The organism is Microbacterium sp. Gd 4-13 (assembly GCF_003095395.1).
Lineage (GTDB): Bacteria > Actinomycetota > Actinomycetes > Actinomycetales > Microbacteriaceae > Microbacterium.
The window spans coordinates 1-55849 of the sequence record NZ_QEIJ01000010.1 but is presented as its reverse complement, the minus strand read 5'-3'; the positions used below and the strand labels follow the sequence as shown (position 1 = coordinate 55849).

Here is a 55849-nt window from a genome sequence, read left to right as displayed (position 1 = left end):
CGCTCCGTTCTCCATCGAGGAGATCGTGAAGGATCACCCCGACGTGCCGACGATCATCGCCCACATGGGTGCGGTCTGGAACGTACCCGAGGCGATCATCGTCGCCGAGCGGCGCGAGAACGTCTACCTCGAGACGTCCGCGACCCTCATGGCCGACGTCAAGCGCGCCTACGCCCGGGTCGGTGCCGAGAAGATCCTCATGGGCTCGGAATGGCCGGGGTCGGACTTCGACCTCGAGCGCATGAAGATCGCGAAGGCGATCCCGGATGCTGCCGACCGCGCGCTCGTCGAGGGTGGCAACTACGCGCGGCTGCTGCGCCTGGACGTCGAGTGAGCGACCGGCCTGTGCTCGCGCGTCCCGCGGGTATGGGCGACGGTGACGCCGAGCTGCTGGCGGCCGCCGCCCACCTCCTGCACGCGGTCTACCGGGAGGGGCGGCACGAGGTGGTGGCCGCGCTGCGGATGGATGACGGGTCTATCGTGACCGGCGTGCACGTCGACGGCTCGGCCCGCCGCAGCGCCGTCTGCGCCGAGGGGGTGGCGGCCGGGAACGCGATCGCCCACGGCTCGTCGGTCACGGCAGCCGTGAGCGTGCTGCGGCGCCCGGCGGGCACGGAGCACGTGATCGAGCCGTGCGGGGTGTGTGCCGAGATGCTCTCGGACTACTGGCCCGACGCGCGGGTCTGGGTCACCGATGGCGCCGAGATCGTGCCGACGACCTTCGCCGCGCTGCTGCCCGCCAAGCGCCGCCGCCTCTGGTAGGCCGGCGATCGCCCTCAGGCGCGGTCGTGGAGGGTGATGAGGTAGCCGTCGGGGTCGACGAAGGTGAAGGTCCAGCCGAACGGACCGTCGACGGGCTCGACGGCGATCGCCACGCCGTCGGCCACCAGGGCGTCGTGCACTGCTTTCGCCTCGGCGGCGTGCATCCACACGCCGACACCGCGTCCGAGCGGGCCGGCATCGAGGTCGACGCCGGGAAGCGGCGGGCGCACGGCGAACGCGGCCGGCGTCGTGTCGAACACGACCGCGGTCGGCGGGCCGGCCTGTCGGGCGAAGCCGAGGTAGCGCTCGTAGAACGCGGCCGAGCGGGGCACGTCGCGCACCTGCAGGGAGATGAAGCCGGGGCCGGAAACGGTCATGATCGGTGTCCTTTCGATGTCAGTTGTCTGACATTGCCCAGCGTATGTCAGAATACTGACATGGGTCAAGCGAAACCGACGATCGACCTCGCCACGTCGCCGGGGTATCTGCTGAAGGTGGCGGCGACCGCCCTCCGCTCGGCGATGGAAGACGTGCTGCGGCCGTTGGGCATGACGGTCACCCACTACTCCTGCCTCGAGGTGCTCGCTCAGCGGCCGGGGGCGTCGAACTCCGACCTCGCGCGGGCGACGTTCGTCACGCGGCAATCGATGAACGTGCTGCTCCAGACGCTCCAGCGCGACGGGCTCGTCACGCGCGCCGACCAGCCCGAGGCCGGCCGGGTGCTTCCCACGCGCCTGACCGATGCGGGGCGCGCCCAGCTCGCCCAGGCCAGCGCCGCGGTGAAGCAGGTCGAGGACCGGATGCTGGGAGGCCTTCCCGCCGCCGATGCCGCCGCCCTCACGCGCCTGCTGCAGCACTGCATCGCGTCGCTTCGCTGAGCCGGCACCGCGAGCGCACGGCATGCGCCCGAGCGCACGCCTTCGGGACGTGCTCGCGGCGTGCGCTCGGGCCGAAAGCGTGCGCTCGCGCTCCGGTTCGGGCGGCGGGGTCAGGCGGCGGGGTCGCGGGGCTCCGCCAGGCGGTCGGGCGACCGGGGCGACTCGTCGCGGGTGAACGCGGTGAGCACGGCGAGGGCGACGAACTGCAGGCCCGCGACGATGAGGAAGGCGAGCGTGGACGACGCGATCGAGATGACGAACCCGCCCAGCAGCGCACCGCCGCCGTAGCCGATGCTGGTGAAGCTGGAGAAGAGTCCGAGCCCGAGCGCGCGGTTGCGCGAGGTGAGCCCTCGCGTGGCGAGCATCGTGAGCGAGGGGTAGAGGGGCGCGAAGCCGATGCCGATGAACGCGGCGCCGAGGCTCGCCAGCCAGAAGTCCTGCGCGAACGCGATGACGGTCAAGCCGACGGCGAGGCTGGACAGGGCGATCGCGGTGGCACGCAGCGGCCCGATGCGGTCGGGGAGCGAGGCCAGGGCCAGCCGCGCACCGATGACGCTCACCGCGAAGACCGTGTAGACCGACGCGCCGCCCATGAAGCCGCCCGCGGGAACGCCCGCCCCCGCCAGGTGCACGATGAGGAACGCGATCATGATGCCCTCGCCGCACCACGCCGCGGCGGCGGCGACGCCGGGGGCCCACACCGCCCGGAAGGCGTGCCAGACCCCGGCGACCGCGCCGCGCGGCAGGGTGATGGGGCCGGTCGCGGTGCCGATGGCGGCGGCTCGGGGCCGGGGGAGGGCGATGACCGTGGCGACCGTGGCGAGCTCGAGCCCCGCGCAGACGAGGAAGACGACCGGTGCCCCGCCGATCTGCTCGACGGCGGTGCCGAGCTGCGGACCGAGGGCGACCCCTAACCAGACGCTGAGCCCGAAGTAGCTCAGCGCCCGGCCGCGCTGGTTGGCGGGGGTGAGGGCGATGAGCCACGCCATGATGACGGTCATCGCAGCGGCGTTGCCGAGTCCGAACAGCACGCGACTCACGCCGGCGCCCGCGAGCGACGGAAGGGCGGCGAGCAGCAGCATCCCGACCACCGCGATCCCGCCCCCGACCACCGTGATCAGGCGGTAGCCGCGCCGATCTGCGAGCGCACCCGCGATGGGCATCGCGATGACGGAGGCGAGCGCGGCGAGGGCGACGATCGCGCCGGCGAGCGAACTGTCGCCGCCGAGTGTGTCTTGCACGTAGACCGGGATGATCGGCGTGCTCGCCGAGTTGGTGATGCCGCCCAGGGTCGAGGCGACGAAGATCAGCCAGAACGGCAGGGTGCGGACCATGTCACGCGGTGCGGCTTCCGCCGCTTCGGTCACGGGGCGGGCTCCGGGTGGCACTCCAGGCTCAGCCACAGCTCGAAGCAGTTGTTGCGCGACAGCGTGGTGGCACCGATCGACGCGCGTCCGATGCTCCCGGCCTCCTCCCCGAAGACCTCGAGGAACAGGTCGGTCGCTCCGTTGGAGACCAGGTGGAGGTCTTCGAAGCCGGGAGGGCACACGACGAAGCAGAGTCCGCGCGAGAGGCTCTTGACGTTGTCGAGCGAGCCGAGCGCGTAGCGGATGATGCCGAGGGTGTGCACCGCGGTCAGGCGCGCGGCGGCGTAGCCCTCTTCGATCGTGACGTCGACGCCCACGACTCCGGGGTTGAGCCGGTCGCCGACGCGGTTCTCGGGTGTGAGTCCGCTCAGTTCGAGCAGGTCGCCGATGCGATGGAACGGCTTCATGCGGCCGTAGCGGCGTCCGTAGGGCGGATCGGCGTAATCGGGGATCTCGAGGCCCAGTTCCCGAACCCTCTGCTCTGGTGTCGTCATCCCGATCCTCTTCTTTCTGTATCCGAAACTGCTTAGAATGGATCCATTCTAGAGGCCGAAGGAGAAGCCATGGTGTGGAGCGCGGAACGGCGGGTCGAAGAGTTGGGGTTGGTCATCCCCGACTACGCCAACCCTCCCTACGGGGAGCGGTACGCCACGATGAAGGCGTTCCACCACCTCGGCCGGTGCCTGACGATCAGCGGCATCACGCCCGAGGATCGACAAGGCACCAAGGTGCATCCGGGGCGTGTCGGCGACAACGTCACGCTGGAGGAGGGCTACGCGGCAGCGCGATACGCCGCGATCAACGTGCTGGGCCTCATCCGTTTCGCCGTCGGCTCGCTCGACGAGGTGACGGGATTCATCCGCACCCTCACCTTCGTCGTCGTCACCCCCGAGTTCACCGACGTGAACCTCGTCACCAACGGCGCCGCCGACCTGTTCGTCGAGGTCTTCGGCGACCGGATCGGCCGATCCACGTCGGCCGGCATCGGCGTCTCGAGCCTCTCGGGCGGCAACGTCTTCGAGATGATCGCCGAGGTCGAGACCCGCACCCCCGCGAAGGAGATCGACGGATGAGGATCGACACCCACCTGCACATCTACGCCGACCCGGCGCGCGGGCTGTACGAGATCGAGAACTTCCCGATCGTCGAGTACGGCGAGAAGGCCGACATCCCGCTCGCGGGCGTCGGCGGATCGGTCGACGATGCCCTCGCCGCTCTCGACGCCGCGGGGTTCGACTACGCCACCGTTCTCGGCAGCTACGAGGTGCCGGGCTACCCCGATCTGCCCGACGGCCTCACGCACTGGCCTGCGCAGCCCCACTACGGTCAATATCGCGAAGACCTCGTCGCCTACAACCGGTGGGTGTGCGAGATGGCGGCCCCGCACGACAAGCTCATCCCGTTCGTCAGCGCGAACCCGGCCGTGATGACCTCCGACGAGTCGCGGGAGCACCTCGCCGAGGCCTTCGGCGACTGGGGCGCGCGGGGCCTCAAGCTCCACCCGATCGGCATCAGGGCCTACCCCGATGATCCGGGCTTCGACGGCGTCTACGACGCCTGCATCGGCGCCGGCGTGCCGATCGTGTTCCACAGCGGACCCGACACGCGCGGCCGCGGATTCTCGGAGCCGCGCGTCTTCGCCGCGCTCGCCGCATCCCGCCCCGAACTGAAGCTCGTGCTCGCGCATCTCGGCGGCGGCTCGTGGCGCGACACGGTGGCGGTCGCGGAGGCTCACCCGCAGGTGATGTTCGACCTGTCGGAGATCGTCATCTGGATCGGTGCGACCGCGGGACCGTCTGCCGACGACGTCGCCGGGCTCGTCCGTTCGATCGGGGTCGACCGCGTCGTGATGGGTTCGGACTTCCCCTGGTACACCCCGGGCGTCACCGCCGAGATCGTCGAGAGCCTGCCGGGCTTCTCACGCGCCGAGTGCGACGCGATCCTCGGCGAGAACGCCGCCCGTCTCCTCGCGCTCGGCTGACCCGGCCGACGCAGACCGCGAGACTTCATCCCCGACGCGAGACTGCAGCTGCAGACCGCAGTCTCGTCGCCCGGATGAAGTCTCGCGGTCATTGGGTGCGGCCAGGGCCCGGGACGAGGCCGCGGTCAGGGCGCGGTGCGCAGGCCGCGGGAGTGGAGGAGGGGCAGGATGCTGTCCGCGAAGCGCGCCATGCCGTCCTCCCACAGCGGCCAGCCGAGCAGGCAGCCGTCGATGCCGACGTCCGAGAGCCACTCGAGTCCGTCGGCGACCTGCGAGGCGGTGCCGACGAGCGGCACGCCGCCGTCGCCGGCGACCCAGCTGAAGCGGCGCGCGGCCGTGGAGTTGTCGCCCGCCACCTCGGCCTCGACGCCCATGATCGTGAGGGCGTTGATCGCGGCGTCGTGCATGCCGTTCTCCTGCGCGTAGTAGTGCAGGAAGTCGCGGGCGGCCTGTTCCGTCTCGCCGTCGACCACATAGCCGAAGGTCCACACCTCGATGTCGCGCCCGTACTTCTCCCGGGCCTGGCGCTTGACGTCGGCCACGTGCGCGGTCGCCTTCTCGCGATCGTCGCTGAGCTTCACGAAGAGCTTGTCGGCGTGCTGCAGGGCGAACTCCAGCCCGCGGCCCGACATCGCGGCGTTCATGATCTGCGGACGCGCGCCGAGGGGCTTGGGTGCCGAGTACGCGCCCGAGAGGTGGAAGAACTCGCCGTCGTGGTCGAACTCTCCGGTCTCGCTCCAGAGGCGCTCGACGATACCGATCCACTCGTCGGCGAGGTCGTAGCGGCGGTCGTGCGCCAGGAGGTCGGCGCCGAACATCTCCATCTCGGGCCGGTACCACCCCGCGAGCACGTTGATGCCGGCCCGACCGCCGGTCACGTGGTCGATCGTGGCCATCTGCTTGGCCGCCATCACCGGGTGCACGACGGGCATCGACACGGTGGCGAAGATGCGCGCGCTCTCGGTGACCGCGCCGACGGCCGCCGCCCAGGTGAGGGTGTCGTAGGCGTCGGAGTGGGGGTTGTGCTCGCCGCCGTACCCCTTCCATCGCGAGATGGGCACGATGGCCTCGAAATCCATCGCCTCGGCGCGGCGGGCGAGATCCTTCACCCGCGACCAGTCGGTGGTGAGGGCGCCGGGGATCGTGGTGAACGTGATGCCGGGGGCGAGGTTCGTGCCGAACGTGCCCAGTTTCAGACGGTTCATCGCGGGCTACTTGTAGACCACGTAGAACTTGCGGACGGGCTCGACGACCGACCACTCGCCGGTCCACCCGATCGGGAAGAACGCCGCGCTCCCGGCGGTCAGCTCGACGGGTTCTCCGCCGTCCTCGTGCACGATCATGCGGCCGCTGAGGATGTGGACGATCTCGCCGCGGGTGAGGAACTCCCACCGCGACCGCCCGGGGTCGCTCTCCCAGATCCCCGACACGACGGTGCGGTCGTCGGTGACGAACTCGACCTTGCCGCGGACGGTGATCTCGCCCGAGAGCGGCTGGGCGCTGGGCGGTGCGAGGGGCTTCGCCTCGAGGGCTTCGGCATCGACCTCGGCGGGTCGAATCACGTGAGTCATAATTGGATCCTAAGTAAGACTGAATGGATCCGCAATCGGAGGGACCCCATGATCGAGACGGTGACGGGCGGTCTGGATGCTGCGCTCCTCGGCGCGACCTGCATGCACGACCACGTGCTCAGCGACGCGTCGCGACTGCGCCGGGACGGAGCCGCGCCCGCACCGGTGGGGGAGGCCGTATCGATCGACACCCTCGGCTACCTCCGCTGGAATACGCTCGCCCTCGCCGACAACCTCGTCCTCGACGATCCCGCGCTCGCCGCCCGCGAGCTGGGTCGGGCGGTCGGCGCCGGTCAGCGCGCGGTCGTCGAGTGCTCGTCGTGGGGGCTCGGTCCTCGCCACGCGGGCCTTCCGGCCGTCTCGGTCGCCTCGGGGATGACGATCGTCAGTTCGTACGGGGCGTACGTGCCGCGCATCGTGCCGGGGTGGATCGCGCAGATGTCGGAGATCGAGCTCGAACAGCACTTCGTCGAGGCCCTCACCGTCGGCATCCCCGGGGCGGGGTTCCGCGCGGGGATGCTCGGGATCATGGGCACCACGGGTGAGCTCGAGCGTCGCGAGCGCGAGCAGCTCCGCGCCGCGGCGCGCGCGGCGGTGCGAACCGGGGCGAGCGTGTCGGTGCGGCTGGATCCGGACGCGTTCCGGGGCCCGGAGGTGCTGCGCCTGATGGGCGCGGAAGGCCTCGCCGCCGACCGGGTCGTCTTCGCCAACGTCGACGAATACCTGGATGCGGCGTACTGGGCCGCGTTGTCCGATGCCGGCGCCGTGCTGGAGATGTGCTTCGGCACCGAGGCCGTGCACGTCGGCCGGGTCGACAACCCCTCGGACCGCGAGCGCCTGGCGTTCTTCCCCGAGTTCGTCGCCGCGCACCCCGAGGCGCGCGTCGTACTCGGCGAGTCGGTCTGGACGAAGGCGCAGCTGCGGGCCTACGGCGGATTCGGATACGCCTACCTCGCGGAGCGCATCGTGCCCGACCTGCGCCGGCGGGGCATCCCCGACGGCCGACTGCACGCGATGCTGGTCACCGAGCCGCGGCGTCTGCTCGACCTCTCGGAGGACGCGCGAGGGCGGTCGTGATCGCGTGCGAGGCGCAGCATCCGGTCGATTCTCGATCGCACGATGATGCGCCCCGCACGAACCTGTCACGCGACGGCCGGCACCGCCGCCTCCGACGACTCGCGCTCCGCGTCGAGATCGGCACGGATGCGCGCCTCGGCCGCCACCTCGGACTCGCGTCGCCCCGCGACGGCCGCGACCAGCGCGAACGTTCCGAACCCGACCGCGGCGGCCACCAGCGTCGCCCAGCCGTCGAACTCCGGCCCGACGAGGGTGTTCGGCACGTAGAAGATGTCGTTCGGCACCCCGTAGAGGGTGGGCGTGAGCGCGAGGAACGCGATGCGCACCACGAATCCGACGGCCATCGCGGTGAGCGCTGCGGCCGACCCCGGTCGCTTCCAGAAGACGCCGAACAGGAACGGTGCGGCGAGGCACGCGAGCATGAGGTCGAACGCGAGGGTCAGGAGGATCCCGGTCTGGCTCACCTGGATGGCGAGGAACGCACCGCCGATCACGAAGGGGACCATGGCCACGCGAGTCCAGCGCAGGAGCGGGTCGGGGCCGGTGCCGGTGTGACGGCGGACGGTGAAGATGTTGCGAACGGCGATCGCGGAGGTCGCGAGCATCGCACCCGACGCGGTCGAGAACGACGCGGCCACGATTCCGGAGAGCACCAGGATCGCCACGAGCGGCGGGGCGAAGTCGCCCAGGAGCGTGAAGAGCACGGGGCCGTCCTCGACCGAGATGCCGAGCGTCGCCGACACGCTGAGCGCGACGATCGCGAAGACGGTGCCGATCGCGGCGGTGAGGCCGGCCGCGATGAAGCACGACCGCTGCGCGACGGAGGGACTCTTGGCGCCGAAGATCCGCTGCATGAAGTCGATCGCGACGATGTCGCCGATGGCCAACGAGACCAGGGTCGCCCAGTTGATCGGGGCGCCGGCCGCGGGGTCGCTCAGCTGTTCCAGGTCGAACGGGCCCATTCCCTCGGGGATCACGATGCCGTACGACATCGCCACCCAGGCGAGCAGCACGATGGCCGCGACGACCGTGATCGCGGTCTGGATCGCGGCGGTGTACGCATCGGAGAACAGACCCCCCGCGATCGTGTAGGCGAGCACCAGCACCACGGCCAGGATGACGCCCCACGCGTAGGGGATGTTCGCGAAGTGCTCGAGGAGGAACCCGCAGGCCACGAGGTTGCCCGCGAGCAGGATCGTGAACGACACGACCATCAGTGCCGATGCCGCCAATTCGGTGGGGCGGTTGTAGCGCAGCCGGAAGAAGTCGCCGAGGGTGAACAGCTTCATCGCGTTCATCCGCTTCGCGAGGAACAGGCCGGTCAGCAGCAGGCACAGGGCGAGTCCGATCGCAAGCGACGCCCCCGACCAGAATCCGAACTGCGAGGTCAGGTCGGTGTTGCCGACGGTCGCGTTGGCATCGACGGCGGCGGCGGTGAGCGAGACGGCGACGAGCGGCACGCCGAGCCGTCGTCCGGCGACGAGGTAGTTGGCGCTGTCGCCGTCGACCTTGCGGGCGACGACGATGCCGACGACGAGGATGACGACGACGCTGAGCGCGACTCCGAAGATGATCATGGGCACTCCCGGGCGGGGAAAGACGGTCGGATGGGCTTTCTGTTGCTTGACAGAAAGAATCTCCATCCGCAGCACCGTCAGCGATGTCGGCCGTGTAACAGTCCTGTGAAATCCGCCCGGGCAGGGGTGGGGCGACGACGCGGTCGCTCGTCGGCCGACGAACGGCGGTCAGGCGATCCGGTCGAGAACGCCCTTGCCGAGGTCGACGGCGCGGGAGATCACCGCAGCATCCAGGTCGAGCACCCGCAGGGCCGCGGACGCGATCGCCTCCGCCGTGCGGTCGGTGATCACGACGCCGCGCTTGCGCTGCAGGATCACGCTCTCGACCAGGCCGAGCACGAGGCTCGTGGTGACGTCCACGCGGTCGGCGGGAAGGCCGCTGGCGGAGACCAACGTCTTGTAGGTCGTCTCGAGCTCGCTGCGCCGTTCACGGAAAGGGCGGAAGGCGTCTTCCGACACCTCGGGCAGCAGGTAGAGCGCGCCGACGTTGTGGGGTCCGGCCGAGAGCAGGCGCACGTCGGCGACGCACAGCGCCCACAGGCGTGCCGCGGGGTCGTCGCCCTCGGCGAGGAGTCGCGCGGCGACCTCGAGCGACGGCTGCACGGTGTCGAGCAGGAGGGCGAGGAGGATGTCGTGCTTGCGCTCGAAGTGGTGGTACATCGAGGCCTGGCGGATGCCGGCGGCCTCCGCGATCGCGTGCGTGCTCGACGAGGTGTACCCGCGGGTGCAGAACAGGGCCGCCGCCGCGGTGAGGACATCGGCCCGGGTGCCCTGCCCGGTGGGGGACGGGCCCGCCGCGCGGGGTCGTCCGGTTCGTGCCGGCGCCATGCTCCCACCGTAACGGTGCTGTCGTAACACGGGCGAAACGCCGACGTGGTGTCATAACTGTCAACCGATAGAAAGGATCCGGGAATGGACGGTCGAAAGCTCGCCCTCGGCGATGTCGGACGTGCTCGCGAGGACGCCCGTGCCCGCGCCGCCTCGTCGGAGTGGATGCCCTACCTCCCGCCCGCCTCCGCTCCCTTCGCCCCGGCCGACGTCGCACCGGCAGCGCTGCGGTGGGCGGAGACCGTGGCCCCGGGCGGGTACACGCATCTGCGGGTCGCGCGGGGTACCCGCATCCGCCTCGACGACCCCACGGGCAACGCGTGCGCGAGCGTCGTGGTGCTCAACGCCGTCGAACCCGGGGAGCGCCTCAACGTCGCCGACACGCAGAAGATCCCGTGGCAGGCGTATCTCGGTGACGGGCACCCGCTGCTCTCCGGCGACGGGCGCGTGCTGGCGACGATCGTCGCCGACACGTCCGGTCGGCACGACGCGTTCTGCGGCACGACCAGCGACGCCTGGAACGAGCAGAAGTACGGCGACGCCCTCCCCGAGGGGCCCTCTCCCTCCGGCCACGGGCTGCTCCGGCTCGCGGCCGCCAAGCACGGTCTCACCTCGCGCGACCTGCCCCCGGCGATCTCGTTCTTCCAGGGGGTGCGCGCCGAGGCCGACGGCTCGCTCGCCTGGCAGGGTTCTGCCGGTCCGGGTGCGCACGTGGATCTGCGCGCGGAGCTGCCGCTGATCGTGCTCATCGCGAACGTGCCCCACGCTCTGGATCCGCGCGACGACTACGTCGTCGGGCCGCTGCGGGTGGTCGCCTGGGCGGAGCGGCCGACGGGCGAGGACGACGACGTCTTCCACGCCAGCCCGGAACGCGAACGCGCCTACCGCAACACCGTCGTCTACGCCGAGCTCGCCGGTCTCTGAGAGGACGCCAGAATGATCACCACCGTTCCCGACCGCCCCGTTCACGCCCCCGACGCGCCGCTGGACTGGTCGACGCCGCTCGTCGACGGCACCGTCGTGCTCGACCAGCGCGTCGCGCCGCGAGCCGCCTGGTCGGCCGTGGTCGCCGCCGGCGACGTGCTGACGATCGTCGACGTCGGGGGGAACCAGTCGGCCGACTTCCTCGTCTACGCCGCCTCCGACACCGACGAGCGCTACAGCGCCGCCGACACGATCGCCTGGCAGCAGAACGTGTACGTGCGCACCGGCTCGGTGCTGCGCAGCAATCTCGGGCGCCCCCTGATGACGGTCGTGGGCAACGAGGTCGACCGCCAGGACACGATCGGCGGAGCGTGCAGCAAGGAGTCGAACACGTTGCGGTACGGGCACCACACCCTGTACCAGCACGGGTGCCGAGAGAACTTCCTCGCCGAGGCGGCCCGTCACGGGCTCGGTGCGCGTGACCTCGTCTCGAACCTCAACTGGTTCATGAACGTTCCCGTCGAGGCGGACGGGTCGCTCGGGATCGTCGACGGGATGTCGGCGCCGGGCAAGCGCGTGGCACTGCGTGCGGAGCGCGACGTGCTCGTTGTCGTGTCGAACTGCCCGCAGATGAACAATCCCTGCAACGACTTCAGCTGCACGCCGCTGCGCATGATCGTGACGCGCCCGTGAGCGGCTTCGACACCCTGCTCGTCGCCAATCGCGGCGAGATCGCCCGGCGCATCATCCGCTCGGCCCGCGAGAGGGGGTTGCGCACCGTCGCGGTCTACTCCGACGCCGACCGCGCGGCCCCCCACGTGCGGGAGGCCGACACCGCCGTGCGGCTGGGGCCGGCGCCGGCCGCCGAGTCGTACCTGCGTCTCGACGCCGTCCTCGAGGCGGCGGCCCGCACGGGCGCCGGTGCGGTCCACCCCGGCTACGGGTTCCTCGCCGAGAACGCCGGCGCCGCCCGGGCCGTGGAGGCCGCGGGGCTGGCGTGGGTCGGTCCGACCCCCGACCAGCTCGACGCCTTCGGGCTGAAGCACACCGCGCGCGAGCTCGCCGCCGCGGCCGGTGTGCCGTTGCTCCCGGGAAGCGGCGTGCTCGAGTCGCGCGACGCCGCCGTGGCGGCCGCCGAGTCGATCGGGTTCCCCGTCATGCTCAAGGCGACGGGCGGCGGCGGCGGGATCGGCATGCGCGTCTGCGGCGACGCCGGTGCGGTGGCGGAGGCCTTCGACGCGGTCACCCGTCAGGCACAGGCGAGCTTCGGGTCGTCCGGGCTCTTCGTGGAGAAGTTCGTGCGCCCCGCGCGCCACGTCGAGGTGCAGCTGTTCGGTGACGGGGCAGGGCGCGTCGCCGTGCTCGGCGACCGCGACTGCTCGCTGCAGCGACGCAACCAGAAGGTCATCGAAGAAGCCCCGGCCCCGCGTCTTCCCGACGCCGTGCGCGCACAGCTCCACGCCACGGCCGCCGCCCTCGCCGCGAGCGTCGACTATCGCTCCGCCGGCACGGCGGAGTTCGTCTACGACCCCGTCGCCGAGGCCGCCTACTTCCTCGAGGTCAACGCGCGACTGCAGGTCGAGCACCCGGTCACCGAGGCCGTCTTCGGTCTCGATCTGGTCGGGCTCATGCTCGACCTCGCGGCCGGCGGGCCCGAGGCCGTCGACCCCACGCTCTTCGATGCCCCGCGACGGCCGAACGGGCACGCTGTGGAGGCGCGCATCTACGCCGAGGACCCCGACCGCGGCAACGCCCCGTCGACCGGACTCGTCACCGGTGTCCGTCTCCCGGAGGGCGACGGCGTGCGCGTGGACTCCTGGATCGAGGCGGGAATGGACGTCACGTCGTACTACGACCCGCTCCTGGCGAAGGTCATCGCGCACGCGGCCACCCGCGACGACGCCCTCGACCTGCTGCACACCTCGCTCGCCGACACCCGCATCGACGGGATCGTCACCGGCACCGGGATGCTGCGTGAGATCGCGCAGCATCCGCGAGTCCGCGACGCGACCCACGACACCGGTACCCTCGACGGCATCGGCGACCCCGACCCCCGGATCGAGGTGCTCGAGCCGGGGATGATGACCACCGTGCAAGACCTCCCCGGCCGTCTCGGCTACTGGCAGGTCGGCGTCCCGCCGTCGGGTCCGATGGACGCGGTGTCGTTCCGGGAGGCCAACCTCGCGGTCGGCAACCCGCCCGAGGCGCCCGGACTCGAGGTCACGCTCACGGGACCGACCCTGCGGCTCACGGCGGCGACGACGGTGTGCGTCACCGGCGCACCGGTCGACGTCACGGTCGACGGCGCGGCGGTCGCGCTCTGGGAGCCGGTCGAGGTGCCCGCCGGCGGCACGCTGCGCATCGGCGCATCGGCCGGCCCCGGCATCCGCACCTACGTCGCGATCCGCGGCGGGATCGACGTGCCCGCCTACCTCGGAAGCGCGGCGACCTTCACACTCGGCGGGTTCGGCGGCCACGGCGGGCGGGCGCTCGTCGCCGGCGACGTGCTGCGGCCCGTCGCCGCCGGTCCGGGCGCGCCCGGCGGTGCGACCCCGTCCGAGAGGCGACCGCACATCGGGCGGGAGTGGCGCATCGGCGTCACCGAAGGACCCCACGCCGCGCCCGAGTTCTTCACCCGTTCCGACATCGACGAGCTCTACGCCGCGGAATACACCGTGCAGGTCAACTCGGCCCGTACGGGCGTGCGCCTCAGCGGCCCGCAACCCGAGTGGGCGCGCACCGACGGCGGAGAGGCGGGCCTGCACCCCTCGAACATCCACGACACCCCCTACGCCGTGGGAGCCCTCGACTTCACCGGAGACACCCCGATCATCCTCGGACCCGACGGCCCGAGCCTGGGCGGATTCGTCTGCCCGGCGGTCGTCGCCAGCGGCGAGCTGTGGAAGATCGGGCAGCTCCGCCCGGGCGACTCGCTGCGTTTCGTGCCGGTGCGCGAGGCCGATGCCGCCGGGCTCGACTCCGCGCGCTCGCTGGGTGCCCCGCCGCTCATCGGCGGGGGCGACGGTGACGACGGGGTCGTCTCGGTGCGCGAGGCCGACGTCGACGCCACCGGGGTGCATCGACCGCGCGTCACCTACCGGCGCGACGGCGACGACAACCTCCTCGTGGAGTTCGGCGCGCAGGAGCTCGATCTGGGTCTGCGCATGCGCGTCCACGCGCTGCAGACCCGCCTCGCCGAGCACGCCCCCCGCGGCATCCTCGACGTCACCCCCGGCATCCGATCGCTGCAGGTGCACACCGACGCATCCGTGCTTCGCGCCTCGCAGCTCGTCGGGCTCCTGCGCGAGCTGGACGACGACCTCCCGCCCACGAGCGAACTCGTCGTGCCCTCGCGCGAGGTGCGACTGCCGCTGTCGTGGGACGACCCGGCGACGAGACTGGCGATCGAGCGGTACATGGCGGGCGTCCGCGACGACGCCCCCTGGACGCCGTGGAACATCGAGTTCATCCGCCGCATCAACGGGCTCGACAGCGTCGACGACGTGTACCGCACGGTCTTCGACGCGCAGTACCTCGTGATGGGTCTCGGTGACGTCTACCTCGGCGCCCCGGTCGCGACACCGCTCGATCCGCGTCACCGGCTCGTCACCACCAAATACAACCCGGCCCGCACCTGGACCGCCGAGAACTCCGTCGGCATCGGCGGCGCGTACCTCTGCATCTATGGAATGGAGGGCCCGGGCGGATACCAGTTCGTCGGCCGCACCGTGCAGGTGTGGAACAGGTTCCGACGGGGCGGTCTGTTCGCCGACAACCCGTGGGCGCTGCGGTTCTTCGACCGCATCCGCTGGTATCCGGTGTCGGCCGAGGAGCTCCTCGAGCTGCGCGCCGAGACCGACGCCGGCCGGGGGGAGTTCGAGACCTCCGAGGGCGAGTTCCGCCTCGCCGAGTACGAGACGTTCCTCGCCGACAACGCGGCGGGCATCTCGTCGTTCCGCGACCGTCAGCAGCGCGCATTCGCCGAGGAGCGCGACCGCTGGCGCGAGGCCGGCGAGTTCGATCGACCGGTGGAATCGGATGCCGTCGCCACCGCACCCATCGAAGACCCCCTGCCGCCGGGCTGCATCGCGGTGCGCGCGCCCTTCTCGGCGGCGGTGTGGAAGGTCGAGACAGAACCGGGGCGAAGCGTTGCCGAAGGAGAACGGATGCTGGTGCTGGAAGCGATGAAGATGGAGACCACCGTGAGTGCGACGCAGGCGGGGATCGTGCGCGACGTGCTCGTGCGACCGGGGGAGCGCGTGGAGGCCGGGCAGCTGCTGGCCGTCGTGGAGGTCGCCCGATGAGCGCGGTCGAGCGGGTCGCTGCCGCATACGCCCGAAACGCCGAGATCGACCGTGCCGAGGCGTGGATCGCCCTGCGGCCCGAGCCGGACGCGCTCGCGGAGGCCGCCGAGATCGACCGACGCGTCGCCGCGGGAGAACGGCTGCCCCTGGCGGGAACCGTGCTCGCCGTGAAAGACAACATCGACGTCGCGGGCCTGCCCACCACCGCGGGGAGCCCCGCATACGCGTACGCGCCGGAGGCGGATGCCCCGGCGGTGGCGCGGCTGCGAGCGGCCGGAACGGTCGTGCTCGGCAAGACCAACCTCGACCAGTTCGCCACCGGCCTCGTCGGAACGCGCAGCCCGTACGGCGCCGTGCGCGGGGCCTGGGACCCGTCGCGCATCTCCGGCGGATCGAGCTCGGGATCGGCCGTCGTCACCGCACTCGGGGTGGTCGACCTCGCCCTGGGCACCGACACGGCGGGGTCGGGACGAGTGCCGGCGGCCCTCAACGGCATCGTCGGGGTCAAGCCCACGGTCGGTCTCGTGCCGACGACCGGTGTCGTCCCCGCCTGCCGGAGCATCGACTGCGTGACCGTCTTCGCGCGCGAGCTCTCGCTCGCCCGCGAGGCCGCCGAGCTCATGGCGGGGCCCGACGGCGTCGACCCGCGGGCCCGCGTCGACGTGCCCGCGCCGCCCCTGGACGCCCGACCCGTCGTCGCGATCCCCACTCCCGAGCACCTGGAGGGTCTCGCCGAGGGATGGATCGAGGCGTTCCGGGGCGTCGTCGGCAGGCTCGCCGCATCCGGTGTCGACATCGTCGAGGTCGACATCGCGCCGCTTCTGGAGGCCGCATCGCTCCTGTACGGCGGGGCGTTCGTCGCCGAGCGCACGGCGGCCGTCGGCGCGTTCATCGAGGCGAACCGCGAGCTCATCGGCACCGACATCGACCCGACCGTGGCCGGCATCGTGCTCGCGGGTGCCGAGGCCCGGGCCGCGGACTACTTCCGCGACCGCGAGCGGCTCGACCGGCTCGGGCTGGAGGGTCTGGGCCGGCTCGCGGGGACGGTGGCCCTTCTCACTCCCACGACCACGTGGCATCCGACCCTCGACGAGGTCGCCGCAGATCCCGTGGGGGCGAACTCCCGTATGGGGCGCTTCACGAACTTCGCCAACCTCCTCGACCGCAGCGCGCTCGCCGTGCCGGCGGGGGTCGTCGACGGCAAGCCCTTCGGCGTCATGCTCACCGGGGCACCCTTCGCCGACCGCACGCTCGCGCAGCTCGCCGAGCGGGTGTCGGCCCCTCCGGTCGACGTGCTCGTGGTCGGCGCGCACCTGCGCGGTCAACCGCTGAACCACCAGCTCGTCGCCGCCGGCGGATCGTTCGTCGCGTCGGTCTCGACGGCGCCCGACTACCGACTGTTCGCGCTGGCGACCACGCCCGCCAAGCCCGGCCTCGTGCGGGTCGCTGACGGTGGGGCGTCGATCGAAGGTGAGGTCTGGCGGCTGCCGGCCGCCGGGTTCGGCCGTTTCGTCGCAGCGCTCCCCGAACCGATGGGCATCGGCACCGCGCGACTGGCCGACGGCTCGACCGTCTCGGGCTTCCTCTGCGAGACGGTCGCCCTGGAGGGCGCCGCCGACATCACCGGTTTCGGCGGATGGCGGGCCTACCTGGCGTCGGCGGCGCGATCGTGACGGCGACGCCGTGGGCGGATGCGGCGCCCCTCCGCCTCGGCGGACGCCCGCGGCGGCTCGTTCCCTTCGTGGTCGGCTACGAGCCGATCCCGGAGGGCGTCTCGGTCGCCGGCGGCAGCTTCTTCCGGTTCCTCCTCGAACCGGTCACCGCCGCCGCCGTCGTCTTCGACGAGGGATGGGTGCTCGTCGACGGCGGGTTCGACCCGGCTCGCATCCGCGACCGCGATCGGCGCGTGGCGAGCTTCGACTACGAGAACTACACGCCGCTGGTGCCCGCCGGCGACCCGCTCGTCGAGCAGGTCGCGGCGGCCGGACTGGAGTGGGGTGACCTCGCCGCGGCGGCGATCACCCACGTGCACTTCGACCACACCGGGGCGGCTCGCCTGCTCGCCCCCGACCAGCCCCTCCTCCTGCAGGCGCGGGAGTGGGAGCACGTGCGGACGGTGGACGACGCGCGCGCGGGGTTCCTGTTCGTCGACGACGTCGTCCGCGAGGGGCTCTCGGTCGTCACGCTGTCGGGCGACACCGACCTGGCGCCCGGTCTGCGCGCCATCGACACGTCGGGACACACCCCCGGCCACCAGTCGTTCGTGGTCGAGCTCGGGGAGCGCACCGTCGTGCTCGCCGGTGATGCGGCCGACCTCCGCCGCAACGTCACCGACTGCGTGCGGTGCGGGTCGACGGTCGGCGACGACGGCGATGATCGCGCGGATGCGGCGATCCGGCGCCTCCACGACCTCGACGCGCTCGACGGTGTCGAGGTGTGGCCCGCGCACGACCCCGACTGGGGCCCCTGGCGAGAGGTCATCGCCGAGCGCGCCTGAGCGCCGGATCCGGTCCCTGAGCTTGTCGAAGGGCCCGGCGGCCGTGCTCGCGGGATGCGGGCAATCGGCCGAGGCGCGGGCTTTCGGCACCGGAATGCCCGCGCCTCGACCGAAAGCCCGCGTCTCGGGCCGGGGTCGACGCGACGCCTCGATCAGCCGCCGCGGGTGGAGCCGCGGGGGATGAGCTCCGTCGGCAGCTCCACGATCTCGTCGCCGGCGGGCGCCCCGGCCGCGAGCATCCGCACCGCGGTGGCCGCCATCTCGCGGATCGGCTGGCGCACGGTGGTCAGCGACGGCTGCAGCCACCGCGCGCCGCGCAGGTCGTCGAACCCGACGACCAGCACGTCGACGCCGACCCGCAGGCCCTCGTCGGCGGCGGCGCGGTAGGCCCCCGCGGCCATCTCGTCCGAACAGGCGAACACCCCCACGGGTCCGTCGCCGGCGAGGTTGCCGAGGGCGCGCCGGCACGCCTCCCGTGCCTCGGTCGCACCCCAGTTCGCACTCTCGTGCACGCGCGCCGCGCGGGGGAGCCCCACATCCAGCGTCTCGAAGAAGCCCTCGGCGCGCGCCCGGCCCCAGCGATACGGCGGGCTGCCACCGATCACGACGAACCGGCGCGCGCCCCGGGCGATGAGGTGCTCCGCCGCGGCTGAACCACCGGCGCGATCGGTCGAGCGCACGCTCGGCAGCCCTCGCGACGAACCGCTGGGCGGCTCGAGCAGCACGACGGGGATGCCCGCTTCGCGCATCACCGCGGTCTGCGTCGCCGTCGGAAGGATGAGGCCGAGCACGACCCCCGCACTCCCGCGGGAACGGATGCGGACGGGCCAGTCGTCGTCGGGATCGTCGCGCTCGGTCGTCAGCACGAGGTCGTAGCGCAAGTGCGCCGCCGCGGTGCGCGCGCCCGCGGTGACCTCTTCGGTGTACGGGTTGTGAAAGTGCGAGAGCACGAGGTCGATCAGCCGGGCCGTGCCTCCGCGCGGGCGACCGCGCCGCTCCCCGTCGAGCGTGTACCCGAGGGTCGTCGCCGCGGTCACGATCCGGGCGCGCGTGGCCGCGGCCATCTCTCCCCGGCCGCGCAGAGCGCGCGAGGCGGTGGTCACGCTGACGCCCGCCGCCGCCGCGACGTCGGCGAGTGTGGAACGGGCGGATGCGGGCACCTCCCTATTTTGCGCAATATCTGCGCGATCGGTCCAGGGGGTATGGCATGGTGATGCCGTCCCCACCCGGGAGAGCGCTCCGTCGCCTCCCGTTCCGACCACCTCTGCGCCGAGGAGTTCGTCATGACCGCACGTCACGCCCTGATCGTCCGAGGCGGGTGGGAAGGACACCATCCGGTCGAGGCCACCGATCTCTTCGTACCGTTCCTGCGCGACAACGGCTTCGATGTGCGCATCGAGTCCGACCCGGAGGTCTACACCGACCGTGACGCGATGGATGCCGTCGACCTCGTCGTGCAGTCGGTGACGATGTCACAGGCCTCGCGGGAGGCGGTCGCGGGGCTGCGCGCCGCGGTCGAGCAGGGCACCGGGCTCGCCGGGTGGCACGGCGGCATCGCCGACTCCTACCGCGACAGCTCCGACTACCTGCAGCTCGTCGGCGGACAGTTCGCCACCCACCCCTCGCGGCACCCCGACGAGCGCCCGGGCGACGAGCGCGACAACTTCGTCGATCACACGATCGAGGTCACCGACGCCGGGCGCGCGTCGTCGATCATGGCCGGTATCGACGGCTTCGCCCTGCGCACCGAGCAGTACTGGGTGCTCACCGACGACCTCAACGACGTGCTCGCCACGACCACCCACCCGGTGCAGCCCTACCACCCGTGGCACCGTCCGATCACCTCGCCGGCGGTCTGGACGCGGGCGTGGGGGCGGGGGCGCGTCTTCGTCGCGACGCCCGGGCACGACGTCGAGGTGCTGAAGGACGACAACGTCCGCACCATCATCGAGAGGGGGATGCTGTGGGCCAGCCGCACGGAATCGGAATAGTCGGGCTCGGGGTCATCTCGGCCCAATACCTCGACACGCTCGTCGGCCTCGACGGGGTGCGGATCGTCGCCGTCGCCGACCTCGACCCCGCACGCGCCCGAGCGGTCGCCGAGCGCGTGCCGGGGTGCCGAGCCCTCTCCGTCGACGAGCTCATGGCCGACCCCGAGGTGCAGACGGTGCTGAACCTCACGATCCCCGCCGCGCACGCGTCGGTGGCCCTCGCCGCCCTCGCCGCCGGCAAGAACGTCTACGGCGAGAAGCCGCTCGCCGCCACGCTCGCCGAGGCGCTCGAGGTCGTCGCGGCCGCCGGCGGCGCGTGGGTGGGAGGCGCCCCCGACACCGTCCTCGGCACCGGCGTGCAGACCGCACGAGCGGTCGTCGACGCCGGCGAGATCGGCCGACCGGTGTCGGCGACGGCGACCTGGGTCGCCCCGGGCCACGAGGCCTGGCACCCGAACCCCGATTTCTACTACCTCGCCGGGGGCGGTCCGCTGTTCGACATGGGGCCGTACTACCTGACCACGCTCTTCCACCTCCTCGGCCCCGTCGTGCGGGTGTCGGGGGTGTCGTCGCGACCGCGTGACGAGCGCGTCATCGCGACCGGCCCTCGTGCCGGTGAGCGCATCCCCGTCGAAATCGACACGCACGTGACCGGCGTTCTCGAGCACGCCGGCGGCGCGGTGTCGACGGTGACGTTCAGCTTCGACGCCGTGGCGACCACCGCCGCCCCCCTCGAGGTGCACGGCGAGCGGGGATCGCTGACCGTGCCCGATCCGAACATGTTCGACGGAGAGGTGAGGCTGCGACGCTCCCCGTCCGACGAGGGCGCGGTGATCGAGCCTCGCGCCGGCTACGAGGGCGCGGGGCGCGGTATCGGCCTGATCGACGTCGTCGCCGGTCACGGGCGGGCCGGCGGCGACGTCGCCCTGCACGTGCTCGAGATCATGACCGCCCTAACGGCGTCGGCGCGGGAGGGGCGACGCATCGACCTCACCACGACCGCGCAACGCCCGTCGCTCGCCCCCCTCACACCCCGAACCGCATGGAGAGCATCATGACCTCGACGGCACGCGCCGTGATCGACCTCGACGTCACCGGTGATCGCATCAGCCGTCACCTCTACGGTCATTTCGCCGAGCACCTCGGCCGATGCATCTACGACGGGTTCTGGGTGGGGGAGGACTCCGCGATCCCGAACGTGCGCGGCATCCGTCTCGACATCGTCGAGGCGCTCCGCGCGCTCGACATCCCGAACCTGCGGTGGCCGGGCGGATGCTTCGCCGACACCTACCACTGGCGTGACGGCATCGGACCCCGCGAGCAGCGTCCGAAGATCGCCAACACCAACTGGGGCGACGTCGTGGAGAACAACCACTTCGGCACGCACGAGTTCATGGACCTGTGCGACCTCCTCGGTGCCGACGCCTACGTCAACGGCAACGTCGGCAGCGGCACGGTGCAGGAGATGTCGGAGTGGGTGGAGTACCTGACCCGGGCCGATGACAGCCCGATGGCGAGACTGCGACGCGACAACGGTCGAGACGAGCCGTGGCGCGTGCCGTTCTGGGGGCTGGGCAACGAGGCGTGGGGATGCGGCGGCAACATGTCGGCGTCGTTCTACGCGGAGGAGGCGCGCCGCTACGCGACCTTCTGTCACGAGCACGGCGGCAACTCGCTGACGAAGATCGCGGCGGGCGCCAACGAGGGCGACCTCGAGTGGACCCGCACGCTCATGAAGTCACTGACGGAGTGCCACGGCTGCACGATGGGCGGGAATCTTCCGTATCAGGCCATCTCTTTCCACTACTACACGCACTCCGGATCGGGCATCAACACCGAGGAGGCGACCGAGTTCACCACCGCGCAGTACTACGAGACGGTGGCCTACGCGGCGGGGATCGAGAGCATCGTGCGCGGTCACGTCGCCGTGATGGACTCCTACGACCCGCAGAACCGTGTCGGGCTGGTGTGCGATGAGTGGGGCACGTGGTGGAACGCCGCGGAGGGCACCAACCCGGGCTTCCTCTTCCAGCAGAACACCGTGCGCGACGCCCTGGTCGCGGGTCTGCACTTCGACGTCTTCCACCGTCACGCGCGTCGCCTGACGATGGCGAACATCGCGCAGACCGTCAACGTGCTGCAGGCGATGGTGCTCACCGACGGCGAGAACCTCGTGCTCACCCCGACCTATCACGTGTTCGAGATGAACAAGGGGCACCAGGATGCGGCGGGCCTCCCGGTGCACGTGCTCGAGACGCCGACGACCGCCGTGCGCGGCGACGATCTCGACCTCGTGTCGATCTCGGCGTCCACCCGCGACGACACGGCGCTGGTGTCGATGACCCACCTGTCGGCCGACGCCCCGTGCACGGTGAGGCTCGACCTGCGCGGGCGGGCGGCGAGCGTCGTGCGCGCGCGCGTGCTCACGGGCGACACGGCATCGTCGTTCAACGACGTCGAGGGCCCCGAACGCGTCGCACCGCGCCCGATCGAGGCGAGCCTCAGCGTGGACGGGATGCTCACGGTCGAGCTGCCGCCGCACTCGTTCGCCACGATCGAGCTGGCGCTCGCCTGACGGGTTGCCCCCCGACCGCGAGACTTCACCGCGGATACGAGACTGCGACCCTCGTGCGCAGTCTCGTATCCCGGATGACGTCTCGCGGGCTGCGTGGGGGGGGGCGGGTCAGCGCCGCGGGGGAGCGATTGAGGCCCGCTCGATGGCGGGCATCGGGATGAGCGACTCGCCGGGTTCGCCCTGGGCTGAGCGCGACCCCGACCGACGGTGCGCGCGTGCTCGCCGATCGCGACAGGTGACCGGTGGACGAGTACGGTGCAAGGTCTTGCATCGTGGCGCCGTTCTGCTACGAATAGCTCTACGACGACCGGCTTCCGGTCCGGCCGCCGGGTGACGCACTGTCGCGTGCTTCGACGAAGGGTCGTGGATCGTGTCCAAGAAACCAACTCGCACGGATGTCTTCGAGTACGACGCGCTGGGTAACGCCGACGTGCTGCAGCTGAGGACGCACGATCTCCCGTCGCCGGGCCCGGGCGAGGTGACCGTCGAGGTGATCAGCGCCGGCATCAGCCACATCGACGGATTCCTGCGGACGGGCCGCGAGTCGGCATGGGAAGAGGACTGGCCGCGACGGTCGGGCAGCGAGTTCGCCGGCGTGGTCGTCGCGCGCGGGGAGGGCGTCTCGACCTTCTCCGTGGGGCAGGACGTCATCGGGCACGTCTCGAGCGGTGCGCACGCGACGTACCTGAACGTGCCGATCGCCGCCCTCGTCCGAAAGCCCCGCGAGGTGACGTGGGAGGTCGCGGGCGGCCTCTATCTCGCGGGAGCCACCGCGCTCACGGTGCTCGACGAACTGCGCATCGGCGCCGACGACACCGTGGTCATCTCCGCTGCCGCCGGTGGGGTGGGCAGCATCGAGGCGCAGGTCGCGAAGCACCTCGGGGCGAAGGTGATCGGAACGTGCGGGGAGCGCAACTTCGACTATCTCCGTCAGCTCGGCATCAAGCCGGTGAAATACGGCGACGGCCTCGCCGACCGCATCCGCCGCGCGGCGGACGGGCGACCCATCACGGCCATGATCGACAACTTCGGCAAGGATGGCCACGAACTGCTCCCTGAGCTCGGCATCCCCGCGGGGCGCTACCGCTCGAGCGCCGACAGGCGAGACATCGAGCTTCGCCTCCTCGACAGCGACCCCGAGGCGGTCGCGAGCGGCACGGACCTGCTGCGCCGTGTCGCCGAACTCGCCCGCGTCCGTGCCTTCACCCTTCTCGTCTCGGGTTTCTACCCCCTCGCCGAGATCGCCGACGCCTACAACGATCTCGACAAGCTGCACTCGCGCGGCAAGGTCATCCTCGCAACGCACCCGGTCACAACGGCCCGCACCCCGAACGCCCGCCAGATCCACGAGGCCGCCCTGTAACGCCCGTGCGGTGCGGAGGGGATGTGCAGATCGGAGGAGGTATGCGCGGGGGTTCTCCTCCGCTGTGCGCATCTCCTCCCGTGTGACCGCGGGCGAAACCGGATGCGGCGTCAGACGCGCGAACTGCGTCGGGTCGGGGCGTTCACGGGCGCACCGTGGGCGGCCAGCACGAGGTCGCGCACGTCGGTCGCGGCCACCGAGGTCACGCTGTCGTCGAGCAGCGCCGCATCCGAGCACAGCAGCAGGGGGGTGTCGGCCGCCGACTCCGGCAGGCGGCCGTGCGTGCCGCGCACCCACGAGGGGTCGAGTGGCACGGTGCTCATCGCGTAGCGCAGACCGAGCTTCTTCTTGACCAGGTTGAGACCGGCTTTGGCCTTCGCGAGGCGGTCGGCGGGGTCGAAGAACAGCTCGGCGGGGTCATACCCGGGCTTGCGGTGGATGTCGACACCGCGCGCGTACTCGGGGGCGAGGTCGTCGTCGAGCCAGAAGTAGTAGGTGAACCACGCGCCGGGTTCGGCGACCACGACGAGTTCGCCCGACCGCTCGTGGTCGAGTCCGTACGCGGCCTGCGCCTCGCGGTCGAGCACCTCGTCGACACCGGGCAGCGCGCGCAGCAGCGAGGCGACCCGCGCGACGTCGCTCTGGTCGTCGACGTAGACGTGCGCGACCTGGTGGTCGGCGACGGCGAAGGCGCGCGAGGTCCACGGGTCGAGCTGCTCGCGGCCGTCCTGCACGTACACCTCGAGCAGCCCCTCGCGCCGCAGCGCGCGGTTGATGTCGACGGGTCGGTTCGCGTCGGCGATGCCGTACTCCGCCAGGGCGACGACGGTGTAGCCGCGGGCCTCCGCGTCGTCGAGCAGCGGCGCCAGCGCGGTGTCGAGCTCGCGCGCGGCGCGGTCGGCCTCGGGCGAGTTCGGACCGAAGCGCTGCAGGTCGTAGTCGAGGTGCGGGAGGTACGACATGACCAGCTCTGGAGCGGCAGAGCCCCAGCGTTCGCTCAGCATGCCGCGGGTCGCGTCGATGAGCCACTGCGACGAGGCGATCGTCGCCGTCGGCCCCCAGTACTGGAAGAGCGGGAAGTCGCCGAGGTCGCGCACGAGCGGGTCGTGCAGCGACGCCGGGCGCACGTACGCGTCGGGGCTCTTGCGCCCGTCGGCGTGGTAGATCGGGCGCGGGGTCACGGTCACGTCGGTCGTCGCGCCCATCGCGTACCACCAGCCCAGGTTCGCCGCGCGGTAGCTCGAGTCACGGCGTCGCGCCGTCTCCCAGAGCTTCTCGCCGGCGACGAGCTTGTTGTGCTGACGCCACAGCATCGGGTCGCCGAGTCCGCGGAAATACCATCCGTTGCCGACGATGCCGTGCTCGCGCGGCATGGTTCCGGTGAGGATCGTCGACTGCACGCTGCAGGTGACGGCCGGAAGCACCGTCTCGAGCTGCACGGTGCGGCCGCGGTCGCCGAGGGCGCGCAGCCGCGGCATGGCGGCGAGGGCGCGCGGGGTCAGGCCGACGATGTCGAGGAGAAGGACGTTCTTCATGGTGTGGTGACCTCTGCGGGGAGTGTGAGGGCGGGGGCGAGCTGGGTCATCGCCCAGCGGAGTTCGGCGGCGATGCCCTCGACGAGCGAGTCGGGCTGCAGGTGGTCGGGAAGTACCGTCCACGTGTAGGTCTCGACGTCGAGGTGCGCCTCGCGGCCGTGCGCGGTCTGCAGCACGGCGTCGACGGCCGTGCGCAGCACCTCGGTGGTGGCGCGCAGGGGCGGGGCGGGAGTCGCGTGCAGGGGGATGTGCACGTGCACCCGCCAGGGCCGATCGGTCGGCCAGGCGGGGTCGGCCGCGAGCACGTCGGGCAGGTCGTCGGCGGCGAACTCGGAGACGGATGCGGTGGGCCGCGCGCGCACCTGGTGCACGTAGCGCGCTTCGGCGAACGGGGCGAGCGCCTCCCGCGCCCCGTCGGCGGAGGGGTCGGTCAGTTCGAGCGCGACCGATGCCTGCACCTTCACGATGCGCACGCCCGCCCGTTCGGCCGCAGCGACCGCGGCGGCGGGATCGGCGAACGACACGGCGAGGTGGCAGGTGTCCAGGCACAGGCCGAGGAGTCCGTCGGCTGAGAGGTGCGGGCGCGCGCCCAACCAGGCCACCACGTCGGCGACGTCGTCGAGGATGCAGCCGGGCTCCGGCTCGATGCCGACGCGCACGGTGCGTCCGGTGCGCCGTTCGATCTCGCGCAGACCGTCGACCAGGGCGCCCAGCGCGGCCTCCGCGGCGGCGTCGGCCGCCGCATCCCAGCCCTCCCGCCACCCGAGCGGCAGGGTGGAGATGCTGCCCGACGCCCCCTCGGGCAGCATCTCGGCGAGAAGGGTCGCGCAGTCCAGCGTGTAACGCAGGCGCTCGGCGGTCGTCCAGTCGGGCCGGTAGACCGCGAGCTTCACCACGTCGTCGTGGAACCCGCGGTAGGGGAACGCGTTGATCGTTCGCAGCGCGAGGGCATTGCGATCCAGCGCAGACGACAGCCGCGCGCGCGCCGAGGCGTCGACGGCCAGGACGGCGGCGGTCTCGGCCGGGATCCACAGCCCCACCCCGAGAGTGTCGAGACCCGCGGCGACGCGCACCGGGCCCGCGTGCACGTCGAGCTGCTCGATGATGCCGTCGAGGTCTTCGGCCGGGTGCACGTTGGTGCAGTACGACAGCTCCACGCTCAGGCCTCGCGCCGCGACGCGACGCCGCGCAGCACCGAGTTGCCCTCGAAGGTGTCGGGTCCCTGGCGCTCGGGCTCGAAGCCGGGCACCGGGTCGAGGATGAGTCGGCCGCTCTGGCCGTAGAAGTCGACCGGATTCTGCCACAGCACGCGGTCGACGTCGGCGGCGGTGAACCCCGCGTCGAGCATGGCCCGGCCGGTCTTGGCGGTCTTGAGGGGGTCGGAGCGCCCCCAGTCGGCGGCGGAGTTCACGATGACCCGGTCGAGACCGATGCGCTGCATGATCGCCACGACGCGCTGCTCGTCCATCTTGGTGTCGGGGTAGATCGAGAAGCCCATCCATGCCCCGCTGTCGGCGACCATGTCGACGCAGGTCTCGTTGAGGTGGTCGACCAGCAGGTGCTCGACGGGCAGCCCCGACTCGATCGCCACGTCGAGCGTGCGGCGCGTGCCGGTGACCTTGTCGCGATGGGGGGTGTGCACGAGCGCGGGCAGTTCGTACTCGATCGCGAGGGCGAGGTGCTGCGAGAGGATGTCGTCCTCCTCGGGCGTCATGGAGTCGTACCCCGTCTCGCCGACCGCCACGACGCCGTCCTTCACCAGGTAGCGCGGCAGGTGCTCCATCACCTCACGGCAGCGGGGGTCGTTCGCCTCCTTCGGATTGAGCGCGATCGTGCAGTGGTGCCGGATGCCGAACTGCGCGGCACGGAACCTCTCCCAGCCGATCAGCGCGTCGAAGTAGTCGATGAACGACCCGACGGTGGTGCGTGGTTGTCCGAGCCAGAAGGCGGGCTCGACGAGGGCGCGGACGCCGGCGTCGTACATGGCCTCGTAGTCGTCGGTCGTGCGGGAGGTCATGTGGATGTGCGGGTCGAAGATGCGCATCGGTTCGCCTTTCGGGGAGCGGGGCGGGTCAGGCGAGGACGAGGAGGGAGATGTCGTCGGGGATGCTGCGACCGGCCGCACGACGCTCTTCGGCGTAGCGGGCGGCCATCTCCGACAGTTCGGTGTCGCGTCGGCGTTCGAGTCCGCTGACCACCGAGAGGGGGACGCCCATGAACACGAGCTTGAGCACGCCGTGCCGCCAGGCGTGGTCGTCGAGGTGCGCGTCGGCGAAGCCGCCCATGGCGGCCGCGACCAGGCGCGGGTCGTTCGTGCGCAGTGCGTCTGCGACGAGCTCTGCGCCGACGCGCCGCCACTCGGGATCGAGCTCGGCGTCGCGATCGACGAGCAGGTTGAGCCCCCGCAGCACGCCGCGGCGTTCGGCGTCGTCGCCCTCCCGGTAGAGGGTTGCGACGAGATCGGCCCCCGCGGCGTCGGACGAGGCGAGGGCGGCGACGAGCGCGGCGCGGGCGACGTCGTCGATCGTTCCACCGACGCCCTGGGTGTCGGCGGGGTCGACCGGTTCGCGTCCCACGGCGCGACCTGCCTCCGCGAACAGGCGCCGTGCACGACCAGGGTCTGCGGCGACGGTGTCGACGGCGGCTGCGGTCCAGGGGTGGGGCTCGGGGGATGCGGCGCTCACAATGGCCTCCATGCTCGTGCGGGCGAGCCGCGGGGCGTCGAAAGAATGACGGGGCAGCTCGACGGCCGCGACCCCGCGGTAGCCGATCTTCGAAAGCGTCGCGAAGGCCGCGGCGAGGTCGAGCTGCCCCGTACCGAGCTCGAGATGCTCGTGTACGCCGGGCATCATGTCGTCGACCTGCACGTTGAGGAGCAGGTCTCCGGCGGCCCGGAGCGCCCCGACGACGCCGTGAGGCTCGACGGCGACGCAGTGCCCCAGATCGACGGTGATCCCCACGTTCACCGGGTCGCCCAGGGCGGTTCGCAGCCGCAGCGCGTCGTCGACCGTCTCGACGAGCATGCCCGGCTCCGGTTCGATCGCGAGGCGGACGCCGGCGGCCGCGGCGAAGGGGACCAGGCCGGCGAGACGCTCCACTAGCAGCGTCCACCCGCGCTCGGCGGTGACGTCGCCCGGGAGCACACCGCTCCACAGCGACACGCAGTCGGCGCCGAGGACCGCGGCGATCTCGACGGCGCGGCGGAGGAACAGCATCCGTTTCTCCGCCTCGATGTCGACCAGGGTCGGGCGGTGCTTGTGCCACGGGTCGAGAAGGTAGCGCGCGCCGGTTTCGACCACCACGCGCATCCCGCGACGGCGCAGGTCGTCGCGCAGCGCCATGGCCGCCTCGCGCCAGTCGTCGGCGAACGGGTCGAGGTGCGGGTGCCCGAGGGTGAGCGCCACCGCCCGGTACCCCGAGCCCTCGAGGACGTCGAGGGCATCGGGCAGGGTGTGGTCGGCGAAGCCGTTCGTGCCGTACCCGATCACCCACCCGGGCCCGGTCATGTCACGTCGCCCTTCGAGCGGAGTCTGGCCAGCACGCGTCCGGCTGCCTGCACCGCGATGAGCGCAGCCGTCGGAACGACAGCGCCGGTGCGCGCGACGAGCGCGGTCTGCAACGGCACCATGGCGTGGATGCTGGCGCGCGCCGCAGATCGTGCGTGCTCGGCGTCGGGCTGCCGCGCGGCCGCCACCTGCGACGGCAGAGCCGCGGCGAGATAACCGGCGCCGCCGAGGAGGGCGGCGCTGGTGTGCGCTCCGGCCCCGACGACGGAGGCAGCGGCGGCGCCCACGCTCGCGACGGCGGTGGCGCCGGCGGTGGCGGAGGTCGTACCGTTCACCTCCCCGCGCGCGATGACGGTGAGCGAGGCGGTGTGCGCGGCGACGATGATCGCGGGCACGATCGCGCGTCGCCACCCGGGTCCGGCCGCGCCCATCATCACGTCGAGTCCGCGGCAGACCGCCATGACGACGGGGCCGAAGCGGGTCGGCTTCGCCACGAGGTCGTAGGTCCAGATCGACGCCGCCAGCGCCAGCGAGATCCACCCCGATGAGCGGCGGGTGGCGAAGGCCAGGCCGATGCCCGCGGCGGTCAGCCCCGCGCCGACCTTCAGGGCGGTGTCGCGGCTGACGCGCCCCGACGGGATCGGACGCTCGGGGCGCTCGACGGCGTCGAGCTCGGCATCGGCGTAGTCGTTCAGCGCCATGCCCGCCGCATACAGGCAGGCCGACGAGGTCGACAGGGGCAGCGCCGAGACGCCCGCGCGGCCACGCGCGTTCGTCGCGCCGACGACGGTGTCGCCGATGACGGTCAGGGCCGCGGGGGCCCGCACGAGGTCGAGAAGATCGGTCAGGCGGCCGGTCATCCGGCGCTGACCTCCTCCGCCAGACGAACGAGGACACCGGTGCGCTGCACCCACGCGACGTACGCGGCGGTCTGGTCGGCGAAGGCGTGCGTGTCGCTTCCCCACGGGTCTTTGAAGAAGCATCCGAGTTCGGCGATCGCGCCCGACTGGCCGGCCGCCGACGCCAGCGCGAGCACGCGGACGAGGTCGAGCACGAGAGGCGCGGCGAGCGTCGAGTCGTACGCGCTCCACGTCGTCTGCAGGGTCACGCGGCTGCCGAGGAAGCCGACGGCGCTGATGTGGTCCCACGCGGTCTTGACGTCACCCAGGTCGGGCACGTTGTCGATGTGGAGGGGAGCGACGACGTCGTCGCCGACGAGCGAATGCAGTCCGCGGTTCTTGGAGACGAGCTTCGAGCGCACGGCCTCGGGATCGGCCAGGGTCGCGCCGTCGCCGCCGCCGAGGAGGTTCGTACCCGCCCACGAGCGCACCTTCAGGTTGCGCGCGGTGAACATGGGCGCGAGCACGGTGCGCAGCAGGGTCTCGCCGGTCTTGCCGTCCTGACCGGCGAAGGCGATGCCGGCCGCTTCGGCCCTCGCGCGCAGCACGGGCAGGTTGAGGCTCGTCGAGGGGGTGAACGCGGCGAGGGCGGCGCCGGCCTGGATCGCGGCGGCGGCAGCGACCGCGCTCGCCGGCAGCACCCGCTGCCCCGGGTCGGCGAGGGCGTCGCGCAGTGCTTCCTCGGAGTGGAACGCCGGGTGGTCGGCGGGGAGCGGCTCGGTCGACGACACGTCGACGACCACCACCGTGGCGAGGCCGTGCCGGTCGCGGAAGTCGGCGATGTCGGCCGCCATGCGGTCGATGTGATGCTGCTGGGTCGGGCCGGAGAGGTCGATGAGGCGCAGGTCGTCGTCGGTGCGGTCGAGGTCGGCTCGCACCGCTTCGACGAGCGCGTCGGAGAACATGCCGCCGGCGGCGAGCGAGGCGGCCTTCGCCGCGAGCGGCACCTCGTAGATGTCATGGCCGCCGATGACGATGTCGTCGAGGGCGACCAGCGGCACGTCGGCGAACTCGTCGTTCTCGGTCGTCAGGCCGGTCGGAGCGGCCGCTCCGCGGGCGAGGGCGAACAGGCCCACGGTCGCGGTGGTCGCGAGCGACCCGCGGGCTCCGATGAACCAGGCGCCGACGCGGGGCGCGGTGAAATCGGAAGAAGAAGCACTGTCGGTCATCATTGTCCTTGCTCTGTGCGCGGCGGTGCGCGGGGCGCTTCGCGGGGGACTGAGGCGCTAGACGACCGTATGTCGACCTAATGCCTTCGGTCAAGCAGAAGTCGCGGTGAGGTTTGATAAAAGATGAACTGTCCCCCGCGCGCTTTCGCGCGCTTCGCCCGCCGAACGCGCGGGACAGCGCGCCCGCTGGCGATTCCGCGCCTGGCTACGCCGTCCCGTCCGTACCTACCCTCGGTCCCGCCGCCCTTCGCGCCGTCCGTTGCTGCCCGTACTCAGGATGGTTGGCCGTCCGACCGGCGACACGCCGGGGGTCGGGGCTGCGGCACGTGTTTCATCCTGAGTTCGGTCGACGGGCCGGCCATCACGGGCCTGGCCGCCGGGGTTCGGGGCGGGGCGAGCGCAACGGGAACCCCGCCGGCTGCACCGCGCCGCTCCGGCCGCCCCGCATCCCGCGCCTGCCTCGCTTCCGCTGCGGTCTCCGCGCCCGCTGCTGCCCGTACTCAGGATGGATGGCTGTCCGACCGGCAACACACCGGGGTTTGCGGCTGCGGCGCCTGTTTCATCCTGAGTTCGGGCTTAGGGGGGCCGCGCTTAGTTCGGGCGTAGGGCAGTCGTGCTCAGTTCGGGCGTAGGGCAGCGGTCCGAAGTTCGGTCGACGGGCAGCCGTGCCGAGTTCGGGCGCCGCGCGGCCACCCGGGTCTGGTCGCCGGTGCGGGGATCAGGGTCGTGGGTGCGGCGCAAGCCCCACCGGCGGCGGGGCTGCGGGAGGGAGGATCAGGCATGCCCGAGGAGCCGTCGTCCGCGCAGAGCGCAGCACCCGACCGTGATCTCGAGGCCGCGATCCTCGGCCTGCTCGCGCACCGCGCCGCGACCTCGACGATCTGCCCCTCCGAGGCCGCGCGGGTCGTGGGCGGTGAGCAATGGCGCGAGCAGATGGATGCTGCGCGCGCCGCCGCCGCGCGGCTGGAAGCTGCAGGCGTCGTCGACATCACCCAGCGCGGGGAGGTCGTCGACCCGGCGACCGCGCGCGGACCGATCCGCATCCGTCGGCGACCCGCCGCCACGGGGCGGGAGCCCGACGCCTAGGAGCGCTCCGGCGGGGCGTTCGGGTTCTCGATCTCCGACTCGGCGAGGTTCCGGCGCGCCCGACGCAGGAAGCTCGCGAAGAGGGCGACCTCGTCGTCGTCGAAGTCGCCGAGCATGGCGTCCTCGATCGTGCGGACGGACTCGGCCATCGCGTCGATCTTCTCGATACCGGCCGGGGTGATCGACAGGAGGATCTGCCGGCCGTGGTCGGGGTTGCGATCCCGCCGGGCCAGGCCCGCGTCGATGAGAGGGGTCAGGGTCTCGGCCATCGACTGCGGCCTCACGAACGACCGGCGCGCCAGGTCGGAAGACGTGAGACCCGGCAGGCGCGTGAGCACCGTCAGGGCGGTGTACTGGGCATAGTTCAGCCCGTGCGAGGCCACCGCGTCGATGAACGGACGTCTCACGGCCATCTCGGCCCGCTTGAGCAGGTAGATGAGGCCTCTGTCGCCGGGCATGTTCTCGCGGGCGTCCCTTCCGCGGGGTGCGCCCGCGGAATTCATCATGTCACCCGCAAAAGTTGCAGGTAGCCTGAGATCAATCGCGTTCGAAGGAGAGGGAGATGATCTCACCGGATGCTGCGCGCCTGGGCGTGCCGCTGGATGACCTCCCCACCCTCGTCGGGCAGACCTTCGGGCCGTCGTCGTGGCGGGAGGACCCGCCGTCAGGGGTGATCTCTCGCGCCGGGGCTGACCGGGCAGGCTGCAAGAAGCCCCCGCGGCTTCTCGTCGTGGCGGGTCTCGAGCGCACCGGAAGCGGGAAGGCCGACCCGGTCACGCTCCGAGCCCGACTTCTTCAGGAGGAAGCGTGACCGCTCTGTACCCCGTCTCCGACCTCTACGGATTCGCCGACCTGCTCACCGATGCCGAGACCGCCAAGCTGAGGTCGCTGCGCGAGCTGCTCGAGACGCAGCTCGCGCCGATCCTCCCCGACTTCTGGGAGCGCGCTGCCTCGCCGGTGCGCCTGCGCGAACCGCTGCGCGACCTGCGGCTCGTCGACGACCCCGCCTTGCTCGGCTCCGACGGGCGCACGCGAGAGCTGTACAACGGCTTCCGGGCGTTCGAGTTCTCGCGCACCGACATCAGCACGGGCATGCTGTTCCACGGGCAGACGGCCATGTTCCGCGAGCTCGTGCGCCAGGGCGGCAGCGACGAGCAGGTGGCCGCGTGGGACGACGCGATCGTGTCGTTCGAGATGACCGGATGCTTCGCGCTCACCGAGCCCGACCACGGCTCCGACGTGGCGGGCGGACTCGCAACGACGGCGCGGCGCGAGGGCGAGGAGTGGATCCTCGACGGAGCCAAGCGGTGGATCGGCAACGCCGCCTTCTCGGAGTTCGTCGGGGTCTTCGCCCGTGACGTCGCCGACGGTCAGGTCAAGGTCTTCCTCGCCCGCACCGACGACCCCGGAATGACCCTGACCACCATCGAGCGCAAGGCCGCGCTGCGGCTGATCACCAACTCCGACATCTCCCTCGAGGGTGTCCGCGTGCCGGAGTCGCACCGGCTCCAGCGTGTGTCGTCGTTCGCCGACGTGTCGGCGCTCTTCCGCACGCTCCGCCCCGATATCGCCTGGATCGCCGCGGGCGCCCAGGCGGGGGCGTATGAAGCGGCGCTGCGCTACACGCTGTCGCGCGAGCAGTTCGGGCGCCCGATCGCGGGGTTCCAGCTCGTGCAGGACAAGCTCGTGCGGATGCTGGGGAACGTCACGGCGTCGCTCGGCATGGCCGTTCGCCTCGCCGAGCGGCGACAGGCGGGGGTCTCGCGCGACGAGGACTCCGCCCTGGCCAAGGTGTGGCTCTCCGACCGGCTGCGCGAGACCGTGGCGTGGGCTCGCGAGGTCGTCGGCGGCAACGGGATCGTCATCGACAACGACGTCGCGCGATTCTTCACCGACGCGGAGGCCGTCTACACCTACGAGGGCACCCGCGAGATCAACACCCTCATCGTGGGGCGGGCGGTGACGGGGCTGAGCGCGTTCACGCGCTGAGGGGTGGACCGGCGAGTCCTGGCGGCCGGGTGGTCACGCGTGTAGGAACGACAGGGCGGGCCGATCCCGCCGGAGGAGGGGCGCATGATCGATCGTTCGGGGTTGGCGACGTTCCTGCGGCGTCGACGCGAATCGCTGCAGCCCGAAGACGTGGGGCTCGGGCGCGGGCAACGCCGCAGGACCGCGGGGCTGCGTCGCGAGGAGGTCGCGGCGCTCTGCCACATGTCCACCGACTATTACGCGCGGCTCGAACGGGGCACCGGCCCGCACCCGTCGGAGCAGATGATCGCGTCGATCGCGCAGGGGCTCCACCTGTCGCTCGATGAGCGCGACCACGTGTTCCGCCTCGCCGGCCACAACGCGCCGGCCCGCGGCGCGGACAGCGACTTCGTCGGCCCGGGGCTCCTGCGCATCCTCGATCGTCTCCACGACACCCCCGCCGAGATCGTCACCGAACTGGGCGAGACTCTGCGCCAGACCCCGCTCGGGGTCGCCCTCCTGGGGGATGCGACCCAGCGCGTCGGGCTCGCGCGCAGTCTCGGCTACCGATGGTTCACGGAGCCGGCGTCGCAGGAGGCCTACCCGGCCGAGGATCGCGCGCACCTCTCCCGCCTCTACACGGCGGGGCTGCGAGAGATCGCGACGATGCGGGGGGAGGATTCGCGGGCCGCCCGCCTCGCGGCACAGCTGCGAGGCGAGAGCGACGAGTTCGCGCGTCTGTGGGACGCCCACGAGGTCGGCATGCGCCCGCCCGACGTGAAGCGCTTCCGCCATCCCGTGGTGGGGGAGCTCGAACTGTCGTGCCAGACGCTCCTCGACCCCGACCAGTCGCACCGGCTGCTCGTCTACACGGCAGTACCGGGCAGCGAGAGCTACGACAAGCTCGAGCTTCTCGCCGTCGTCGGGGCGTCGTCGCTGTCGTGACGCCCGTGGGGTGGTCGCCGCATCCGTGGATCGTCAGGCCCTGAATGTCGCAGCACCACGGGGCGAGCATCGGGGTACACCGTTTCCGCGGCCCCGGGTCGCACCACCGAGGAGTTCTCATGGCACACCCCATCGACATCACCGTTCCCGACCTGACCGGAAGAATCGCCGTCGTGACCGGCGCCAGCGACGGGATCGGGCGCGTGATCGCCACCCGCCTGGCCCGCGCGGGCGCCGAGGTGGTCCTGCCGGTGCGCTCGCCGGCGAAGGGGGAGCGAGCCGCCGAGGGGATCCGCTCGGCGGTCCCCGAGGCATCGGTCTCGACGCGCGTGCTCGACCTGTCCTCGCTCGACTCGGTCGGTGCCCTCGTCGACGAGCTCCGCGCCGAGGGGCGTCCCATCCACCTGCTCGTCAACAACGCCGGCGTCATGCAGCCGCCCCAGCGGCAGGAGACGAGCGACGGACACGAACTGCAGTTCGGCACGAACCATCTCGGGCACTTCGCGCTCACGCTGGGTCTGATGCCGCTGCTGCGCGAGGGGAGAGCGCGCATCACGCACCAGACGAGCATCGCCGCCCGCAGCGGGGCGATCGGCTGGAACGACCTGGACGGGCGCGAGCGTTACGACGGGATGGCCGCGTACAACCAATCGAAGCTCGCGGTGGCCCTGTTCGCCCGCGAGCTCGATGCGCGCAGCCGCGAGGGGCAGTGGGCGATCACGAGCAACCTGGCGCACCCGGGCATCTCGCCGACGAACCTTCTCGCGGCCCAGCCGGGGATAGGGCGCGAGAAGGACACCGGCGGGCGACGGGTGGTCGGTCTGCTCTCGCGTCTCGGCATCGCCGGCACGCCCGAGACCGCAGCGCTTCCCGCCCTCATGGCGGCCACCGACCCGGCGGCCCTGGGCGACGAGTTCTACGGTCCGATCCGTGTGATCGGGGGCAGGCCCGCTCGGAAGGAGTTCTGGGCACCGATGCGCAGCATGGCCGACGCGCGACGGCTCTGGGAGGCGTCCGAGCGCCTCACCGGGGCCCGGTTCGCGGTCTGAGCGTCAACCGAGGGCGCCGGCGAGGTCTTCGAGCGCGGCAGAGCGGTCGGCACCGATCGGGGTGAGCACGACGCTCGTCGCGCCGGCCGCGTGCCGCTCGGCGATCGCGGCGCGCACCCGGTCGGCCGTGCCCGCCAGGGCGAGCGCGTCGATCCACTCGTCGGGGAGCGCCGCGGCGAACGCGTCGGGGCTGCCGGTCCGTTCGCGCAGCGCCGCGACATCGTCGGCGAAGGGCAGGGGCGCGATGTGCGGGTACCAGTCGGGTTCGCCGACGATGCCCAGAGCCGGCCGCACGAGTTCGCGGGCCGCAGCATCGGTCGCGGCGACAGCGGCGATGTCGTACGCGACGACCAGCGGCGCCGCAGCATCCGTCCGTCGGGTGTCGAACGCCGAGGTCTCGATCGACGCGCTGATGTACGCGGGCGCCGACGGCTCGGCGAGCACGACGCCCTGGGCGACCCGCCCGGCGGCAGCGAGAGAACGAGGACCCCGCACGCCCCAGACGATGGGCGGGGGCGTCGACGGCACGAGGTCGAGACGCAGGCCCGCCACGTCGACGTAGCGACCGGCCTCGGGGGTCGACTCGCCGCGGAGGAGAGCGGTCAGCGCGGCCGTGTATTCGCTCAGCAGCGTGAGCGGGCTCTTCGGCCACACACCGAGCGAGCGCATCCACTGCGGCATGCCGTGGCCGACGCCCACGATCACGCGGCCGGGGAAGAGCTCGCCGAGCGTGGCGATCTCCATCGCGGTGAAGGCGACGTTTCGTGCACCGGCGGGGAGGATGCCCACGCCGACCGTGATGCGACGCGTCGAGGCGAGTACGGCCGAGGCCTGCGCGATACCGCCGCGGAAGCCCAGGTCTTCGACGACCCACAGCTCGTCGAATCCGAGTTCTTCGGCCCTGCGGGCGAAGGAGACGACCTCGCCGGCGGGCAGATCGCGGGGCAGTATCACTCCCACATGGTCGGGACTCATCGTTGTCGGCCTTTCGTGGAACGGGGCACCTCATTATGGCAACGCCGCCGCCTCTCGCCGCGTAGATTCGAGGGACGCGGCACCTGACCGTCACAGGAGAATCCATGAGCACCGCCCCCATCCTCGACGTCGTCGTCATCGGCGAAGCGCTCATCGACATCGTCGAGTCTCGCGACGGCACGACGGAGCACGTCGGCGGGAGCCCCGCGAACGTCGCGCTCGGTCTCGGCCGCCGCGGGGTCGGCGTCGCACTCGTCACCCAGCTCGGGAGAGACGACCGGGGAGCGCGGATCGCCGCCCATCTCGAGGAGTCGGGCGTGGTCGTGCCGCGGGAGTCGTTCGCCGCGGATGCGACGTCGACGGCGCGTGCGCGGATCGCCTCCGACGGCCAGGCGTCGTACGTCTTCGATCTCGCCTGGGACCCGTTCGCCATGCCCGCCGATCTGCGCCCGCGCGTGCTGCACACCGGATCGGTCGCGGCGTTCCTCGAGCCCGGCGCCACGTCGGTGCGGGAGGCGCTCGGCGACACGTCGGCGAGCGAGGTCACGTTCGACCCGAACATCCGGCCGGCCCTCGTCGGCGAGCACGCCGCGGCGTTCGCCGCGTTCGAGGCCACCTCCCGTCTCTCGACGGTGGTGAAGCTCAGCGACGAGGATGCAGCGTGGCTCTACCCCGGAGCAGCTCCCGACGCCGTGGTCGACGCGATCCTCGCGCTCGGCCCGCGACTGGTCGCCGTGACGCTCGGCGGCGAGGGCGCGATCATCGCGACGAGCACCGAACGGCTCACGATCCCGGCCGAGAAGGTCGCGGTGGTCGACACGATCGGCGCCGGCGACACGTTCATGGCGTCGCTCGTCGCGTCGGTCGCCGCATCCGGGAGCGCCGACCTCGACCGGGACGCCCTCGAGCGGATCGGCGGCGACGCGATCCGCGCCGCCGCGCTGACCGTCTCACGCGCCGGTGCCGACCTCCCCTGGGCCCGCGAACTCTGAGCGGACGCTCGGCCCCGGCGGGGTACGTTTACCCGATGACGCGACCGCCCGCCTTCCCCACGATCGAGCGCAGGGTCGATCTCGACGGCGCCGTGTTCCGCGTCCTCACCACGGAGTCGTCCGCCGCCGATCCGGGCACCCCGTTCGTGCTGATCCACGGGATCGGCATGTCGCACCGATACCTGACGAGGCTGCACACGCGGCTGGCCGAAGAGGCCGACGTGCACTCGATCGATCTGCCCGGGTTCGGGGGGCTGCCCCAGCCGGGGCGGGACCTCGGCATCCCGGCGATGGCGGAGGTGCTCGGCACGGTGCTCGACGGGATCGACAGCGGGCCGGTGGTGCTCGTCGGGCACTCCATGGGAGCGCAGTGGGCGGTCGAGCTCGCCGCGCAACGCCCCGATCTCGTCCGGGGCGTCGTCGCGATGGGGCCGGTCGCCGATGAGAAGCACCGCTCGCTTCCCGCGCAGGCGCTCGCCCTGACGATCGAGTCGTTCGGGGAGCCGCCGGCGGTCAACTACCAGGTGTTCAGCGACTACGTGCGGTGCGGGCCACGGTGGTACCTCACGCAGGTGCGGCACATGCTGTCGTATCCGATCGAGGAGCGCGTGGCGGCGTTGACCATGCCGATCCTCGTGCTGCGCGGCGGGAGCGATCCGGTCGCCGGACTCGACTGGTGCCGACGTCTGCGCGACGCCGCGGTCGACGGGTCACTCGCGATCGTGCCGCGGCACAATCACGTGGTGCAGCAGACCGCGCCGCGGTCGGTCGCATCCGCCATCGACGTCTTCGTCGCGGAGCATGTCGAGGGCCGAGGGTGAACCCGCTGCGGGTTCCGATCTGGTGGACGCGGGATTACGCCTACGCCGTCGTCTGGCAGGTGCGCGCGTTCTTCAACCGCACCGACCCGGCGACGTTCCTCACGGGTGACCGAACGCCGATCGTCGTGCTGCCGGGAATCTACGAGACGTGGAAATTCATGCAGCCGTTGATCGAGGAGCTGCACGGGCGCGGGCACCCGGTGCACGTGGTCGATCTGCTGCGGCGCAACGAGCGTCCGGTGGTCGAGATGGCCGAGCGCGTGACCGAGTACCTCGAGCAGCACGACCTCTCGGACGTGGTGCTCATGGCGCACAGCAAGGGTGGTCTGGTCGGCAAGCAGGCGATGGCGTTCGGCCCCGCCGCCGGCCGGGTGCGGGGGATGCTGGCGGTCGCGACGCCGTTCGGCGGTTCGAGCTATGCCCGGCTCATGGTGCTCGCGCCGACGCTGCGGATCTTCTCCCCGCGTGACGCGACGATCCTCGCGCTCACACGGGAGACCGCCGTGAACGCGAAGATCGTGTCGGTCTACGGGCGGTTCGATCCGCACATCCCCGAGGGCAGCGAGCTGGCCGGGGCGAAGAACGTGCGGCTCGAGACGGGCGGCCACTTCCGCATCCTCGCCCACCCCCGGGTGCTGGCCGAGCTCGCCGTGCTCGCCGACTGACGGCTGCGGCGCAGCATCCGTCCGATCCGTCGGATTCGGGGCGGGTTCCTCCCCTCGGGGCGCGGGATTTCGCGCCCCGACCGCAGAAACGCGCCCCGAACCGGGTGGGGGTAGCGTCGAGGCATGGCGACACGGATGCTGCTCATCTCCGACACGCACATCCCGGGCCGGGCACGGGTGCTGCCCGAAGCGGTGGTGAGGGCCGCCGACGAGGCCGACCTCATCGTCCACGCCGGCGACTGGGTGAGCGAGGGCGTGCTCGACGAACTGCGGCGGCACGGAGAGGTGCTCGGCGTGTGGGGCAACAACGACGGTGCCGACCTCCGCGCGCGCCTCCCCGAGATCGCCCGGCGCGAGATCGAGGGGGTGCGGTTCGCCGTGATCCACGAGACGGGCGACGCCAAGACGCGGGAGCGCAGGATGCCCGTCGCCTTCCCCGACACGGACGTGCTCGTCTTCGGTCACAGCCACATCCCCTGGGACACCTCGGGCGAGGGGCTGCGCCTTCTCAACCCCGGCTCGCCCACCGACCGACGTCGGCAACCGCACCACACGTACATGACCCTCGTCGTCGATGACGGGGCCCTCGCAGACGTGCGGCTCGTCACCCTCTGAGGCCCCTAGCCGCCCGCGGGCACCGTGGCAAGACGGGGGGTCGCGGCATCCGGGCTGCGTAGCCTCGGCAGAATGAGCGACACGAACGCACGAGGTACCGCCGTCATCACTGGTGGATCCGCAGGACTCGGCCGGGCCACCGTCCGTGAGCTGGCAGGCCGAGGGTGGGACGTGGTCGTTCTGGCTCGCGGCGAAGACGGCCTCGCGGCGACCGTGGCCGAGATCGAGGCCGCCGGGCGCCGGGGGCTCGGCATCTCGGTCGACGTCGCCGATGCCAGGGCGGTGGATGCTGCAGCAGCCCGCGTCGAGGACGAGTTCGGCGGCATCGACCTCTGGATCAACAACGCGATGACCGGCACGATCTCGCCGTTCCTCGATACCTCGGAGGAGGACTTCGAGCGCGCCACCGACGTCACCTACCTCGGAGTGGTCAACGGGACGCGCTCGGCGCTGCGCCGAATGGTTCCGCGCGGTCGCGGCCACGTCATCCAGATCGGGTCTGCTCTGGCCCACCGGGGGATCCCGCTGCAGGCGGCGTACTGCGGGGCGAAGCATGCGATCCACGGTTTCACCGACGCGGTCATCGCCGAGCTGTCGCACGACGGCATCCCGGTGGCGATCTCGATCGTCGACATGCCGGCGCTCAACACGGTGCAGTTCAACTGGGTGAAGTCCGACTTCGCCGAACACCCGCAGCCCGTGCCACCGATCTTCCAGCCCGAGGTGGGTGCGCGCGCGGTCGCCGATGTCGCGGACACCCCGCGCCGGCGCACCTGGGTGGGGCTTCCCACGGTGGGCCTCGTCCTCGGAACCCGCTTCGCGGGTCGTTTCATGGACTGGTACCTCGCGAAGACGGCGTGGAGCGGTCAGCTCTCGCCCGACCACACCGATCCGCAGCTTCCGGCGAACCTGTACGAGCCGGTCGCGGGAGACCACGGCGCGCGCGGCATCTTCGACGACAAGGCCAAGTCGGGCAGTATTCAGACGTGGGCGATCCACCACCGGCGTCTGCTCGCGGGGGCCGGCGTCGCCGGATCCGCCGTCGCGGCCATCGGGGGAGCGCTCGCACTTCGACGGCGCTGATCACCGGATCGCCACTCCGTCAGCCGAAACGGGAGGAAATCGGATGTCTTCGAACGTACGCGTGCTCCACTGCACGCCCGATGACGTGTTCGCCGTGATCGCGAACGGCTGGCTGTTCCCCTCCTGGGTGGTGGGCGCGTCGCGCATGCGCGAGGTCGACGACGCCTGGCCCGAGGTGGGGTCTCACCTTCACCACTCGTTCGGAGTCTGGCCCGTCCTGATCGACGACACGACGGTCTCGCTCCACTGGGATCCGCCGCGTCGCGCGGTGCTTCGTGCGCGGGGGTGGCCGGTGGGGGAGGCCCTGGTCACGATCGATGTCAAACCCCGCCGAGACGGGTGCGTCGTGCGTATTCAAGAGGAAGCCGTCGCCGGGCCCGGCAGGCTGGTGCCCGACGCGCTCATGGACGTCGGGCTGTACGTGCGAAACGCCGAGACGCTGCACCGTCTCGCCTATCTCGCCGAGGGGCGGGCGCTCCATGCTCGGTCGTCGACCGCGGAGCGCGAGATCGCCGAGGACGGCGAGTGACCGACGCGTTCGACGCGATCGTCGTCGGATCGGGTCCCAACGGCCTCGCGGGGGCCGTGACGCTGGCTCGAGCGGGGCTGCACGTGCGCGTGTACGAGCGCGCGTCGTTGGTCGGCGGCGGAGCATCGACGACCGAGCTGACGCTCCCCGGCTTCCTGCACGACGTCTGCTCGGCGGTGCACCCGATGGCCTTCGAGTCGCGGTTCTTCCGCGAGTTCCAGCTCGGTGCGCGCGTCGACTTCGTCGTGCCCGAGGTCTCGTACGCGCACCCCCTCGACGACGGGCGCGCGGGTCTGGCGTACCTGGACCTCGCCCGCACGGTCGAGAGCCTCGGTCGTGACGGCGCTGCATACGACCTCCTCATGCGTCCTCTGGCCGAGCATGCGTCCCGTGTGGCGGAGTTCACGGGGTCGACGCTGCTGCGCGTGCCGCGGCATCCGGTCACCGTCGTGAACTTCGGACTGCGCGCGATCGCCCAGGGCGGCCCGTGGTGGAACGCCCCGTTCCGCGAAGAGACCGCCCCCGCGATGATCACGGGCGTGGCCGCGCACACGATCCTCCACCAGCCCAGCCTCGCGGCGGCCGGCGCGGGCCTCGCGCTCGCCGCCTACGGGCACGCGCGCGGGTGGCCGATCCCGCGCGGCGGCAGCCAGGCCATCGTCGACGCGATGGTCGCCGACCTCGTCGCCCACGGGGGCGAGATCGTGACCGATCACGAGGTGACGTCGCTCGATGAGCTCCCGTCGTCGCGGGTGGTGCTGCTGGATGTCACCCCCGACGCGTTCGTGCGGCTCGCCGGTGATCGGATGCCGCGGTCCTACCGCGCGAAGATGGAACGCTTCCGCTACGGCGGCGGCGTGGCGAAGGTCGATTTCGCCCTCTCCGAGCCGGTGCCCTGGACCCATCCGGACGTGCGACGGGCCGGAACGGTGCACGTCGGCGGCACGCGCGCGGAGGTCGCCGAGGCGGAGAACGACGTCTCCCGCGGCAGACTGCACGAGCGGCCCTACGTGCTGGCTGCGCAGCCGTCCCTGTTCGACGCGGGACGCGCCCCCGAGGGCGCTCACACGCTCTGGACCTACACGCACGTGCCCGCGGGCAGCGACGCCGACCGCGCTGAGGCCGTGATCGGGCAGATCGAGCGATTCGCGCCGGGCTTCCGCGACACCATCCTCGCGACGAGTTCGCGGTCGGCGGTCGACGTCGCGAGCTACAACCCGAACTACCCCGGCGGCGACATCTCGGCCGGTGCCCCGACCTTCGACCAACTCGTGCGACGGCCCGTGCTGAGCGCGGATCCGTGGCACACGCCGGTGCCCGGGGTCTACCTCTGCTCGGCGTCCGTCAGCCCCGGCCCGGGCGTCACCGGCCTGGTCGGATGGCGCGCCGCCCTGAGCGCGCTCCGCCACGATTTCGGCACGCGCGCGGAGCCGTCGCTGGCGCCGTTCTGAGATCGTCTCGACGGCCGGGAATCGTGGTTCCCACGTCGTCCCGCGACCCCCATAATGGACCCATAACGGCGGTCTCGGCCGGGGGAGATGAGGGTCTGCGATGCCGTTCCGAAGCCAGGACACGCTGCAGGAGTGGCTCGACGAGTTCCACGACCTCGGCTACCCGGTGACGGGTACGTTGAGGGTGCTTCCGCAGGACGGCGAAGACGGCTCGAACACCGGGCTGGTCGCGGTGAGCCTGCGCAACGCGTCGACCGTGACCTACATCCAGCCCGAGTCGCACGGTTCGCATCGCTGGGTCGTCACCCTCGAGCCGCGCGAGAACGCCGTGATTCTCGACGCGGCGGGTCTGCACGGCCTCGCGTCGGAACTCTCGATCGCCTCCGTGCTGTGCGCGTTCCTCCAGGGGAAGTCGCAGAGCGTCTCGGACTGAGCGAGCGGCCGGGCGTCAGGACGCGCGGGCCATCGAAGCGACGGCGGCGGTGAAGTCGTCGAGCGTTCGCGCGAAGTGCGCGGTGTGCTCGCGGTCACCGGCGGCGACGGCCCGGTCGAAGTCGTTGTCGAACCGCTGCAGGGCCGACCACGGCAGCTCGCCGAGATCGACGGTGACGGTGATGCGGTTCACGCGGCGGTCGTCGGGGTCGACGTCTCGCCTCACGGCCTCGCGCTCGACGAGCCGATCGATGAGCGTGGTCACGCCGGCGGAGGTGATGCCGAGGTACTGCCGCAGCTGCGTCGGACGCGCGCCCGGGTTGTCGGCGATGAACAGCAGCGCTCGGGCGTCGAGTTCGCCGATCTTGAGCTCGCGTCGTGCCTCGATCATCGCGGCGTGACGAGCGTCGACGTACTTCTGCAGAGCGCGACGGAGGGGAGACGGTGTCAGTGACTTGCTCACGCGTCCTCCTCCTGTCGGTTCGGGGCGACCGCGCCCACGCTATCAGCATAGGTAGTGTCCCGAAGATGTAAAGAGATTAGCTAATTTACTGAGATAACGGTATCGTTCTTTCCCAGAGTCCCACCCCGTAACGGTGACAACCTCGGTGGTCGCACACGACGCAGGGACCCCTCGACCGCGCAGACTCGCGCGCTGAACGAAGGAGCATCGATGGGCAAACTGTTCTACGGCAGCACGGACCAGCCGATCGAGATGCCCGACCGTGCTCTCGCCCATGTCAAGGTCGTCGTGGCGACCAAGCTGCGTCGAGGAGAGAGTTTCACGCTCTCGTGGCGGCACGACGCCGGCACCCCCCGCGGCCGTTCGACGATCTGGATCCAGCCGTCGATCCCCCTGCGTTTCGTCTTCTCCTCGTCCGAACCGGAACTGCTCGATCCCGAGCACCTCAAGAGCCTGGCGAACGACGCCAGTTCGACGGCGGGCCTGGTCGTCGATTTCGACGCGTTCGCGGATGAGGTCATCGAGACCCCCGCGTCGCGCACCCGCCGCTCCACGAAGGTCTGATCGCCTCCGAATCCGTGCTGCCGCGCGGGGTGCGGGGTGTGTACTGTGGGTGTGTGCTGAACTGTCGCTGTTGTCGCTGAGCTCTCTGCTCTCACCGACCCCGACAGATTTCCGCGCCTTCCGCGCGGCTCACCCCAGGAGCACTTCGTGCGATACGCCCGCACCGTCACCGACCTCGTCGGCAATACCCCCCTCGTAAAGCTCAACCGGGTCACCGAAGGCATCCGTGCCACGGTGCTCGCAAAGGTCGAGTACTTCAACCCCGGTGGCTCGTCGAAAGACCGCATCGCCGCCAATATCATCGACGCCGCCGAGCGCGACGGGCTCCTGCGCCCGGGCGGCACCATCGTCGAGCCGACGAGCGGCAACACCGGCGTGGGGCTCGCCCTCGTCGCGCAGCAGCGGGGATACCGCTGCGTCTTCGTCGTGCCCGACAAAGTCGCCGAAGACAAGCGTGCGGTGATGCGGGCCTACGGCGCCGAGGTCGTGGTGACCCCGACCAACGTCGCGCCGGAAGACCCGCAGTCGTACTACAACGTCTCCGACCGCCTGGTCTCCGAGATCCCCGGGGCGTTCAAGCCCAACCAGTACGCCAACCCGAACGGGCCCCGCAGCCACTACGAGTCGACCGGGCCGGAGATCTGGCGCGACACCGACGGGCGGGTGACGCATTTCGTCGCCGGTGTCGGCACGGGCGGCACCATCACCGGCACCGGCCGGTTCCTGCGTGAAGCATCCGGCGGAAGCGTGCGCATCGTCGGCGTCGATCCTGTCGGCTCCATCTACACCGGTGGTCCGGTGCACGGCTACGATGTCGAAGGTGTCGGCGAGGACTTCTGGCCGCCCGCCTACGACCCGGGCGTCGTGGACGAGCTGCACCGGATCTCCGACGCCGAGTCGTTCGCGATGACGCGACGGCTGGCACGCGAAGAGGGGCTGCTCGTGGGCGGTTCCAGCGGCATGGCCGTCGTCGGCGCCCTCCGTGCCGCGCGCGACCTGCCCGAGGATGCCGTCGTGGTCGTTCTCCTGCCCGACCACGGTCGCGGTTACCTCAGCAAAGTCTTCGACGACGACTGGATGACGGCGCGCGGGTACGCGATCGACGCGCCATCGTCCGCCCCCGCAGCATCCGCACCCGAATCGGAGAACCGCTCATGACCACCGACAACATCCGCGGATTCGACAGCCTGGCCGTGCACGCCGGCCAGGAGTTCGACCCGGCGACCGGCGCGGTCATCCCGCCGGTGCACTTCTCCACGACGTACGCGCAGGACGGCGTCGGGGGCCTGCGTCAGGGCTACGAGTACGGCCGCAGCGGCAACCCGACGCGCACCTCGCTGCAGACGCAGCTGGCGGCGATCGAGGGCGGGCGCCACGCGCTCTCGTTCGCCTCGGGTCTCGCCGCCGAAGACGCTCTGCTTCGGGCGGTGCTGCAGCCGGGCGACGAGGTACTGCTCGGCAACGACGTCTACGGCGGCACCTACCGCCTCATCGCCCGCATCCTCGGTCCGTGGGGAGTGAAGCTGCGCGTCGTCGACATGAGCGACGCGGATGCTGTCGCCGCGGCCATCGGCGAGCGTGCGCCGAAGATCGTGTGGGTGGAGACCCCGAGCAACCCTCTGCTGCGGATCACCGACATCGCCGAGCTCGCTCGTGTCTCGCACGCCGCCGGAGCACTGGTCGTCGTCGACAACACGTTCGCCTCTCCCGCGCTGCAGCAGCCGCTCGCGCTCGGCGCCGACGTCGTGGTGCACTCCACGACGAAGTACCTCGGCGGTCACTCTGACGTCGTCGGCGGGGCGCTCGTGCTCAACGACGACGAGCTCGCCGAGAAGGCGAAGTTCCTGCAGTTCGCGGCCGGGGCGGTATCCGGTCCCCTCGACGCGTGGCTGACGACGCGCGGCATCAAGACGCTCGGCATCCGCATGCAGCGGCACAGCGAGAACGGTCAGGCCGTGGCCGACTTCCTCGCCGGGCACGGCGCCGTCGCCCGGGTGTACTACCCGGGTCTCGCCTCGCACCCGGGCCACGAGATCGCGGCGCGCCAGATGTCGGCGTTCGGCGGCATCGTCTCACTCGCTCTGGCGGATGCGGCGGCCGCCCGCCGCTTCGCGGAGTCGACGCGGGTCTTCACCCTCGCCGAGTCGCTCGGCGGCGTCGAGAGCCTGCTGAACTACCCCGACGAGATGACGCACGCGTCGGTGCGCGGCACCGAGCTCGCCGTTCCCGAAGAGGTCATCCGTCTGTCCGTCGGCATCGAGTCGGTGGAGGATCTGCTCGCCGACCTCGAGCAGGCGCTCGCGGGTCTCTGACGCCGCATCCACACGAGAAAGCCCCGATCCACACCCCGCTGCGGCGGGGGAGAGTGGATCGGGGCGTTTCGGTGTGCAGTCGGCTCAGGCGTCGAGCGCCGCGGCGGCCTGCGCGGTCGACGACGACACCGGCACGAGTCGTGCGAGCTGCGTCACGTGGCGCGGCTCGAGCTCGTCGAGGCTCGAGACGCCGAGGAGCGCCATCGTACGCTCGATCTCGGTGCGCAGGATCGCGATGGTGCGGTCGACGCCCGCGCGTCCGCCGGCCATGAGGCCGTAGAGGTAGGCGCGGCCGATCAGCGTGAACTTCGCGCCGAGGGCGACGGAGGCGACGATGTCGGCGCCGTTCATGATTCCGGTGTCGACCATGACCGTGGCGTCCGCGCCGACCTCGCGCACGACGTGCGGGAGGAGATGGAACGGAATGGGCGCGCGGTCGAGCTGGCGTCCGCCGTGGTTGGACAGGATGATGCCGTCGACCCCGGCGTCGATGAGCCGCTTCGAGTCCTCGACGTTCTGTACGCCCTTCACGACGAGCTTCCCGGGCCACATCGAGCGGATCACGTCGAGGTCGTCGTAGCTGATCGTCGGATCCATCGCCGCGTTCAGCAGCTCGCCGACGGTGCCGCCGGTGGTCGAGAGCGATGCGAACTCGAGCTTCGGCGTGGTGAGGAAGTCGATCCACCACCAGGGGCGGGGGATCGCGTTCACGATCGTGCCCACGGTGAGCTGCGGCGGGATGGAGAAGCCGTTGCGCTTGTCGCGCAGACGTGCGCCGGCGATCGGTGTGTCGACGGTGAACTGCAGCGTGTCGAAGCCGGCCTTCGCTGCGCGCTCGACGAGCCCATAGGAGATGTCGCGGTCGCGCATGACGTAGAGCTGGAACCAGTTGCGGCCGGGAACCGGTCCGTGAGGCTCTCGAAGGGTGGCCGCCTTGACGTCCTCGATGGAGGTCGTGCCGAGCGTGGAGAGCGTGAACGGGATGCCGGCGGCGGCCGCGGCGCCCGCTCCCGCGCTCTCGCCCTCGGTCTGCATGAGGCGGGTGAACCCGGTCGGCGCGATGCCGAAGGGCAGGGCGCTGGGGCCTCCGAGGATCGTCGTGGAGGTGTCGACGTTCGCGGCGGGGCGCAGCACGTCGGGGTGGAACTCGATGTCGCGGAACGCCTGCCGCGCGCGTTCGAGCGACAGCTCGCCCTCCGCGGCGCCGTCGGTGTAGTCGAAAGCGGCCTTCGGCGTGCGGCGCTTCGCGATGAGGCGCAGGTCGTCGATCGTCAGCGCCGACTCGAGGCGGCGACGCTTCAGGTTCAGGTCGGGCTTTTTGAACTGCATCAGTTCGAGGAGCTCGCCGACCTGGGGGAGTTGACGCGTGACCATGGGAGTGTCCTTCGGTTGCGTGTGGTCTGACCACACTCTACGTGCAGAGAGAGCGGGAGGGGTCAGTTTCTCGGATCGAATCGGCGAGGGGTGAACGATGCCGCCACCGTCGCGCGCAGGGTCTCCAGCGAAGCATCCGCTCCGAACCACCCGTGCGAGCGGGCCTGCACGAGCACGTTGCCCAGGGCCGTGGCCTCGACGGGGCCCGCGAGCACCGGGACGCCTGAGCGGTCGGCGGTGGCCTGGCAGAGCACGGAGTTGAGCGCGCCGCCTCCCACGATGTGGATCACGTCGATGCGGCGGTCGGTGAGATCCCCCGCGGTGCGCACCGCCTCGGCGAACGCTGCCGCGATGCTCTCGACGATCAGCCGGGCGAACGCCGGACGCGTGTCGGGTACCGCGTCGCCGGCGTCGCGCAGCAGGGCTGAGATGCGCGCGGGCATGTCTCCCGGAGCCGCGAGCGACGGGTCGTTCGCGGCGAAGAGCGCCCGAGGCGGATCGACCCGGGAGGCGGCGTCGAGGAGGGCGGGGAGGTCGACGGCTGCGGCGTCGTCGATCTCCCACGCGCGGATGGTCTCGCTCAGCAACCACAGGCCGGTGACGTTGTGCAGGAAGCGGATGCGGCCGTCGACCCCGCCTTCGTTCGTGAAGTTCGCCTCGCGGGCAGCGTCGGAGACGACGGGGCCGTCGAGCTCGACGCCGACCAGGCCCCAGGTGCCGCAGGAGATGTAGGCCGCGTTCGGCGACGACAGGGGTGCGGCGACCACCGCCGACGCCGTGTCGTGTGATCCGACGGCCACCACGGGAACCGAGGCGCCCACGCGGTCGGCGACCGCGGTGCGCAACGTGCCGATGGTGTCGCCGGCGTCGACGAGCCGCGGCATCGCCGTGGCGGGGATGCCCAGCCGGGCGGCGAGCCCGCGGTCCCACTCGCCGCTGCGCACGTCGAGCAGACCGGTGGTCGACGCGTTCGTGCGTTCGGCGATGGCGACACCGGTGAGCAGGTACGCGACGAGGTCGGGGATGAGCAGGCTGGCGTCGGCCTCGTGGAGGCGCTCCTCGACCACGTACTGATACAGCGTGTTGAACGGCAGGTGCTGCAGGCCGTTGCGGCGGTAGAGCTCGGCGAACGGCACGCTGCGGTGCACCGACGCGACCCCGCGCGCGGTGCGCTCGTCGCGGTAGTGGAAGGGCTCGGCGACAAGCGATCCCGACCGTACGAGCCCGTAGTCGACCGCCCACGCGTCGATGCCGACGCTCGCGACGTCGGGGTGGGCGCGCACCGCGGCCGCGAGGCCGTCCTCGACGTTCTCCAGGAGCGTCGAGAAGCCCCACCGCCACCCGCCGGGTGTGGAGACGGGTCCGTTCGGGAAGCGCGCGACGGATTCGAGCGCCAGAACGCCCGGGCCGACGTGCCCGACCATGACGCGGCCGCTCGTCGCGCCGAGGTCGACCGCCGCGACGAGGCCGCCCGTCATCGCGGGTCTCCCGAGCGCACGACCTGCGCCCGAGCGCGCGACCTAGGCGCGTACCGGAGCCGTGCGCTCGACGCGAACCCGTGTGCTCGCGCGCTCATCGCAGGAACGCGGCGGCGACGCCCGAGTCGACCGGGATGTGCAGGCCCGTCGTGCGGCTGAGCTCGGGCCCCGTGAGCACGAAGACCGCGTCGGCGACGTTCTCGGGAACGACCTCGCGCTTGAGGATCGTGCGGTTGGCGTAGAACTGCCCGAGGTCTTTCTCGTCGACCCCGTAGGTGGCGGCGCGGTTCGCACCCCACCCCGAGGCGAAGATGCCCGAGCCGCGCACGACGCCGTCGGGGTTGATGCCGTTGACGCGGATGCCGTGCTCGCCCAGCTCGACGGCCAGCAGTCGCACCTGGTGGGCCTGATCGGCCTTGGTCGCCGAGTAGGCGATGTTGTTCGGGCCGGCGAAGACGGAGTTCTTCGACGAGATGTAGATGACGTCGCCGCCCATCTTCTGCTCGATGAGTGCCTTCGCCGCCGCCTTGGCGACGAGGAACGACCCCTTGGCCATCACGTCGTGCTGGAGGTCCCAGTCCTTCTCGGTCGTCTCGAGCAGCGGCTTCGACAGCGACAGGCCCGCGTTGTTGACCACGAGGTCGATGCCGCCGAAGGCCAGCAGCGTCGCATCGATCGCGGCCTGCACCCCCGCAGCATCCGCCACGTTCGCCGCGACCCCGATCGCGACGTCGGTGCCGCCGAGCTCGGCGGCAGCGGCCCGCGCCTTGTCGAGGTCGAGGTCGGCGACGACGACGCAGGCCCCTTCGGCGGCGAGTCGCGTCGCGATGGCCTTGCCGATGCCGGATGCGGCGCCCGTGACGAAGGCGATGCGACCCTGGTGCGTCTTCGGCTGCGGAAGGCGCTGGAGCTTCGCCTCTTCGAGCGCCCAGTACTCGATGCGGAACTTCTCGGCGTCGGAGATCGGTGCGTAGGTCGACAGCGCCTCCGCGCCGCGCATCACGTTGATCGCGTTGACGTAGAACTCGCCGGCGACGCGAGCGGTCTGCTTGTTGGCGCCGTACGAGAACATGCCGACACCCGGCACGAGCACGATGAGCGGGTCGGCGCCGCGGATCGCGGGACTCTCGGCCGACGCGTGCGCGTCGTAGTACGCCTGGTAGTCGGCGCGGTAGGCCTCGTGCAGCTCGCCGAGGCGGGCGATCTGCTCCTCCAGCGATGCGGTGGCCGGCAGATCGAGCAGCAGGGGCTTTACCTTCGTGCGCAGGAAGTGGTCGGGGCAGCTCGTGCCGAGGGCAGCCAGCGCCGGCGCCTTCTCCGACGCGAGGAAGTCGAGCACCTCGGGGGCGTCGGTGAAGTGGCCGACCATGGGCTTGTCGGTCGAGGCGATGCCGCGGATCGTGGCGGCGAGGGCCGCCGCGCGTTCGCGACGCTCGTTCTCGGGGAGGGCGTCGAAGCCGTCGCGCACGGGGCCGAACGGGTCGGCCTTCCCGTGCTCGGCGATGTAGGCGGCGGCGGTGTCGATGATCCAGAGCGAGTTGGCCTCGGCCTCCTCCGACGTGTCGCCCCAGGCGGTGATGCCGTGGCCGCCGAGGATCGTGCCCACCGCCTGCGGGTTCTGCTCCTTGATCGCCGCGATATCGAGGCCGAGCTGGAAGCCCGGGCGCCGCCACGGCACCCAGACGACCTTGTCGCCGAAGATCTTCGCCGTGAGCTCCTCGCCATCGGCCGCCGTGGCGATCGCGATGCCCGAATCGGGGTGCAGGTGGTCGACGTGCGCGGCATCGACCAGTCCGTGCATCGCGGTGTCGATCGACGGCGCGGCGCCGCCCTTGCCGTGCAGGATGTAGTCGAACGCGGCGACCATCTCGTCCTCGCGATCGACGCCGGGGTAGACCCCGACGAGAGCGCGCATCCGGTCCAGACGCAGCACGGCCAGACCCTTCTCGGTGAGGGTGCCGAGATCGCCGCCCGAGCCCTTCACCCACATCAGCTCGACGGGCTCGCCGGTCACGGGGTCGGTGTCGGTGCCCTTGGCCGAGGTGTTGCCCCCGGCGTAGTTGGTGTTCTTCGGGTCGGCGCCCAGGCGGTTGGAGCGCGCGATGAGCGCGGCAGCGGTCGGGTTGGTCATGTCGTCGTGGTCCCTCATCGTGTCGTGTCGTGCGTGTCGTCGCGAGTTGCGTCTGAGAGTCCAGAACACCCGGACGCTCTTCCGCGCGACTCCGGGTGTCTTGGACTCTCAGAGCTCGGGGCCTACGCGCCCCAGCCGGCCTGGACGCCGCCGACGCGGTCCGCGGCGATCTTCTCCTGGTATCCGGATGCTGCGTACGCGGCCATCGGGTCGGCCGCGAGCCCGCGCGACTCGCGCCACTCGGCGAGGGCCGGGCGCACGTCGGTGTAGAAGGCGTCCATCAGCACGGCGTTGGCGCCGAGAACGTCATTCGCGGCCTGGGCGGAGGCCAGCGCATCGCCGTCGACGGAAAGAGCGCGCGCGGTCATCTCCTGCACATTGAGCACGGAACGGATCTGGCCGGGGATCTTCTCCTCGACGTTGTGGCACTGGTCGAGCATGAAGACCACATCGGGGTTCTGCAGCCCGCCACCGCGGTTCACCTCGAACAGGATGCGGAAGAGCTGGAACGGGTCGGCCGCGCCCACGATGAGGTCGTCGTCGGCGTAGAAGCGCGAGTTGAAGTCGAACGAGCCGAGCTTTCCCAGACGCTGCAGCTGCATGACGATGAACTCGATGTTGGTGCCGGGCGCGTGGTGCCCCGTGTCGAGGCACACCATCGCGCGCTCGCCGAGGGCGGCCACCTGCACGTATGAGGTTCCCCAGTCGGGAACGTCGGTGTGGTAGAACGCCGGCTCGAAGAACTTGTATTCGAGCACGAGTCGCTGCTCGCCGGTCAAGCGCGCGTAGATCTCCTGCAGTGACTCCTGCAGGCGGTCCTGACGGGCGCGGAGGTCGGCCTGCCCGGGGTAGTTGGAACCCTCGGCGAGCCAGATCTTCAGATCGCGCGACCCCGTCGCATCCATGATGTCGATGCACTCGAGGTGGTGGTCGATGGCCTTGCGGCGGATGCGGTCGTCGTGGTGGGTGAGGGCGCCGAACTTGTAGTCGTCGTCCTGGAAGGTGTTCGAGTTGATCGTGCCGAGGGTCACGCCGAGGTCTTCGGCGTGACGGCGGAGGGCGGCGTAGTCGTCGACCTTGTCCCACGGGATGTGGAGGGCGACGCTCGGTGCGAGCGCGGTGAAGCGGTTCACCTGGGCGGCGTCGGCGATCTTCTCGAACGGGTCGCGGGGTGTGCCCGCCGTGGCGAACACCTTGAATCGGGTGCCGGAGTTGCCGAACGCCCAGGACGGCAGCTCGATGCTCTGCGCTTCGAGGGTGGAGAGGGTCTCGGGAGTGAGGGGCATCGTCGCTTCCTTGGTCGTGCATCGCGGTCGAGCCGCGGAGGAATGAATCGTTTCATCGGAAGGCTACAACGAGCGACGACCTCGACGCAACAGGTCGAGGTCAGTCGGTCGCCGTCGACGCGCGTTCGACCAGCTCGGGCTGGAAGCGCACGTGCGATCGATCGGCGTCGGCGTCACCGGCGAGAAGCACGTCAACCGCGGTGTATCCGAGGGCCGCGGCCGGTTGGCGTACCGAGCTGAGGGGAACGGCCGCGGCGGCGGCGAAGTCGATGTCGTCGTAACCGATCAGGGCGAGGTCGCCGGGAACCCGCAGCCCCGACGACGACAGGGCCTGCAGCATCCCGACCGCGAGGAGGTCGTTGGCGGCGAACACCGCGTCGGGCCGCCCGTCGGCAGCACGCGCGCGGAGCCCTTCGCCCGCCGCGCGGCCGTGCTGCACGGTCATCCCCGCCTGCTCCACCACCTCGAGGACGGCATCGTCGCGGGCCGCGATCGCCTCGCGAGCACCCTCGAGACGGTCGGCGACCTGGCGCGCGGAGAGCGGCCCGCCGAGGAACACGATGCGCCGGCGGCCGATGGCGAGCAGATGCTCGACCGCGAGCCGGCCGCCCGCCACGTCGTCGACGGCGACGGAGGGGAGGGGCGTGCCCGCCGCATGACGATCGACGAGCACGACCGCCGTGCCCGCGTCGGCCAGGCGCTGCATCGCCCCGAGGTCGTCGGATGCGGGGCTGATGAGCACCCCGCGCACCCTCTGCTCGAGGAGGAGTTCGAGCAGGCGGGTCTCGCGGCCGGCGTCGCCGTCGCTCGTCACGATCAGCACCGCCATGTCGTCTTCGGCCGCGCGCCTCTCGGCGCCGCGGGCGACCTCGGCGAAGAACGGGTTGCCGATGTCGGGCAGCACGAGGCCGATCGACCGGCTCTTCCCGGCGCGCAGCTGGCGGGCGGCATCGTTGCGCACGTAGCCGAGCTCGGCGATCGCATCGTGCACGCGCTGCGACACCTCCGCAGACACCCCGACCCGGCGGTTGAGCACGTTCGAGACGGTGCCCACCGATACGGCCGCGCGCGCCGCGACGTCTTTGATGCTCGCCGCCATCGGGTGCTCCTTCCGGTCTCATGTGACTCTAGACATCGTGGGCGACGCCCGCGGCGACGACGGGTGGCCGGATGCCGCGAGACCCCCGTATTTCGAGGGCCTGTGCGTCTGCTGGACATACGCGGAGACATGCCCGGGCGGGTATGGGCGTGCGCGTAGTGTCGGCTACAGCGATGGCGTCCTGCTGTCAGCCTCACGCTCCAGCGATGCCCCCGCGTCGCTGCCGATCGACAGGAGCCCCGCGTGGCATCACCCGTCGTCGCAACGACTTCCCCCACCTCGACACTCGGCCCCGTGCGCCAGACCTACGCCACGACCAAGGACTTCCCTCCCGTCGCGAAGGCCTACACCCAGGTTTCGCAGGTGGTGAAGGAGACGGGTCTCCTCCGCCGCGCACCGCTGTTCTACGCGCTCGTGGGCACGGCGATCGTGCTCGGTTTCGGTGGCGCGATCACCGGTTTCATCCTCCTGGGCGACTCCTGGTTCCAGCTGCTCATCGCCGCGGCCCTCGGCATCCTCTTCACTCAGGCGGCGTTCATCTCCCACGAGGCCGCGCACAAGCAGATCTTCGCGTCGGGCAAGGCCAACGATCGCCTCGCGCGCTTCATCGGCCCCGGCATCGTCGGGATGAGCTACACCTGGTGGGACTCGAAGCACTCGCGTCACCACGCCAACCCCAACCGCGTCGGCAAGGACCCCGACATCGAGATCGACACGATCTCGTTCATCGAAGAAGATGCGGCCAAGGCGCGGGGCATCGTGAAGCTCATCACCCGCAAACAGGGCTACCTGTTCTTCCCGCTGCTGACGCTCGAGGGCATCAACCTGCACTTCCTCGGCATCAAGCACAACCTCGCTCGCGGCCCGGTTCCCCGTCGCTGGGAGGAGCTCACGCTCATCCTCCTGCGCCTGGCCGTCGTGATCGTTCCGGTCTTCCTGTTCCTGCCCCTCGGTATGGCGTTCGCCTTCATGGGCGTGCAGCTCGCGGTCTTCGGTATCTACATGGGCGCCGCTTTCGCGCCGAACCACAAGGGCATGCCGATCATCGACCCGAACGCGCGTCTCGACTTCTTCAGCAAGCAGGTGCGCACCTCCCGCAACGTCGCCGGCGGCTGGTGGGCCACCGCGCTCATGGGTGGCCTGAACTACCAGGTCGAGCACCACCTCTTCCCGAGCATGGCTCGCCCCCATCTCGCCAAGGCTCGCGAGATCGTCATCGAGTACTGCCGCACCTTCGACGTGCCCTACACCGAGACGAGCCTCATCAAGTCGTACGCGATCGTCATCGAGTACCTCAACCGCGTCGGCCTCGCCGCCGGCGGCGATCCCTTCGACTGCCCCGCGGCCGTCCAGATGGGCGCCTACCGCAAGGTCTGAGCTCCAACACAGAACCCGAGAACGGATGCTGCGCGCTTGCGCAGCATCCGTTCTTCTTTGCGTCGGCGGGGCCATCGTCGTGCGCGCGGGCGCGGGGCGGTGCGGCGTGGAGGGGGCGGAGTGGTGTGGGGTGCGGTGCCGCTGGCATCGGGACTGGCGGGCGTCGGCCGCAGGCCGACGCAGGCATGCGGGGCGGTGTGGGGTGGAGGGCGCGGAGCGGTGTGGGGTGCGGTGCCGCTGGCATCGGGACTGGCGGGGGGGGGGCGCCGGGCGCCGCGGGGGGGGGGGGGGGGGGGGGGGGGGGGGCGCGGGGGGGGGGGGGGGGGGGGGGGGGGGGGGGGGGGGGGGGG

General features: G+C 71.3%; 54 protein-coding genes (1 of these 54 cut by a window edge). 32 read left to right on the top strand and 22 right to left on the bottom strand.

All coding sequences use genetic code 11. The annotated features are described in order from the left end of the window. Nucleotides 1–334 carry the 3' portion of an amidohydrolase family protein gene (locus DEA06_RS15085; RefSeq protein WP_116648833.1) on the top strand. It extends 434 nt beyond the left edge of the window, so only the last 334 of its 768 coding nucleotides appear in the window; its start codon lies beyond the left edge, outside the window; the stop codon is at nucleotides 332–334. Continuing rightward, nucleotides 331–762, top strand: a complete 432-nt coding sequence (locus DEA06_RS15080; protein ID WP_205781303.1) for a hypothetical protein — start codon at nucleotides 331–333, stop codon at nucleotides 760–762. The genes DEA06_RS15085 and DEA06_RS15080 overlap by 4 nt, the downstream gene beginning before the upstream one ends. A gap of 14 nt (nucleotides 763–776) precedes the next feature. Here DEA06_RS15080 and DEA06_RS15075 read toward each other — a convergent pair whose 3' ends face one another. Beyond that, entirely contained in the window at nucleotides 777–1139 is a 363-nt protein-coding gene (locus tag DEA06_RS15075; RefSeq protein WP_116648832.1) for a VOC family protein, read from the bottom strand. A gap of 60 nt (nucleotides 1140–1199) precedes the next feature. Between DEA06_RS15075 and DEA06_RS15070 the strand changes: the two genes are divergently transcribed. Beyond that, nucleotides 1200–1640 (top strand): MarR family transcriptional regulator, encoded by a 441-nt coding sequence (locus tag DEA06_RS15070; RefSeq protein ID WP_116648831.1) that lies wholly within the window; start codon nucleotides 1200–1202, stop codon nucleotides 1638–1640. Between the two features lie 110 nt (nucleotides 1641–1750). On the opposite strand, the gene DEA06_RS15065 is transcribed toward DEA06_RS15070, so the two are convergent. After that, nucleotides 1751–3007 (bottom strand): MFS transporter, encoded by a 1257-nt coding sequence (locus tag DEA06_RS15065; RefSeq protein ID WP_116648830.1) that lies wholly within the window; start codon nucleotides 3005–3007, stop codon nucleotides 1751–1753. Next, nucleotides 3004–3501 carry a RidA family protein gene (locus DEA06_RS15060; protein ID WP_116648829.1) on the bottom strand — a complete coding sequence of 166 codons (498 nt, stop codon included), beginning with the start codon at nucleotides 3499–3501 and terminating at the stop codon, nucleotides 3004–3006. Before DEA06_RS15060 ends, DEA06_RS15065 begins: the two co-directional genes overlap by 4 nt. A gap of 69 nt (nucleotides 3502–3570) precedes the next feature. Between DEA06_RS15060 and DEA06_RS15055 the strand changes: the two genes are divergently transcribed. Next, nucleotides 3571–4080 carry a RidA family protein gene (locus tag DEA06_RS15055; protein WP_116648828.1) on the top strand — a complete coding sequence of 170 codons (510 nt, stop codon included), beginning with the start codon at nucleotides 3571–3573 and terminating at the stop codon, nucleotides 4078–4080. After that, the gene (locus tag DEA06_RS15050) at nucleotides 4077–4988 is read left to right on the top strand and encodes an amidohydrolase family protein (protein ID WP_116648827.1); all 912 of its coding nucleotides are present in this window, start codon (nucleotides 4077–4079) and stop codon (nucleotides 4986–4988) included. Before DEA06_RS15055 ends, DEA06_RS15050 begins: the two co-directional genes overlap by 4 nt. Nucleotides 4989–5113: 125 nt before the next feature. Here the strand turns inward: DEA06_RS15050 and DEA06_RS15045 are convergent, their stop codons facing one another. After that, complete coding sequence (locus DEA06_RS15045; protein ID WP_116648826.1) at nucleotides 5114–6193, bottom strand: LLM class flavin-dependent oxidoreductase; 1080 nt, start codon at nucleotides 6191–6193, stop codon at nucleotides 5114–5116. A 6-nt stretch (nucleotides 6194–6199) separates the two neighbouring features. After that, the gene (locus DEA06_RS15040; RefSeq protein ID WP_116648825.1) at nucleotides 6200–6559 is read right to left on the bottom strand and encodes a cupin domain-containing protein; all 360 of its coding nucleotides are present in this window, start codon (nucleotides 6557–6559) and stop codon (nucleotides 6200–6202) included. Nucleotides 6560–6607: 48 nt separating this feature from the next. On the opposite strand from DEA06_RS15040, the gene DEA06_RS15035 reads away from it, so the two are divergent. Next, complete coding sequence (locus DEA06_RS15035; RefSeq protein ID WP_116648824.1) at nucleotides 6608–7636, top strand: phosphotriesterase; 1029 nt, start codon at nucleotides 6608–6610, stop codon at nucleotides 7634–7636. A 65-nt stretch (nucleotides 7637–7701) separates the two neighbouring features. Here the strand turns inward: DEA06_RS15035 and DEA06_RS15030 are convergent, their stop codons facing one another. Together DEA06_RS15030 and DEA06_RS15025 are read right to left on the bottom strand one after the other, a co-directional pair. After that, a complete protein-coding gene (locus DEA06_RS15030; RefSeq protein WP_165818038.1) occupies nucleotides 7702–9213 on the bottom strand; it encodes a sodium:solute symporter in 1512 nt (503 codons plus the stop codon). Nucleotides 9214–9381: 168 nt separating this feature from the next. Then, the gene (locus DEA06_RS15025; RefSeq protein ID WP_116648822.1) at nucleotides 9382–10041 is read right to left on the bottom strand and encodes a TetR/AcrR family transcriptional regulator; all 660 of its coding nucleotides are present in this window, start codon (nucleotides 10039–10041) and stop codon (nucleotides 9382–9384) included. An 84-nt stretch (nucleotides 10042–10125) separates the two neighbouring features. Here DEA06_RS15025 and DEA06_RS15020 point away from each other — a divergent pair, with 84 nt between their 5' ends. Genes DEA06_RS15020 through DEA06_RS15000 form a run of 5 tightly spaced genes read left to right on the top strand, consistent with a single transcriptional unit; the run spans nucleotide 10126 to nucleotide 17766 of the window. Next, the gene (locus tag DEA06_RS15020; protein WP_116648821.1) at nucleotides 10126–10965 is read left to right on the top strand and encodes an urea amidolyase associated protein UAAP1; all 840 of its coding nucleotides are present in this window, start codon (nucleotides 10126–10128) and stop codon (nucleotides 10963–10965) included. 12 nt (nucleotides 10966–10977) lie between these two features. Beyond that, on the top strand, nucleotides 10978–11658 hold the full coding sequence (locus tag DEA06_RS15015) for an urea amidolyase associated protein UAAP2 (RefSeq protein WP_116648820.1): 681 nt from the start codon (nucleotides 10978–10980) through the stop codon (nucleotides 11656–11658). After that, the gene (gene uca, locus DEA06_RS15010) at nucleotides 11655–15269 is read left to right on the top strand and encodes an urea carboxylase (protein ID WP_116648819.1); all 3615 of its coding nucleotides are present in this window, start codon (nucleotides 11655–11657) and stop codon (nucleotides 15267–15269) included. The genes DEA06_RS15015 and uca overlap by 4 nt, the downstream gene beginning before the upstream one ends. Beyond that, entirely contained in the window at nucleotides 15266–16942 is a 1677-nt protein-coding gene (gene atzF, locus DEA06_RS15005; protein ID WP_116648818.1) for an allophanate hydrolase, read from the top strand. The genes uca and atzF overlap by 4 nt, the downstream gene beginning before the upstream one ends. After that, the gene (locus tag DEA06_RS15000) at nucleotides 16906–17766 is read left to right on the top strand and encodes an MBL fold metallo-hydrolase (RefSeq protein WP_116648817.1); all 861 of its coding nucleotides are present in this window, start codon (nucleotides 16906–16908) and stop codon (nucleotides 17764–17766) included. The genes atzF and DEA06_RS15000 overlap by 37 nt, the downstream gene beginning before the upstream one ends. Before the next feature lie 152 nt (nucleotides 17767–17918). On the opposite strand, the gene DEA06_RS14995 is transcribed toward DEA06_RS15000, so the two are convergent. Next, the gene (locus tag DEA06_RS14995) at nucleotides 17919–18926 is read right to left on the bottom strand and encodes a LacI family DNA-binding transcriptional regulator (protein ID WP_240606978.1); all 1008 of its coding nucleotides are present in this window, start codon (nucleotides 18924–18926) and stop codon (nucleotides 17919–17921) included. A gap of 123 nt (nucleotides 18927–19049) precedes the next feature. On the opposite strand from DEA06_RS14995, the gene DEA06_RS14990 reads away from it, so the two are divergent. The 4 genes from DEA06_RS14990 to DEA06_RS14975 all read left to right on the top strand — a co-directional run bounded on the left by DEA06_RS14990 (nucleotide 19050) and on the right by DEA06_RS14975 (nucleotide 23695). Continuing rightward, a complete protein-coding gene (locus DEA06_RS14990; RefSeq protein WP_116648816.1) occupies nucleotides 19050–19757 on the top strand; it encodes a ThuA domain-containing protein in 708 nt (235 codons plus the stop codon). After that, nucleotides 19730–20815: a Gfo/Idh/MocA family oxidoreductase gene (locus DEA06_RS14985; RefSeq protein WP_116648815.1), complete on the top strand. Its 1086-nt coding sequence runs from the start codon at nucleotides 19730–19732 to the stop codon at nucleotides 20813–20815. Before DEA06_RS14990 ends, DEA06_RS14985 begins: the two co-directional genes overlap by 28 nt. Further along, entirely contained in the window at nucleotides 20812–22332 is a 1521-nt protein-coding gene (locus tag DEA06_RS14980) for an alpha-L-arabinofuranosidase C-terminal domain-containing protein (RefSeq protein ID WP_116648814.1), read from the top strand. Before DEA06_RS14985 ends, DEA06_RS14980 begins: the two co-directional genes overlap by 4 nt. A gap of 370 nt (nucleotides 22333–22702) precedes the next feature. Next, nucleotides 22703–23695, top strand: a complete 993-nt coding sequence (locus tag DEA06_RS14975; RefSeq protein WP_116648813.1) for an NADP-dependent oxidoreductase — start codon at nucleotides 22703–22705, stop codon at nucleotides 23693–23695. 110 nt (nucleotides 23696–23805) lie between these two features. Here DEA06_RS14975 and DEA06_RS14970 read toward each other — a convergent pair whose 3' ends face one another. The 6 genes from DEA06_RS14970 to DEA06_RS14945 are packed head-to-tail and all read right to left on the bottom strand — an operon-like array spanning nucleotide 23806 to nucleotide 30804. Further along, the gene (locus DEA06_RS14970) at nucleotides 23806–25230 is read right to left on the bottom strand and encodes a nucleotide pyrophosphatase/phosphodiesterase family protein (protein ID WP_116648812.1); all 1425 of its coding nucleotides are present in this window, start codon (nucleotides 25228–25230) and stop codon (nucleotides 23806–23808) included. Then, entirely contained in the window at nucleotides 25227–26387 is a 1161-nt protein-coding gene (eboE, locus tag DEA06_RS14965; RefSeq protein ID WP_116648811.1) for a metabolite traffic protein EboE, read from the bottom strand. The genes DEA06_RS14970 and eboE overlap by 4 nt, the downstream gene beginning before the upstream one ends. A 2-nt stretch (nucleotides 26388–26389) precedes the next feature. Beyond that, complete coding sequence (locus DEA06_RS14960; RefSeq protein WP_116648810.1) at nucleotides 26390–27274, bottom strand: TatD family hydrolase; 885 nt, start codon at nucleotides 27272–27274, stop codon at nucleotides 26390–26392. A gap of 28 nt (nucleotides 27275–27302) precedes the next feature. After that, complete coding sequence (locus tag DEA06_RS14955) at nucleotides 27303–28736, bottom strand: EboA domain-containing protein (RefSeq protein WP_116648809.1); 1434 nt, start codon at nucleotides 28734–28736, stop codon at nucleotides 27303–27305. Next, the gene (locus tag DEA06_RS14950; protein ID WP_205781302.1) at nucleotides 28733–29596 is read right to left on the bottom strand and encodes an SCO3242 family prenyltransferase; all 864 of its coding nucleotides are present in this window, start codon (nucleotides 29594–29596) and stop codon (nucleotides 28733–28735) included. The genes DEA06_RS14955 and DEA06_RS14950 overlap by 4 nt, the downstream gene beginning before the upstream one ends. Further along, nucleotides 29593–30804: an inositol-3-phosphate synthase gene (locus tag DEA06_RS14945; RefSeq protein WP_116648856.1), complete on the bottom strand. Its 1212-nt coding sequence runs from the start codon at nucleotides 30802–30804 to the stop codon at nucleotides 29593–29595. Before DEA06_RS14945 ends, DEA06_RS14950 begins: the two co-directional genes overlap by 4 nt. Before the next feature lie 780 nt (nucleotides 30805–31584). Here DEA06_RS14945 and DEA06_RS14940 point away from each other — a divergent pair. Beyond that, nucleotides 31585–31890 (top strand): DUF3253 domain-containing protein, encoded by a 306-nt coding sequence (locus DEA06_RS14940; protein ID WP_116648808.1) that lies wholly within the window; start codon nucleotides 31585–31587, stop codon nucleotides 31888–31890. Here the strand turns inward: DEA06_RS14940 and DEA06_RS14935 are convergent. Then, entirely contained in the window at nucleotides 31887–32348 is a 462-nt protein-coding gene (locus tag DEA06_RS14935) for a MarR family transcriptional regulator (protein WP_165818037.1), read from the bottom strand. The two genes, DEA06_RS14940 and DEA06_RS14935, sit on opposite strands and share 4 nt — an antisense overlap. 104 nt (nucleotides 32349–32452) lie before the next feature. Here DEA06_RS14935 and DEA06_RS14930 point away from each other — a divergent pair, with 104 nt between their 5' ends. The 4 genes from DEA06_RS14930 (at nucleotide 32453) to DEA06_RS14915 (ending at nucleotide 35852) form a co-directional block, all read left to right on the top strand. Then, a complete protein-coding gene (locus DEA06_RS14930; RefSeq protein ID WP_116648806.1) occupies nucleotides 32453–32701 on the top strand; it encodes a hypothetical protein in 249 nt (82 codons plus the stop codon). Continuing rightward, entirely contained in the window at nucleotides 32698–33879 is a 1182-nt protein-coding gene (locus DEA06_RS14925; RefSeq protein WP_116648805.1) for an acyl-CoA dehydrogenase family protein, read from the top strand. Before DEA06_RS14930 ends, DEA06_RS14925 begins: the two co-directional genes overlap by 4 nt. An 84-nt stretch (nucleotides 33880–33963) precedes the next feature. Beyond that, a complete protein-coding gene (locus DEA06_RS14920; protein ID WP_116648804.1) occupies nucleotides 33964–34803 on the top strand; it encodes a helix-turn-helix transcriptional regulator in 840 nt (279 codons plus the stop codon). Nucleotides 34804–34922: 119 nt separating this feature from the next. Further along, the gene (locus tag DEA06_RS14915) at nucleotides 34923–35852 is read left to right on the top strand and encodes an SDR family oxidoreductase (protein WP_116648803.1); all 930 of its coding nucleotides are present in this window, start codon (nucleotides 34923–34925) and stop codon (nucleotides 35850–35852) included. Between the two features lie 3 nt (nucleotides 35853–35855). Here DEA06_RS14915 and DEA06_RS14910 read toward each other — a convergent pair whose 3' ends face one another. Then, nucleotides 35856–36827, bottom strand: a complete 972-nt coding sequence (locus DEA06_RS14910) for an LLM class flavin-dependent oxidoreductase (protein ID WP_116648802.1) — start codon at nucleotides 36825–36827, stop codon at nucleotides 35856–35858. Nucleotides 36828–36931: 104 nt separating this feature from the next. Here DEA06_RS14910 and DEA06_RS14905 point away from each other — a divergent pair, with 104 nt between their 5' ends. The 8 genes from DEA06_RS14905 (at nucleotide 36932) to DEA06_RS14870 (ending at nucleotide 43416) form a co-directional block, all read left to right on the top strand. Continuing rightward, nucleotides 36932–37819: a carbohydrate kinase gene (locus tag DEA06_RS14905; protein WP_116648801.1), complete on the top strand. Its 888-nt coding sequence runs from the start codon at nucleotides 36932–36934 to the stop codon at nucleotides 37817–37819. 35 nt (nucleotides 37820–37854) lie between these two features. Next, on the top strand, nucleotides 37855–38640 hold the full coding sequence (locus tag DEA06_RS14900; RefSeq protein ID WP_116648800.1) for an alpha/beta hydrolase: 786 nt from the start codon (nucleotides 37855–37857) through the stop codon (nucleotides 38638–38640). Further along, nucleotides 38637–39305, top strand: a complete 669-nt coding sequence (locus DEA06_RS14895) for an alpha/beta fold hydrolase (RefSeq protein WP_116648799.1) — start codon at nucleotides 38637–38639, stop codon at nucleotides 39303–39305. Before DEA06_RS14900 ends, DEA06_RS14895 begins: the two co-directional genes overlap by 4 nt. A gap of 123 nt (nucleotides 39306–39428) precedes the next feature. Further along, the gene (locus tag DEA06_RS14890) at nucleotides 39429–39920 is read left to right on the top strand and encodes a metallophosphoesterase (RefSeq protein WP_116648798.1); all 492 of its coding nucleotides are present in this window, start codon (nucleotides 39429–39431) and stop codon (nucleotides 39918–39920) included. A 72-nt stretch (nucleotides 39921–39992) separates the two neighbouring features. Next, on the top strand, nucleotides 39993–41003 hold the full coding sequence (locus tag DEA06_RS14885) for an SDR family oxidoreductase (protein WP_116648797.1): 1011 nt from the start codon (nucleotides 39993–39995) through the stop codon (nucleotides 41001–41003). 43 nt (nucleotides 41004–41046) lie between these two features. Continuing rightward, a complete protein-coding gene (locus tag DEA06_RS14880; protein ID WP_116648796.1) occupies nucleotides 41047–41532 on the top strand; it encodes an SRPBCC family protein in 486 nt (161 codons plus the stop codon). After that, complete coding sequence (locus DEA06_RS14875; protein ID WP_116648795.1) at nucleotides 41529–42983, top strand: NAD(P)/FAD-dependent oxidoreductase; 1455 nt, start codon at nucleotides 41529–41531, stop codon at nucleotides 42981–42983. Before DEA06_RS14880 ends, DEA06_RS14875 begins: the two co-directional genes overlap by 4 nt. A gap of 100 nt (nucleotides 42984–43083) precedes the next feature. Then, a complete protein-coding gene (locus DEA06_RS14870; RefSeq protein WP_116648794.1) occupies nucleotides 43084–43416 on the top strand; it encodes a hypothetical protein in 333 nt (110 codons plus the stop codon). Between the two features lie 15 nt (nucleotides 43417–43431). On the opposite strand, the gene DEA06_RS14865 is transcribed toward DEA06_RS14870, so the two are convergent. Further along, nucleotides 43432–43878 (bottom strand): helix-turn-helix domain-containing protein, encoded by a 447-nt coding sequence (locus DEA06_RS14865; protein WP_240606977.1) that lies wholly within the window; start codon nucleotides 43876–43878, stop codon nucleotides 43432–43434. Between the two features lie 210 nt (nucleotides 43879–44088). Between DEA06_RS14865 and DEA06_RS14860 the strand changes: the two genes are divergently transcribed. The 3 genes from DEA06_RS14860 (at nucleotide 44089) to DEA06_RS14850 (ending at nucleotide 46754) form a co-directional block, all read left to right on the top strand. Beyond that, on the top strand, nucleotides 44089–44442 hold the full coding sequence (locus DEA06_RS14860) for a hypothetical protein (RefSeq protein ID WP_116648793.1): 354 nt from the start codon (nucleotides 44089–44091) through the stop codon (nucleotides 44440–44442). A gap of 147 nt (nucleotides 44443–44589) precedes the next feature. Then, nucleotides 44590–45600, top strand: a complete 1011-nt coding sequence (locus DEA06_RS14855; RefSeq protein ID WP_116648792.1) for a pyridoxal-phosphate dependent enzyme — start codon at nucleotides 44590–44592, stop codon at nucleotides 45598–45600. After that, nucleotides 45597–46754 carry a cystathionine gamma-synthase gene (locus tag DEA06_RS14850; protein ID WP_116648791.1) on the top strand — a complete coding sequence of 386 codons (1158 nt, stop codon included), beginning with the start codon at nucleotides 45597–45599 and terminating at the stop codon, nucleotides 46752–46754. Before DEA06_RS14855 ends, DEA06_RS14850 begins: the two co-directional genes overlap by 4 nt. A gap of 84 nt (nucleotides 46755–46838) precedes the next feature. Here DEA06_RS14850 and DEA06_RS14845 read toward each other — a convergent pair whose 3' ends face one another. The 5 genes from DEA06_RS14845 to DEA06_RS14825 form a co-directional block, all read right to left on the bottom strand. Next, on the bottom strand, nucleotides 46839–48128 hold the full coding sequence (locus DEA06_RS14845; protein WP_116648790.1) for an alpha-hydroxy acid oxidase: 1290 nt from the start codon (nucleotides 48126–48128) through the stop codon (nucleotides 46839–46841). 62 nt (nucleotides 48129–48190) lie between these two features. After that, nucleotides 48191–49606, bottom strand: a complete 1416-nt coding sequence (locus DEA06_RS14840; protein ID WP_116648789.1) for a rhamnulokinase family protein — start codon at nucleotides 49604–49606, stop codon at nucleotides 48191–48193. Between the two features lie 94 nt (nucleotides 49607–49700). Beyond that, nucleotides 49701–51737, bottom strand: coding sequence for a bifunctional aldolase/short-chain dehydrogenase (locus tag DEA06_RS14835; protein WP_116648788.1), 2037 nt, complete (start codon nucleotides 51735–51737; stop codon nucleotides 49701–49703). 122 nt (nucleotides 51738–51859) lie between these two features. Further along, nucleotides 51860–53023 carry an L-rhamnose isomerase gene (gene rhaI / locus DEA06_RS14830; protein WP_116648787.1) on the bottom strand — a complete coding sequence of 388 codons (1164 nt, stop codon included), beginning with the start codon at nucleotides 53021–53023 and terminating at the stop codon, nucleotides 51860–51862. 100 nt (nucleotides 53024–53123) lie between these two features. Beyond that, nucleotides 53124–54122 (bottom strand): LacI family DNA-binding transcriptional regulator, encoded by a 999-nt coding sequence (locus DEA06_RS14825; protein ID WP_116648786.1) that lies wholly within the window; start codon nucleotides 54120–54122, stop codon nucleotides 53124–53126. Between the two features lie 243 nt (nucleotides 54123–54365). Here DEA06_RS14825 and DEA06_RS14820 point away from each other — a divergent pair, with 243 nt between their 5' ends. After that, complete coding sequence (locus DEA06_RS14820; RefSeq protein WP_240606976.1) at nucleotides 54366–55499, top strand: acyl-CoA desaturase; 1134 nt, start codon at nucleotides 54366–54368, stop codon at nucleotides 55497–55499. Nucleotides 55500–55849 lie beyond the last annotated feature (350 nt).

What these genes read in the sequence shown, in the direction of transcription:
- DEA06_RS15075 (WP_116648832.1), bottom strand. Translation starts at nt 1,139, where the DNA reads ATGACCGTTTCCGGCCCCGGCTTCATCTCCCTGCAGGTGCGCGACGTG.
- DEA06_RS15070 (WP_116648831.1), top strand. Translation starts at nt 1,200, where the DNA reads ATGGGTCAAGCGAAACCGACGATCGACCTCGCCACGTCGCCGGGGTAT.
- DEA06_RS15060 (WP_116648829.1), bottom strand. Translation starts at nt 3,501, where the DNA reads ATGACGACACCAGAGCAGAGGGTTCGGGAACTGGGCCTCGAGATCCCC.
- DEA06_RS15055 (WP_116648828.1), top strand. Translation starts at nt 3,571, where the DNA reads ATGGTGTGGAGCGCGGAACGGCGGGTCGAAGAGTTGGGGTTGGTCATC.
- DEA06_RS15050 (WP_116648827.1), top strand. Translation starts at nt 4,077, where the DNA reads ATGAGGATCGACACCCACCTGCACATCTACGCCGACCCGGCGCGCGGG.
- DEA06_RS15045 (WP_116648826.1), bottom strand. Translation starts at nt 6,193, where the DNA reads ATGAACCGTCTGAAACTGGGCACGTTCGGCACGAACCTCGCCCCCGGC.
- DEA06_RS15040 (WP_116648825.1), bottom strand. Translation starts at nt 6,559, where the DNA reads ATGACTCACGTGATTCGACCCGCCGAGGTCGATGCCGAAGCCCTCGAG.
- DEA06_RS15035 (WP_116648824.1), top strand. Translation starts at nt 6,608, where the DNA reads ATGATCGAGACGGTGACGGGCGGTCTGGATGCTGCGCTCCTCGGCGCG.
- DEA06_RS15030 (WP_165818038.1), bottom strand. Translation starts at nt 9,213, where the DNA reads ATGATCATCTTCGGAGTCGCGCTCAGCGTCGTCGTCATCCTCGTCGTC.
- DEA06_RS15025 (WP_116648822.1), bottom strand. Translation starts at nt 10,041, where the DNA reads ATGGCGCCGGCACGAACCGGACGACCCCGCGCGGCGGGCCCGTCCCCC.
- DEA06_RS15020 (WP_116648821.1), top strand. Translation starts at nt 10,126, where the DNA reads ATGGACGGTCGAAAGCTCGCCCTCGGCGATGTCGGACGTGCTCGCGAG.
- DEA06_RS15015 (WP_116648820.1), top strand. Translation starts at nt 10,978, where the DNA reads ATGATCACCACCGTTCCCGACCGCCCCGTTCACGCCCCCGACGCGCCG.
- atzF (WP_116648818.1), top strand. Translation starts at nt 15,266, where the DNA reads ATGAGCGCGGTCGAGCGGGTCGCTGCCGCATACGCCCGAAACGCCGAG.
- DEA06_RS15000 (WP_116648817.1), top strand. Translation starts at nt 16,906, where the DNA reads ATGGCGGGCCTACCTGGCGTCGGCGGCGCGATCGTGACGGCGACGCCG.
- DEA06_RS14990 (WP_116648816.1), top strand. Translation starts at nt 19,050, where the DNA reads ATGACCGCACGTCACGCCCTGATCGTCCGAGGCGGGTGGGAAGGACAC.
- DEA06_RS14980 (WP_116648814.1), top strand. Translation starts at nt 20,812, where the DNA reads ATGACCTCGACGGCACGCGCCGTGATCGACCTCGACGTCACCGGTGAT.
- DEA06_RS14970 (WP_116648812.1), bottom strand. Translation starts at nt 25,230, where the DNA reads ATGAAGAACGTCCTTCTCCTCGACATCGTCGGCCTGACCCCGCGCGCC.
- DEA06_RS14960 (WP_116648810.1), bottom strand. Translation starts at nt 27,274, where the DNA reads ATGCGCATCTTCGACCCGCACATCCACATGACCTCCCGCACGACCGAC.
- DEA06_RS14955 (WP_116648809.1), bottom strand. Translation starts at nt 28,736, where the DNA reads ATGACCGGGCCCGGGTGGGTGATCGGGTACGGCACGAACGGCTTCGCC.
- DEA06_RS14950 (WP_205781302.1), bottom strand. Translation starts at nt 29,596, where the DNA reads ATGACCGGCCGCCTGACCGATCTTCTCGACCTCGTGCGGGCCCCCGCG.
- DEA06_RS14945 (WP_116648856.1), bottom strand. Translation starts at nt 30,804, where the DNA reads ATGACCGACAGTGCTTCTTCTTCCGATTTCACCGCGCCCCGCGTCGGC.
- DEA06_RS14940 (WP_116648808.1), top strand. Translation starts at nt 31,585, where the DNA reads ATGCCCGAGGAGCCGTCGTCCGCGCAGAGCGCAGCACCCGACCGTGAT.
- DEA06_RS14935 (WP_165818037.1), bottom strand. Translation starts at nt 32,348, where the DNA reads ATGCCCGGCGACAGAGGCCTCATCTACCTGCTCAAGCGGGCCGAGATG.
- DEA06_RS14930 (WP_116648806.1), top strand. Translation starts at nt 32,453, where the DNA reads ATGATCTCACCGGATGCTGCGCGCCTGGGCGTGCCGCTGGATGACCTC.
- DEA06_RS14920 (WP_116648804.1), top strand. Translation starts at nt 33,964, where the DNA reads ATGATCGATCGTTCGGGGTTGGCGACGTTCCTGCGGCGTCGACGCGAA.
- DEA06_RS14915 (WP_116648803.1), top strand. Translation starts at nt 34,923, where the DNA reads ATGGCACACCCCATCGACATCACCGTTCCCGACCTGACCGGAAGAATC.
- DEA06_RS14910 (WP_116648802.1), bottom strand. Translation starts at nt 36,827, where the DNA reads ATGAGTCCCGACCATGTGGGAGTGATACTGCCCCGCGATCTGCCCGCC.
- DEA06_RS14905 (WP_116648801.1), top strand. Translation starts at nt 36,932, where the DNA reads ATGAGCACCGCCCCCATCCTCGACGTCGTCGTCATCGGCGAAGCGCTC.
- DEA06_RS14900 (WP_116648800.1), top strand. Translation starts at nt 37,855, where the DNA reads ATGACGCGACCGCCCGCCTTCCCCACGATCGAGCGCAGGGTCGATCTC.
- DEA06_RS14890 (WP_116648798.1), top strand. Translation starts at nt 39,429, where the DNA reads ATGGCGACACGGATGCTGCTCATCTCCGACACGCACATCCCGGGCCGG.
- DEA06_RS14885 (WP_116648797.1), top strand. Translation starts at nt 39,993, where the DNA reads ATGAGCGACACGAACGCACGAGGTACCGCCGTCATCACTGGTGGATCC.
- DEA06_RS14880 (WP_116648796.1), top strand. Translation starts at nt 41,047, where the DNA reads ATGTCTTCGAACGTACGCGTGCTCCACTGCACGCCCGATGACGTGTTC.
- DEA06_RS14870 (WP_116648794.1), top strand. Translation starts at nt 43,084, where the DNA reads ATGCCGTTCCGAAGCCAGGACACGCTGCAGGAGTGGCTCGACGAGTTC.
- DEA06_RS14860 (WP_116648793.1), top strand. Translation starts at nt 44,089, where the DNA reads ATGGGCAAACTGTTCTACGGCAGCACGGACCAGCCGATCGAGATGCCC.
- DEA06_RS14850 (WP_116648791.1), top strand. Translation starts at nt 45,597, where the DNA reads ATGACCACCGACAACATCCGCGGATTCGACAGCCTGGCCGTGCACGCC.
- DEA06_RS14845 (WP_116648790.1), bottom strand. Translation starts at nt 48,128, where the DNA reads ATGGTCACGCGTCAACTCCCCCAGGTCGGCGAGCTCCTCGAACTGATG.
- DEA06_RS14840 (WP_116648789.1), bottom strand. Translation starts at nt 49,606, where the DNA reads ATGACGGGCGGCCTCGTCGCGGCGGTCGACCTCGGCGCGACGAGCGGC.
- DEA06_RS14835 (WP_116648788.1), bottom strand. Translation starts at nt 51,737, where the DNA reads ATGACCAACCCGACCGCTGCCGCGCTCATCGCGCGCTCCAACCGCCTG.
- rhaI (WP_116648787.1), bottom strand. Translation starts at nt 53,023, where the DNA reads ATGCCCCTCACTCCCGAGACCCTCTCCACCCTCGAAGCGCAGAGCATC.
- DEA06_RS14825 (WP_116648786.1), bottom strand. Translation starts at nt 54,122, where the DNA reads ATGGCGGCGAGCATCAAAGACGTCGCGGCGCGCGCGGCCGTATCGGTG.